Origin of the sequence: Microbacterium sp. NPDC089987 (genome assembly GCF_044748505.1) — a bacterium.
Classification (GTDB): Bacteria; Actinomycetota; Actinomycetes; order Actinomycetales; family Microbacteriaceae; genus Microbacterium.
The window spans coordinates 167352-222478 of record NZ_JBIVGE010000002.1; the positions used below are offsets into that span (position 1 = coordinate 167352).

The window sequence follows — 55127 nt, forward strand, 5'->3', positions numbered from 1 at the left end:
TGCGGTCTTGGTGGCGCAGTCGCGGCGGCCGGATGCCGTGGAGCGGCGCGCGAGAAGGGGAGGAAGCAGGGGCAAGGCGGATCTCCTATGAGCGATGTGCCGCGAACGCGGGCCGACCTCCAGGGATATTCGGCTGAGGTGAACGAGGGGTGACCGGCGGGAGTACGGAGGACGAAACGGCATCTGCTCGGGTTTGGTGGACAGGTGGTCGACCTTGCGGTGGATCCACTGCCAGAGCGCCGCCCTGGCTCGCCGACGGGCGTCGCTCGGCTCGCGTCCAACGAGGACGACAGCATCGAGCCGGCGGCCGTTGTTTGAGGATGAGGTGCCTGTGCGCGCGCCCCATAGCCGTGAAGCTCTGATCCAGTGAGATGATGGCGGAACGATAGGTGGTTTCGCCGCTGCCAGAGCTTGTCAAGTTGTGTGTGTAAGGAGTCGGGTCTCGGGGTTAGAGGTATGGCTCGATGCGCTCGGGATAGACGAGTGCGAGTTGTTCGAGGGCTTTCATCCAGTTGGTGACGACTTGCCCTTCAACGAGCCGTCCTTCGGCCTTGCGTTTCGCGCCGCGCCCGAGGCCGCGTTCCTTGACGCGTTCGCGAGCACGTTTGTCCTCGATGTCGCAGATCGCCAGCCAGAGCAGCTTCACGGCCGCCTGATCGTTTGGGAAATGGCCGCGGTTCTTGATGACCTTGCGCAACTGGTAGTTCAACGACTCGATCGCGTTGGTCGTGTAGATCACCCGCCTCAGCTCCGGCGGGAACGCCAGGAACGGCGTGAACCGCTCCCAGGCGTCCTCGAAGACCTGCGCCGATCTGGGGTTCGCCCGTCCGAGTTCCGAGGCTTTGAACGCGTCCAGCGCCGCCTGTGCGGCGTCCGCGGTCGGCGCCTGGTAGATCGGCTTCAACGCCGCGGCGACGGCCTTGCGGTGCCCGTAGGCGACGAATCGCATGGCGTTGCGGATCAGGTGGACCACGCAGGTCTGAACCATCGACTCCGGCCAGGTCGCCTCAATCGCCTCGGGGAACCCCGTGAGCCCGTCAACGCAGACGATCAGCACGTCCCGGACGCCGCGGTTAGCGAGCTCCGCGCAGACCCCGGCCCAGAACTTCGCGCCCTCACTCGCTTGGATCCAGATCCCGAGGACGTGCTTGATGCCGTCCATATCGACGCCCACGGCGATGTGCGCGGCTTTGTTGCGGACATGTCCGCCGTCACGGACCTTGACCACGAGCGCGTCGAGGTAGATCACCGGGTAGAACGCCTCCAGCGGGCGTGACTGCCAGGCCAGGACCTCGTCGGCGATCTCCTCGGTGATGTTCGAGATCGTCTCATGCGATAGGTCAACGCCGAGCGTGGAGACGAGATGATGCTCGATATCGCGGACGGTCATCCCGCCGGCGTAGAGCGAGATGATCATCTCGTCCAGCTGCGACAGCCGCCGGCTCCCGGTCGGGACCAGACGCGGCGTGAAGGTGCCGTTGCGATCCCGCGGGATGGCGAGCTCGATCTCCCCGGCCGTGGTGCCCACCGTCTTCGGAAACGAGCCGTTCCGCGAGTTGTTGTAGAGCCGCGCCTCCGGAACGCCCTTCTCATACCCGACATGCTCGGTCAGCTCGGCTTGCAGGCCGCGCTCGAGGCCGGTCTTGATCAGCTGCTGAATGAACCCGCCATCCCCGTCGAGCTGGACCTCGCCCGCGTCGATCTTCGCGAACAGATCATCCAGCATTCCCGACTCAATCAGACGCTGCGCGCCCTCAGCCTGAGACTTCCGCCGCGCCTCGCGCGACGCCTTATCGATAGCCACCAGTGTGCTTCCTTTCGTAAGGAGACCTCACCCCTTACACACACCATTTGACACGCTCCGCTGCCAGCGCTCCGGGCGCGCCCCGGCGATCACGCAGAGCTGACTGCAGCTCCTGATCATCTGAAGGGGCCGATATGTCTGAACAACACCCTCCGCCCTATGGTGGGCAGCCGAACCCGCCACAGCCGAATCCACAGCCCTATCGGGCGCAGCCACCGTCTCCCCCGGCTTACGGCGCGCAGCCACCGCATCCTCCCTACCCGACGCAGCAGAACCCGGCGCCATACGGTGCGCAACCACTACCGCAGCGGCAGCCCTATCCGACTCAGCCCTATGCGGGCCCACCGTACCCAGTTCAGCCGTCCCCGTGGATGCAGCAAGGCCAGGTACCTCCGCCGGCTGGCTACCCCTACCGAGCACCGACTGGCCAGAAGAGCTACCTGACAACGGCGGCGCTCTCGTTCTTCCTCGGCTTCGTCGGCGCCGACCGCTTCTACCTCGGCAAGACCGGCACCGCCCTCCTCAAACTGCTGACCTTCGGCGGCCTCGGCTACTGGTGGTTCATCGACATCCTGATCACCCTGTGCGGCGGTCAGCGGGATGCCCACGGCTTCCGGCTCGCCGGTTATGACCACTACAAGAAGCGGGTGTGGGCAGCCTTCGGTCTGTTCTATGGTGGGATCTTCGGTCTCGCCATGCTCTTTGGAGCACTCACCTCGACCTTCGGCGCTGGCAGTGCGCCCTACGCAGGGGCTGCGGCCCTGACCATCGTGGGTGCAGGTGGCACGGCGGCCATCCTCTGGTATCGACGCCGACGCAGCAGCCCCAAGCGCCTGCAGTCGGGCGACCCGGTGCCACCGCGTCTGCGTGCCTCACTTACGAAGATCGTGGAGCTGCGGCCGGCGTACACCGCCCATGCGGCCGCCGGCAAGGCATCGGCTGCGGAGATCGCGAGATTGATCGATTCCCTGCAGGCGAACACTCCTGAACTCTTCGCTCGCCTCGCAGCGAAGTCCGACGCAGCGCAGCGGGGTCGCGCTGAGAACGAATACATCGACAAATTCGACAAGCTGGCGACGGCTTTAGGGCAGAGCTACCTGCTCGACATCCTCAGCAACCCGCACCTGTGGGAGGCGCCTGCGCGGCATGCTCAGGACGTGCAGCGCGCTGTCGAAGCGGTCGACAATCAACTGCTCGACAACATCCGGCAGGTCAACGCCCACCACGGTCTCATCTTCCAGGTTTCGATCGATGGGCTCATCGGGCGAGACAAAGAGATGGACAACTGGCAACGCGACTTCGACGAGGCATCCGGCGCCGAGTAGGGGCCGAACGGCCCTCTCGAGCAGATCCGCAAGTCAACCGGTGGCCGCGATCGTTCAGTCAGGTGAGGCGCTCGAACACCATCGTCGCCTGAATGCGATCGCCTCCCCCGAACCCCTGACTGCCGGATGATGCAGTGCTGATCGTGTGCAGCCGGTAGCCGAGGGACGCCTGCTGGTTGATCACGCGCTCGAGCTCCGTGAGATTGCCGGAGCCGCTGCCAAAGAACTTCTCCTTGAGCACGACCTGCAGCACGACGTAGCTCATACCCTGCGGTGCCGGGCGAGGCTGCGCGCCAGCCGACGCGTCAGCGACGGCTCGGTTGATCACGCCGTCCAGCCCGGGCTCGCGCGGCGCCGGCGGCTGCACCGCGTCCGTCCACTGCTGGCCGTCCCACCAGCGCATCGTGCCCGATCCATCGTCATACCAGCCCTCAGTCGCGTTTGCCATGATGGTCGCCTTTCATCGTGGTGCGTTTGAGGTCACCGTAGCGGGCGGTACGCGTGTCCCCGCGCTCTCTTAGACTCACAATTAGCCGGACACGAGGAGCAGCATGGAGAAGGAACTCAAAACCGCTGAGCGCGCGCGGTGCGCCCTCGAGATCCTCGCCGATATGGCCCCGAGCGGTGAATACGTGCCGGTCACCAACATCTGGCAGGAAGCGTCTGCACGCGTGCCCCTTACTGGGTACGAGGCCGAGATCAACACGAAGAATCGCCCGCGAGGCGAGACGAATTGGCGGTTCGCAAGCTCTGATTTCGTTGCTGCCGGATGGCTGCAGAAGAATCCGTCTCTCGCCGGCGAATGGTCGATCACTCCCAGCGGCCTTGCCGCCATCCGCGAACATCCTGGCAACGAGCTGCACCTCGAGGCTCAGCGACTCAGCGCCATGGAACGCGACCGCCGTCGAAACGAAGTCGAGCGGGCCCTACCCGAGCGCTGGGTGAGCGACGACAACAACCAGAGGCGCTTGCTCGCAGCGGCAGAGATCATCGTCGAGGAATGCCTGCGGAAGGGGCTTTCTGCCTTCGCGCCCGGTCGCGAGCTGTGGACGGCGCAGAACATCCGCGACCTCCACGCCCTCTGGGTTGCCTCCGAGAAGCAGGACGGCAGAGGGTTCAACGCCAACCTCGAATTGCAGATCGCGGGCGCGACCGACGACCAGAAGCTGCTCATGGCGGAAGTGCTCGCGTTTCAGCTGCTGCCTATCGCACGCGTCATGGGCCACGCCAAGAAGCGCGAACGAGTGGAATCGGCGTTGAAGCTGATGCAGCACCCTGTCGAGATCCCTCGCGTCTTCGACACGGCTTTCGCCGGTGGCGCCTTCAACCCCGGCGTAGGCATGCAATCTCATATCAATCATGCGGTCACGGTCGTCCTCGACGTGCTCTCGGCATGGACTGAGCTGAGCGACGATGAGCAGCAGAGCGCACTTGCAGATCCACGCCGCTGGCGTGATGTCGTCATGGGCGCGGATCAGGGGTTTCCGACGCAGCGATATGCCCTTCTGTATCTGGTCCACCCAGGCTATTTCGGTCCGGTCGTCTCAACCGAGCACCGCGAACAGATCCGGTCGGCCTTCATCGGCGAGATCGGCGGCGAGTTCTCCGACGATGCGGATGCCGATCTGCAGGCGATAATGATCGCGTTGCAGGTCAAGGAGGGGAAGCCGATCGATCTGTACGATCCCGCGTTCGAACAGCGGTGGAAGAAGCGACCAGCTCCCACCCCCGCCGACCCGCCGACGCACGAGCTGGCAGAACTCGATGCCGAGGTGCTCGATCCACGGGGTTTCACCCTCACCGATCTCGAACTCACCGGGCTGGCCGCTGCGACTCACCTGGACGAGATGTGGTTCCGCAAGGTGACGAGTGCGCTGTACCGCCGAGGTCAGGTCATCCTCTACGGTCCTCCCGGAACCGGCAAGACATACGTCGCACGTGCGCTGGCCGAACGACTCGGGAAACCAGGCAGCGTGATCAAACGCATTCAGTTCCACCCGTCGTACACGTACGAGGACTTCTTCGCCGGCTACCGGCCGGTGACTGACGCAGCCGGGCAGCTCTCGTTCTCTCTCACCCGTGGGCCGCTCCGCGAGATCGCAGATGAGGCGCGAAAGAACCCCGATGTGCCGCACGTCCTGATGATCGATGAGATCAATCGCGCAAACCTGAGCAAGGTTTTCGGTGAACTGTATTACCTGCTCGAGTACCGCAACGACGCCATCGACGTTCTCTATGCCGGTTCTGGAGACGACGGCGGAAAGTCGTTCACGCTGCCGCCGAACGTGTTGATCATCGGCACGATGAACACAGCCGATCGATCGATCGCCCTTCTTGACTCAGCCATGCGTCGTCGATTCTCCTTCTTCGAACTCCACCCGGATGTCCCACCGGTCAAGGGCATCTTGGATCGCTGGACAATCGAGTACCCGCAGTCGCTGCCCGTTGCCGAACTCTTCGAGCTGTTGAATGCAAGCATCCGAGATCGCGAGGACCGCATCGGTCCGAGCCATCTGCTTCGCCCCGACCACTTCACGGAAGAGGATCTTCGCGCCGTTTGGGAAGAGAGCATCATTCCGCTTCTCGAAGAGCGGCACGTCGGCACGGGGGTTGATGTTCACGTCCGGTACGGCGTCGATGCCCTGTTCAGAGCACTCGCTGATAGGAAAGGAGCGTCAGGAGAGTCGTGACCCTGCAGGCAGGTCAGTCGCGAGTCGAGGAGATCAATGAGAAGGGCGAGTCCCTCGTCGCACTCACCTCGGCACAAGCATCCCGCTTACAGGCGGCGAACTTCTGCCGCGTCAGTCCGACGTTCGAACCGGGAACCTGGCGGATCGGAGACATCACGCGGGTCGGTGTCATCGCAATCGATGACGTGCGCCTTTTCATCCGCCCCAAGACGCCATTGCGCAGCCTCATCTTCATGGCGTCATACGCCGGCATCCAGGCGAATGTGGGCGAGTCCGCATTCTCGTTCTCATCCGACGACGATGTTCCGACGGCTCTGGCCGATGCTCTGCTTCGCGCGGTCGAGGCGGCGACGAGACGGGGATTGTTGAAGGGCTATGTGGCAGTCGATGAGACAGGGACCGTGATCCGCGGCCGCTGGGACGTCGCGCGACAGCTAAAGCTTCGTCCCGGCATGCCCGTACCGGTCGAGCTCACTTACGACGACTACACCGAAGACATAACGGAAAACCGCATACTCAAGGCCGCGCTTCGCGCTCTGATTCGAATGGAGCAGTTGCCAGCAGGCATCGTCGACCGCTTGGGCACAGCCCTGATCACTTTCTCCGAGGTTTCAGATCTCCCGCTCGGGAGGCGGATCGCTCTGCCGGCGGAAACGCGACTCAACTCGCGATACCACCCGGCCTTGCTGCTGGCCCGATGGGTGCTCGAAGCGACGTCATGGGCTCACACCGCTGGTACACAAGCCGGCTCTACCTTCCTGCTGAACGTCGCGAAAGTTTACGAAGACTTCGTCGGGCGAGTGCTCCAGGAGCAGTTGCGCAGCGCCGGCTATGAAGTCGACCTCCAGGTGTCCGACTGGCACCTGGATACCGACGGCCGAGTGAGGATGCGCCCCGACATCGTGATCTCACGCGGTGGGAGCGTGGTCACCATTGCCGACACGAAGTACAAGGTGTGGGGCGGCAGCAGCGGCTCGCCGCCCAACGCTGATGTATATCAGGCGCTCGCGTACGCAATCACGGCGGGCGCCCCCGAAGCCCACCTGCTTTACGTGTCCGGCGATGTCGAACCAAGACGATACGAGATTCCCTCGGCAGGGGTGACAGTTGTCGCGCACGCGGTCGACCTGAGCGGCGATCCGACGGAGTTGCTGGCCGCTGCGCGTCGGCTCGGCAATCTACTCCGGTAGTGATGCCGAAGTAATCGACGGTCCGGCCGTCGCCCTAGCTCAGCAGAACCACTCAGGGACGCCCGGGCTGTCCTAAGGCAGAGCAGATCGAGCGTGCTGCGACACTATGGGGGCTCTGCTCGTCTACGCGTAGCGTCGCACTGCTTCTCGAATGCCCTCAGCGTGGACGTAGATCTCATCGAGATCGACGATCGGGTGCCGCGTTTCGGTCTTGTCTTCGTCGAGCAGACCGAGGTACTTCTGCTTGCCATTGAAATGGAGGCGCGCGATCGGCTTGCGGTTGTTATCGTCCAGCAGCACGGCGAAGTAGCTCTTCGCGTCCCTTTGTGTCACCCGCTGTGGCTTTACCTCGCCACAGGCGATCGCCTTCACGATCTGGTACCCCTCCAACTCCTCAAGCGTTGTCTCGATCTCGGTGTCGCGATCGAGATCCGCTTCGACCACCTCCGCGCTCGACGGCGACGGAACAGCCAGAAGCTGGCCGCCTCCGCTCACACCAAGTGCAGCCTTGAGCCTGTCGTTTACACGCTCGGTGAGGAACTGCTGAGCAGCCTTGGCTACGAGTCCGGTGAACTGCTGGCGTACACGCTGGGTGAACGCACCGTCATACACCCTAGAGGTGAAGAACTTGATCCACTCATCTGTCGGCTCTCGGAACTGCGCAGCGATCTCTCGCTTCAGCGCACCGATGTACTTCAGCTCCTCGGCCGCACTGATGATGGACTCGAGATCGAAGCTCTCCTTGCTGAGCTTCTGAATTTCAACGATAAGCGTTTCGTCGATATCCAGCAGGTCCAGAACCAGGAACGGCTTGGCATCCATCCGGTTGGGAGCATCGAGGTCGGTGTAGAAGTGCCACACGACGCCGTTCGTGAGCACCGCGATCCGGGCGTTCGTGACCGAAAAGTATCGAAACAGTTGCGATGCGTGTTCGATCTTCAGGGAGCCCATCGACGGTTTGCACTCAATGAGAATCTGAACCTCGCCATCTCGCACGATAGCGTAATCGATCTTCTCGCCCTTCTTGGTTCCGACGTCAGCGGTGAATTCAGGCACCACCTCGAGCGGATCGAACACGTCGTAGCCAAGAATCGTCGAGATGAACGGCATCACGAAGGCATTCTTGGTCGCCTCCTCGGTGCCGATTGCTGTGGCCTGGTTTCTGACCTTGACGGCGAGAGATTCAAGGCGCTCCGCGAACTCCATCATTCGCTCCGATCTTCAGTGACTGAGTGAGGCCGACTCTCCCCTCAGAGAGTCGTTTCGACCATAGCGGAGGCGGTCCCACTGGAGCCAACCCGGGTAAATGACTACGCACTGTCGAGCGCTGGAGGTTCGGATGGGTAGCCTGTTCTCCAAGAGCTCGAGCTGAGGGAGGTGTCGTGCAAGCACGGTTTCAGCAACAGTCGAGCGGGTTCATCGACGTCGTCGGCGCTGTGATCACACGATCCGGAACTGTGCTGGCCGCGCAGCGCGGCCCCGGTAAGGCACTGCAAGGAATGTGGGAGTTCCCTGGCGGCAAAGTCGAGGCGGACGAAACCCATCACGCTGCGCTAAAGCGAGAGATCCTCGAAGAGCTCGGCTGCGGCATCACGATAGGCGATCACATAGCCACAACGACGCACCCCTACGACTTCGGCGCTGTTCGCCTTTCGACTTACTACGCGGTTCTCGAGAAGGGTCTCCCAAGGCCGTCCGAACACGCCGCGCTCAACTGGGTGGAGATCAGCCGGCTTACGGAGCTTGATTGGGCCCCGGCAGACGTTCCTGCCGTGCGCAAGGTGCTCTCTGACTGGCAGGCGATGCACTGACTACGCAGCGAACTGGTCGTACTTCTCTGCCAGTCGGTCGCGCGAAGGCCAGTCCGCCTTCTTTTGCGGAAGCGTCAGCGGCCGACCGTGCATGTCTTGCAGGCCGTGTCGGAGCATCGGCCCATCTATCTCCTTAAGCAACGCTCGATCGATGCGGACCTCGTACTGCGGCGTGATGCCGAGAAGGTTCCGATCGTACGAAGCGTGGTGAATTTTGCATAGGGCGAGACCGTTCGTGACCTCCGCGACGCCGTGGCTGCTCGCGTCGGGAACGATGTGTGCCGCGTCGAGTAGCTCGGCATGTTTCAACTCGCAGATGGCACAAGCTGTGGCGTACGCGCGCAGCACTCGTGCTCGGAACATGGGCTGGTGTAAGCGCGCCTTCACGAGACGCTGTGCGTACCGACGCTCCATCTCGTTCAAGTGCAGGGGGTCATCGAAGAATCTCAGTGACTCGTCGAGCGCCACATGAACCTCACGCCGAAGCGGATCATCGTGCACGATGTAAGCCGGGTAGAAGGCAACGAAGAACCCGGCACGCACGCCGAGGAAGTAGACCAGCGGGTCTGCATTGTCGTACGCGTTGCGAAGCTTTCGATTGTCGCCACCGTCGCGCGACTGATACGAGTAGCGCACAAGCCCCTCAGCGCTGATTCCGTCGGAGTACTCGGTCTTCTTTGAGCTCGTCATGATGGTCAGGGTCGAGTCGAAGTCGGCCGGATTGCGAATACCGCGACCAGTATCAAGCAATGGGATGCGCTCACCCTGGTACGAATAGCTGATGAGCTCAGCGCGGCTGAATTCATACGCTCCGGCGGCACGCCGATCATCAAGCCAACGGAAAACATCTTCTCGGATTGCCTGCTGCTCGAGCGCGGGACGTGCCATGCGGCTCAATCTACCTACACCGCCGCCTCGGTCGAGCGTCTCAGTTCTGCGCGCACTCTCCTGCTACGTTCTCCCCATGCCGTCCCCCGCAACGCTGCAGGCCCTTCGCGACTTCGCCGTCGAGCGCGAGTGGGATCAGTTCCACTCCCCTGAGAACCTCGCGAAGTCGATCTCGATCGAGGCGGCCGAGCTGCTCGAGCTGTTCCAGTGGGGGCGGACGCCCAGCCAGACTCGGGTAGAAGAAGAGCTCGCCGACGTGCTCACTTACTGCTTCCAAATGGCGGCGAGGCTCGGCGTCGACATCGACGAGATCGTGCTGAGCAAACTCGAGAAGACCCGCGCGAAGTATCCGGTCGAGCTGTCGAAGGGCCGCATCACCAAGTACACGGACCTGCACCCATGACCGAGTTCAGCATCGAGCGACTCCCCTTCGAGCGTCAGCATGTCGACGCGTGGGGACGCAGCGACGCGCAGCACACCGACTGGCCGGTCGTGTACGTGCTCGACAGCTCCGGTCGCAATAGGAAGCTCTACGTCGGCGAGACGGTGAATGCGGCATCCCGAATGCGGCAGCATCTCGCCAGCTCGAAGAAGGACGAAGGTCTTGAGTCGATCCGCGTCGTCCTCGGCGAGCGCTTCAACAAGTCCGTCTGCCTCGACCTCGAATCGCACCTGATCCGCTGGTTCCACGGAGACGGTCAGTACGGCATCCTGAACGGCAACGACGGCCTCAGCGACGCACGCTACTACGAGCGCGAGATCTACCGCGAATCGTTCCGCGACGTCTTCGAAGCGCTGCGGGCCGAAGGGCTGTTCAGCCGCAGCATCCCTCAGATCGAGAACAGCGACCTCTTCAAGCTCTCGCCGTTCAAAGCGCTGACCGACGATCAGGCCATCGCGATTGAAGACATCGTCGAGGGCCTGCTGGCCGATCTGCAGCATCCGGATGCCCGCTCGACACTCGTCGTGCAGGGCGATCCCGGCACGGGCAAGACGATCATCGCGATCTTCCTGATGAAGCTGCTCGCCGACATCCGCGACTACCAGGACCACGACGACGTCGAGCCCGACTCGATGTTCGCCGAGTTCTTCACGACCGAGAACCGCGAGCTGCTGCGCAACCTGAAGATGGCTCTCGTGATCCCGCAGCAGTCGCTGCGGCAGTCGGTGCGTCAGGTGTTCAAGAAGACGCCGAAGCTCGACCCGGCGATGGTGCTCACGCCGTTTCAAGTCGGGGAGTCAGATGCCATGTTCGACCTGATCCTGGTAGACGAGACGCACCGGCTGAGCCAGCGCGCGAATCAGGCGTCGGGTGTGCAGAACAAGAAGTTCCGCGAGATCAACGAAAAGCTGTTCGGCTGGGACGATCCGTCACGCACGCAGCTCGACTGGATCAAGGCGCGCAGCCGTCACCGGCTGCTGCTCGTCGACGGCGCGCAGAGCGTGCGGCCGCACGACCTCGCGCCGGCGACGCTCGAGCAAGAGCTTCGGGATGCCAGGGAGTTTCACCGTCTCTTCCCGCTGACCACCCAGATGCGGGTGCGCGCCGGGGCGGACTACGTCGAGTACATCCGTGCGCTTCTGCGGGGCGAGCATCCGGAGCGCCCGGATCTCGGCGATTACGACCTGCACTTCTTCGATGATCTCGGGGAGATGCGCCGTGCGATCCGCGCCCGCGATCGCGAGGTCGGGCTGTCGCGTCTCGTGGCCGGGTATGCGTGGGACTGGGTGTCGCGTCGAGACCCTTCAGCTTTCGACATCGAGATCGACGGCGAGCCGATGCGCTGGAACAGCACCGACAAGGACTGGATCAACGCTCCGGGGTCGCTGGAGGAGGTCGGCTCGATCCACACCGTTCAGGGGTACGACCTGAACTACGCCGGCGTGATCATCGGGCCTGATCTGCGTCTTGGTTCGGACGGTTCTATAGTCGCGGACCGCGAGGCGTATCGCGATAAGAAGGGCAAGGAGAACACTGGGCACCTCAAGGACGCGTTCGGTGACGAGGACCTGCTCGTGTTCATCCGGAACATCTACGGGGTGCTGCTGACGCGGGGGATGCTCGGGACGTACGTGTATGTGTGCGATGAGGGGCTGAGGAAGCGGCTTGAACGTCAATTTAACGGTGTCAGAGAAACGGATCAGACAAATGAATCAACTTAATGCGGCTCAGGTTCCAACTGTGGCCAGCACGTTCGGTGATAGAAAAAAGTTCTTGAACGAGTTGCGCACCTCCAAGACGGCGGTTTCCGTGCGGGAACTTATCGGGTATTGGGGCGCAAAGGGGCGTGGACGGAACGTACTAGATTCTGTCACGAATGATCTCGCCGCCATGAAGTTGGAGGTGATACCACCGCTGGATACGGGAACACTCGACACGCCTGTTGTCATTAGGAGCGCATCCGACAGCACTATCTCACATCCCGATGAGCACTTGTTGACGCTGGCCCGAATTCCGTCCGCGTCTTTCGCATTGCTCGACGCCAGTAGCACCCACCTGGCCGGCGTCGTCGAGCCTGGAACATCGATTCACGACGCAACAACCATGATGCTTCGTTATGATTTCTCCCAGCTTTTAGTGGTCGATGACGTTACGGAGCGACGACTCATCGGCGTTGTCAGCTGGAAGTCCTACGCCGCCGCTCGACTGCGAGCTGAGGATCCGGCTACGGTCCAGGAGATAATGCAGCCGGCCACCGGCGTTGACCTTCATTCTGACCTGTTCGCGAACATTGGTCCGGTCGTCAAATACGACTTCGTTGCTGTTACATATCGCGGCCGTCTAGCAGGGATTGTGACAGCGACAGATTTGACCGAGCAATTCGAAGATTTGGCGGTTCCATTCCTCGCGATTGGGCGCTGCGAGAGAGAACTAAAGCGAGTCGCAAAAGCGAAGTTCACCAGTGTTGACCCAAGCGAAGTGGATAAGGCCATGCTAGGCAAGCTGCAAAAGCTCTACGCTGACAACTGGGCATCGCTCGGTTGGTCGTTGGGTGCTAGTGCCTTCAACGAATGGGTGAACGCTACCCGCGAATTGAGAAACAAGATCGCCCACTTCGACGATCGAGATCAAGATTTCAGCTCAGAGGTGCGGGCTGTCCATCGACTGGCGACTTGGTTGCGGGAAGTGAGGACCTAACTCGAGCACGATGCGTGCACATTGAAGTCACCCGTCGCATCGTAGGTCTTTTCAGCGACGGTGACAGCGCCGCGATGTCGGACCCCACCCGTACGCTGACTCCATGACCCGGTACCGCCTGCGCGTCGCTCTCGTCGACAGCGATCCCGAGATCTGGCGCGAGTTCGACATCGAGGGGCAGATGCCGCTGCGCATGCTGCACATCGCCCTGCAGACGATCATGGGCTGGCGTGAATCGCACCTTCACGCCTTCACCGACACCGATCCGGATCAGCCGTCCACTCGGGGGCGGCGCTGGGAGTCGCCGGACTTCGCGGACGACAACAGCGCGCTGTCCGAAGACGCGGCCACCGTCGACCAGGTGCTCTCGAGCCTCGACACCCTCTGGTACGAGTACGACTTCGGCGACGGGTGGGTGCACCGCCTCGACGTCGTCGAGCGCCAGCCGGATGCCCCGCTGCTCGCACCCGTGGTGCTGCTCGACGGCGCGAATCGTGGGCCGTTCGAAGACGCTGGTGGCATCCACGGATACCGCGACAAGCTCGCAGCGCTGGCGGATCCGCAGCATCCGGAGCACCGCGATATCGCCGACTGGGTGCGGGCGACCGTGGGGCCGTGGGCGCCGCTCTCGCCGGGCGCGTTCGATCTGGTCGGCGCGCAGAGCGAGCTGAACCTGATGTTCAACCCGCAGGGGTCGGGCCTGTCGCCGTACGACATGTCGGGTCTGGTGAAGAGCGACGAGCTGCGCCGCCCGGGTGACGTCGGCGATGAGTCGCCGATCGTGGAGCTCGCCGCGCAGCTGCCGCCGCCGATCCGCTCCGAGTTGCGCCAGCACCTGCACCTCACCGGCGTGCTCGAGCCGCTCGAGTTCGACGACGAGACGGCGGCGCGCATCGTGCGGCCCTTCGCGTGGCTGATGGATGCCGTCGGCCCCGACGGTCTCGCCCTCACCGACGCGGGATGGATGCCACCTGGCACCGTCCTCACCGGGATGACCGAGCTCGGGCTGCTCGACGACTGGATCGGCACGGGGAACCGGGAAGAGCTGACCCCGCCGATCTCCGAGCTGCGCGGCGCCGCTCAGCGACTGGGACTGATGCGCGTGCAGAAGGGGCGCCTGCTGCTGAGCGCCGCAGCGAAGAAGGCCCTCGGAGACCCCCGCGGCCAGCTGCAGCTGATCACGCGCGGGGTGTACCGCAAGCTCAGCGACGCCGAGTCCGACGCGGCCGCCCTGCTGCTGCTCGCCGTCGCCGACGGGACCGCACCCGACGAGCGCTGGCACGCGATCGCGTTCGGCCTGGCACAGTGCGGCTGGCAGTCGTCGACTCGCCTGGCGTTCACCGAGCGCGACATCGCGCATGCGACTTTCCATCCGCAGCGGGTGCTCGATCTGCTCGGCGACTCGCTGCAGCGCCAGCATCCGGCGAGCGCGGCCGACGACCTGCGGCTGTTCGCGCGGGCAGCGCTGCGCTGAGATCGCTACAGTGTCGCTCGTGAACAGCTTCTCGAAGCGGGATCTGCCGGACGCGCTGCAGCTCATCGAGCCAGACCTGGCGAACAGGCTCACGCCCGAAGACATCGAAGCGCTCTTCGCCGAAGCCCGTGCGCTGAATGTCGCGGGCATCACAGCAGATCCGAGATCCCCGCGCGACGACTCGTCTGTCGTGGAGATCATCACTCCCGACGAGCGGTGGCACATCAACACCACCGAACTCGGTAAGGACGCGCTCTGGCAGCTGCTGGTCGGCCTGGCATCCATCCTGACCGGTCAGGCCTTCCTCTCTCTCGCGGCCGCAGTCGGCCAATTGCGCGACGTGCTGCAGAAGTTCACGCGCTTGACGCCGGACGAGGGGGATGTCGCCGGCACCCTCGTGCGCCTGTCGCGGGAACTCGGTGGGCCGGTGCCGCGCGCGCGTCTGGAAGCGGCCTACCGCTACGACCCTGACCGCGACGGGCCGATGGAAGACGGCTCGGAGCCCATCGACGCTCCCGCGGTCATCGATCGGCTGATCGACAAGAAGGTCATCGCACGCACGGCCGACGGCTCGTTGACCGTCCCGTTCTGACGGCTCGACGCCGCACTGATCGTCGGTCACTAGACTCGGCCGGATGCTCGAGACTCCACCGGCCGCCGGTCCCTTCGTCCGCGTCCGCGGCGCCCACGAGAACAATCTCCGCGGCGTCGACGTCGACATGCCGCGCGACCGCATCGTCGCCTTTACGGGCGTCTCCGGCTCCGGCAAATCGTCACTCGCCTTCGGTACGATCTTCACCGAGGCGCAGCGCCGCTACCTCGAATCCGTCGCCCCATACGCGCGCCGCCTGATCCAGCAGGGCCACGACCCCCACGTCGACTCGATCACCGGCCTGCCGCCCGCGGTCGCGCTGCAGCAGCGGCGCGGCGCGCCCAGCTCGCGCTCCAGCGTCGGCACGGTCACCACGCTGTCGAACTCGCTGCGCATGCTGTTCTCGCGCGCCGGCACCTACCCCGACGGCGTCACCGAACGCCTGGACTCCGACGCCTTCTCCCCCAACACGGCCGCCGGCGCCTGCCCGCGCTGCCACGGCGTGGGCGTCGTGCACGACGTCACCGAGGATTCGCTCGTGCCCGACCCCTCGCTCAGCATCCGCGACGGCGCGATCGCCGCCTGGCCGGGCGCCTGGCAGGGCAAGAATCTGCGCGACATCGCCATCACCCTCGGCTACGACGTCGATCGCCCCTGGCGCGACCTGCCGCAGGCCGACCGCGATTGGCTGCTGTTCACCGACGAGCAGCCCGTGGTGCAGATCTTCCCGCAGCGCGACCGCATCGAGAAGCCCTACAACGGACGCTTCTGGAGCGCGAAGAAGTACGTCTTCCACACGCTCGCCGACTCGCAGAGCGCGATGATGCGCGCGAAGGTGCTGCGCTTCATGCGCTCCGGCCCGTGCCCGGTCTGCGGCGGCACGGGGCTTCGTCGCGAAGCGCTCGCCGTGACGTTCGCCGGGCGCTCGATCGCCGAACTGAACGCCCTGCCGATGACCGAGCTCGCGGACGTGCTGCGCCCCACCACCGAGATCACCGACCCCGGCCCCGCCCTGCCCACCGCCGCCAGCGGCGAGCGCACCGAGGTCGCCGTCGCGATCGCCGCCGACCTGCGCGCGCGCATCGGCGTGCTCTGCGACCTCGGCCTCGGCTACCTCGGCCTCGGCCGCGTGACCACCACCCTCTCCCCCGGCGAGATGCAGCGCCTGCGTCTGGCCACGCAGCTGCGGTCGGGGCTGTTCGGCGTCGTCTACGTGCTCGACGAGCCCTCAGCGGGTCTCCATCCCGCCGACGCCGAGCCGCTGCTCGAGGTGCTGGAACAGCTCAAGCGCTCGGGGAACTCGGTGTTCGTCGTCGAGCACAACATGGACGTCGTCCGCCACGCCGATTGGATCGTCGACGTCGGCCCGGCCGCCGGCGAGGGCGGCGGGGAGGTGCTCTACAGCGGTCCCGTCGACGGTCTCGAGAAGGTGGATGCCAGCCTCACCCGCCCCTTTCTCTTCCCCGACGCTCACGGCGAGCACACCGCAGCGCGCGAGCGCCGCGAAGCGGCCGGGTGGCTGCGGGTCGACGGCATCCGGCTGCACAACCTCGACGGTGTCGACGTGACGATCCCGCTGCAGACGCTCGTGGCCGTGACCGGCGTCTCGGGTTCGGGTAAGTCGACCCTCGTCAGTCGGGTGCTGCACGAGGTGGTGCGCGATCACCTGCATCCGGATGCCGAGGCCGGCGACTCTGCAGAAGACGAGACCGACCCCGACGAGCCCGGGATCGCGGAGGCGACCGCACCGTCCGATGCCGACGCCCTCACGGTCGGGCGCACCGAGGGGCTCGAGCTCGTCGACCGGCTCGTGCGCGTGGACCAGAAGCCGATCGGCCGCACCCCGCGCTCGAACCTCGCGACCTACACCGGCCTGTTCGACGCGGTGCGCACCGCGTTCGCGCGCACGGATCTCGCCCGGGAGCGCGGCTACACCGCCGGTCGGTTCTCGTTCAACGTGCCCGGCGGTCGCTGCGAGACCTGTCAGGGGGAGGGCTTCATCTCCGTCGAGCTGCTGTTCCTGCCCGGCAGTTACGGGCGCTGCCCCACCTGCCACGGCGCCCGGTACAACGACGAGACCCTCGAGGTGCGCTGGCACGGCCACTCCATCGCGGATGTGCTCGCGCTCACCGTCGAGCAGGCATCCGAGGTGCTCGCCAAGATCCCCGCGGCTGCTCGCAGCCTGCGTTCCCTGCTCGATGTGGGCCTGGGCTACCTGCGCCTCGGTCAGCCGGCGACCGAGCTCTCGGGCGGCGAGGCGCAGCGCATCAAGCTCGCCACCGAGCTGCAGCGCGTGCGCCGAGGGCACACGCTCTACCTGCTCGACGAGCCGACCACCGGACTGCACCCCGCCGACGTGCGACGGCTGCTCACGCAGCTGCACGCGCTCGTCGACGCGGGTGACACGGTGGTCGTCGTGGAGCACGACATGGACGTCGTCGCCGACGCGGACTGGGTCATCGACCTCGGCCCTTCCGGCGGCGACGCGGGCGGGCGAATCGTCGCGACCGGAACTCCGGATGCCGTGGCCCAGGCAACCGGAAGCCGCACGGCTCCGTATTTGGCGGCGGCCCTCGCGCGCTGAGGGACGCGCGGCTCGGGGCGCCGAGTCGCCGAGAAACCACGTTCAGCGTGGGAAACCAGCCGGCGCGCGGTTTCTCACGCAGGAAGTGGTTTCTCGCGCGGAACGTGGTTTCTGGCGGGACCTGGTCTCACGTTGGCCGCGGCACCGGCATCCGGTGGCAGGATGCCGGTATGACCGCATCCCGCACCGTCGTCATCCACGTGACCACCGACCCCGCCGACGTCGCCCGTTCGATCAACTCGGCGCGCATTCTGCACAAGGATCGGCCCGAGCATCGCATCCGGATCATCGTCAATGGGCCGGCGATCACCGGCGTCACCCGCAGCGCCGACGCGCTCGCCATCGACAAGCTGCCTGAGGGGGCGGCGATCGAGGCATGCGAGGGCGGCATGCGGGCGCATGAGATCGCCGTGGAGGATCTGCAGGACGGCATCCGCACCGTCCCCGCCGCGATCGTCGCGCTGACCGACGCGCAGTTCGAAGGGGCGGCGTACATCCGGCTGTGATTCTGGCGCCGTAACCCAGCCCGCACGGCACGGCAACCCCCTCCCCGTTGCCGAGAGGTGGCGGCATCGTGGTGCACCACGGCGCCCGCAGTCGGCGGGCGGCAGGAGGGAGCAGGCGATGACCGACACCACCGATGACCGTAAGAAGGTCGCCGAGCTGATCAAGGACTTCCGCTTCGCGATGTTCACCACACGCAAGGGCGACGGCAAGCTGGTCGCTCGGCCGTTCACCGTGCAGGAGGCCGAGTTCGACGGGGACCTGTGGTTCCTGATCTCGAAGAGCTCCTCCCCCGCGGCGGAGCTCGCTGCCGATGCCGACGTGAACGTCTCGATGAGCTCGAACGACGCGTGGGTCTCGCTCTCGGGAACGGCGTGGCTGGTCGACGACCGCAGCAAGATCGACGAGCTGTGGAACCCCGTGGTCGAAGCGTGGTTCCCCGACGGACCCGAGGACCCCGACGTGGGTCTCGTGCGCTTCACCGCGGAATCCGCGGAGTACTGGGACACCCCCGGCGGCCGCATCGCGACGGTGTTCAGCTTCGTCAAGTCGAAGATCACCGGCGAGCAGTACGACGGCGGTGAGAGCGGGAAGGTCGAGTTGTAAGCCGGCTCTTCTTGGCCGCTCGGGCGGCGTGCCGCTCGGGCGCTCGGCCGCTCGGCCGCTCGGCCGCCATGCCGGTGTGCCGCCCGGCCGCCATGCCGGAGGTAGGCGAACGCGCGGAGGTAGGTCCGAACGACGCTGATGCATCCGTCGCTCGCGTGTTCGCCTACCTCCGGTGAGCCGGGGGCCGGGGCGAGCCGGGGGCCGGGGCGAGCTGGCACAGGCCGGTACTGAGCCGGCGCGGGCCTAGGCGACAGGACGCCAGCGCCCGACGTTAATCAATCTGCACAGGATCAGCAGCCGCGCGTCTTGTGCACATTCAGTGCAATACGCGCGTGAAATGTAGGAGGCAGCTCCGAGGATCGACTCAATCGATCGAAGGAGAAGCCATGCACGAATCGAAGCTGGATCTCATCGCCAAGCTGCTGGCGAAGGCCGAGCGCACGACGCCCGAAGAAGCGGAAGCGCTCACCGAGCACGCCGAACGTCTGATGCTCAAGTACGGCATCGACCAAGCCCGGCTGGATGAGAAGCGCTCGCGGCTGGGTCAGGATCGCGAACAGATCGTGACTGAGCTGATGCCGTTCGACGGAACCTACGCGCGCGACATGCGGGAGCTCGGCGCGGGGGTCGTCCACGCGCTCGGCGCGGTGCGCCCGCTGTACGCCAGCGGCCGCAGCGGACGCATCGGACCGTCCCTGCTGTATCTCGTCGGCTACGCGTCGGACGTGCATCAGGCCAAAGTGCTGATCACCAGCCTGCAGATGCAGGCGATGGTCGCGATGCGCGCGTGGTGGGTGGGGGAGCGGCATCGCCGGTGGCACGACACGGAAGGCGACAGGCGGCGGGCCCGCAGCGGATTCATCCGGGGGTTCGGCGTCGGCGCAGCAGAGCGCATCCGCGAGAGCCGCATGCGGATCATCGACGACGCGGGTCCTGGAACCGATCTGGTGCTCGCGTCGAGGCTCGAACGCGTCGATGCCGCTGTCGGTGAGATGTCGACGAGGCGGGCCCGACAGCGGGACGGCGCGGACGCCGGGTCGTTCTACAGCGGGCGCCGGTCGGGGCGAGAGGCGAACACCGGTGGGCGTGCGATGAGGGGGCACGTCGACGGGACCTGAGATCGCCGTCGAAGGTGGCGGAAGAATAAGCGCCTAAACTGGTCTCGCCCCGCCTCCCTCTTCTTCTGGAGCCCGCGTGACCACTCCTGCCTCTCGTCAGCATGTTCCCGACTCGGTCGAGAACGCCATCGCAACTCCTGAGAAGGAGCAGCCCTACGGCGCGCTCGGACTCAAGCCCGAGGAATACGAGCAGATCAAGACCATCCTCGGTCGCCGCCCCACCTCCGGCGAGCTCGCCATGTACTCGGTGATGTGGTCGGAGCACTGCTCGTACAAGTCGTCGAAGAACTACCTGCGCCGCTTCGGGCAGAAGGTCTCCGACGAGATGAAGGAACGGCTCATGGTCGGCATGGGCCAGAACGCGGGCGTCGTCGACGTGGGCGAGGGCTGGGCCGTCACCTTCAAGGCCGAGTCGCACAACCACCCCTCCTTCATCGAGCCGTTCCAGGGCGCGGCGACTGGCGTCGGCGGCATCGTGCGCGACATCATCTCGATGGGCGCTCGTCCGGTCGCGGTGATGGATGCCCTGCGCTTCGGCGCCATCGACCACCCCGACACCCCGCGCGTCGTGCACGGCGTCACCAGCGGCATCAGCTTCTACGGCAACTGCCTCGGCCTGCCGAACATCGGCGGCGAGACCGTCTTCGACGCCGTCTACCAGGCCAACCCGCTCGTCAACGCGCTCGCGGTCGGCGTGCTCCGCCACGAAGACCTCAAGCTCGCCAACGCCACCGGCGTCGGCAACAAGGTGGTGCTGTTCGGCGCCCGTACGGGCGGCGACGGCATCGGTGGCGCGTCGATCCTGGCATCCGACTCCTTCGACGATGCTTCGACTGGCTCAGCAACCCAGGGCGACGCCAGCGTCGCCAAACCGAAGAAGCGTCCCGCTGTGCAGGTCGGCGACCCGTTCGCGGAGAAGGTGCTCATCGAGTGCTGCCTCGAGCTGTACAAGCTCGAGCTCGTCGAGGCCATTCAGGACCTCGGCGCCGCCGGCATCTCGTGCGCCACCAGCGAGCTCGCGGCCAATGGCAACAGCGGCATGCACGTCTCGCTCGACAACGTGCTGCTGCGCGACCCGAGCCTCACCGCCGAAGAGATCCTGATGAGCGAGTCGCAGGAGCGCATGATGGCGATCGTCGCTCCCGAGAAGCTCGATGCGTTCCTCGAGGTCGTCGGCAAGTGGGAGGTCGAGACCAGCGTGCTCGGCGAGGTCACCGGCGACGGCCGACTCATCATCGACTGGCAGGGCGAGCGCATCGTCGACGTCGACCCGTCGACCGTCGCGGTCGACGGCCCCGTCTACGACCGTCCGGTCGCGTACCCGACGTGGATCGACGCGCTGCAGGCGGATGCCGCAGAGGACCTTCCCCGCTCGAACGAGCCCGAGGTGCTGCGCGCGCAGTTCCTCGCCATGCTCGGCTCGCCGAACCTCGCCGACGCCAGCTGGATCACCAACCAGTACGACTACTACGTGGGCGGCAACACCGCCCTCGCCTTCCCGGACGACGCCGGCATGGTGCGCGTCGACGAGGAGTCGGGGCTCGGCTTCGCCGTCTCGACCGACGCCAACGGCCGCTACTGCCAGCTCGACCCGTACGCAGGTGCGCAGCTCGCCCTCGCCGAGGCGTACCGCAACGTCGCCGTCACCGGCGCCACTCCGACCGCGATCACCGACTGCCTCAACTTCGGATCGCCCGAGAACCCCGAGGTGATGTGGCAGTTCGGGCAGACCGTCGACGGTCTGGCCGATGGATGCTTCGAGCTGGGCACCCCGGTCACCGGCGGCAACGTGTCGTTCTACAACCAGACCGGCGACGTGCCGATCCACCCGACCCCGCTGGTCGGCGTGCTCGGCATCATCGACGACGTCTCGCGCCGCATCCCGTCGGGCTGGCAGGATGCCGGCGACAACATCTACCTGCTCGGCGTGACCTCCACGGAGCTGTCGGGCTCAGCCTGGGCCGATGTCGTGCACGACCACCTCGGCGGACTGCCGCCGAAGGTCGACCTCGCCGCCGAGCGTCGCCTCGCCGGCCTGCTCGGAGCCGCCCGCGAGGAGTGGCTGATCTCGTCGGCGCACGACCTGTCCGAGGGCGGCCTCGGCCAGGCCCTCGCCGAGGGCGTCATGCGCTTCGGCGTCGGCGCCCGGGTCTGGCTCACCGAGCTGATGGAGCGGGATGGCGTGGATGCCGCGACCGCCCTCTTCTCGGAGTCGGCCGGCCGCGTGATCGTGACCGTGCCGCGCGAAGAGGACGTGAAGTTCCGCGGACTGTGCGAGGGACGCGACTACCCGGTGCTGCGCATCGGCGTCACCGACACCGAGCCCGCCCTCGAGGTGCAGGACGTCTTCACGGCCTCGGTCGATGAGCTGCGCGAGACCTCGCGTGGCACGCTTCCGGCCGTGTTCGGGCCGACCGTCGCCGAGCTTCCCGTTCGTTGAGCGAGCGAAGCGAGACGAAACGCATGATCGACATCGACGAGGACTACGGCGATCTCGCCGCGCGTCGCAGCCGCCGCATCCGGATCGTCGCCTGGGTGACCATCGTCGCGCTCATCGTCGGCGGTGGCGGGGTGACCGCGCTCACGCTGCTGTTCGGCTGACGCGCGGAATCTCGTTCGCGGGCCGCGTCCGCACGCGCGTCGGCGGGTCCCATATGGTCGCCTCCGCACGCGCGAGCCGGCCATATGGGCCCACCCGGCACAAGGCTCAGGTGCGTAGGGGTGCCCGCGAGGCTGCGTCCCTGCGTCCGCGGGTCCCAAAGCGCCGCATCCACACGACCGACGCGGCCATATGGGCCCACCCGGCGCGAGGCTCCTGTGCAGGGGTGCCCGCGGGGCTGGGTCCCCGCGTCCGCAGGTCCCAAAGTGCCGCCTCCGCACGCCAGACCCGGCCACATGGGCCCACTCGGCACGAGGCTCCTGCCCGCGAGGCTGCGAGCCCGCGTCCACAGGTCTCATATGGCCGCATCCACACGCCCGACGCGGCCATATGGGCCCACCGGCGCCAGGCATCCCGCGCGTGCGGGGGCAGGGCGGGCTGTCAACCCTCTCGACTCCTCTGAAGAGCACGCCGATCGTGGGCTGAGATCCGATCGAAGGAGTCAGCATGAGCGACAGCACACCCGCACACGAGCCCACCGACGACGAGCTGCTCGAGAACGGCCTGGACGACGGCACGGGCGACCCGAATGACGACCGCGCCTACCTGCAGGACACTCCGCCGGCGCAGGTCGACGACGAGGCCGTGCGCGAGCATGCCGCCGAAGAGGAGACCGCCGCCGACGGGGACCGCTTCGACTGAACCCGACGCGGGACGTCCCAAACGACGTGAAGGATGCCGGTCGAGAGAAGCTCTCGACCGGCATCCTTCGTGTCAGTTCCGCTGGCTCACTCGACGGTGTCGGACTGCCCGCTGTCGTGAGACTCCGACTTGCGACCGCCGGCCTCGAGCACGTCACCGGCGGGAAGCTCCTTGTGTCCGCCGAACTGCAGACGCATCGCGGAGAGCACCTGGTTCGCGAAGTGGTCCTCGCCGCGTGAGGCGAAGCGCTCGAACAGGGCCGACGAGAGCACTGGAACCGGCACGCCCACGTCCACCGCTGCCTTGACCGTCCAGCGGCCCTCGCCCGAGTCCGAGACGCGGCCGGCGAGACCGTCGAGGGTGGGGTTGTCGGCGAGCGCAGTCGCGGTGAGATCGAGCAGCCACGACGAGATCACCGAACCGCGCCGCCAGAGCTCCGCGACCTTCCCGGTGTCGATGGGGAACTGGTAGAACTCCGGCTCTTCCAGCGGCGCGACCTCAGCCGAGTGCTCGGCTTCGCGCACACCCGCGTCGGCGTTCTCGAGCAGGTTGAGACCCTCGGCGATCGCCGCCATGATCCCGTACTCGATGCCGTTGTGCACCATCTTCACGAAGTGCCCCGCACCTGCGGGACCGCAGTGCAGGTACCCCTGCTCCTCCGGCGTCAGCTCGCCGGTGCGACCGGGGGTGCGCTCGATCTCGCCGACGCCCGGTGCGATGGTCTTCAGCAGCGGCTCGATGTGCTGCACCGCGGCATCCGATCCGCCGACCATGAGGCAGTACCCGCGCTCGAGACCGAACACCCCGCCGCTCGTGCCGGCGTCGACGTACTCGATGCCGCGCTCGCGCATCGCGGCGGCGCGGCGCACGTCGTCGCGGTAGTTGGAGTTGCCGCCGTCGATGACGATGTCGCCCTCGTCGAGCAGGTCGGCGACCTGCTCGAGGATCGTGCCGGTGAGCCCGGCGGGCACCATCAGCCAGATCACTCGCGGGGTCTGGAGCTTCGAGACGAAGTCCTGCAGGTCGGTGGCGCCGACCGCACCGTCGGCGGCGAGCGCCTGGACCGCCTCCTGGTTGACGTCGAATCCGACGCATTCGTGTCCGTCGCGCATCAGTCGGCGCACGATGTTCGCGCCCATGCGTCCGAGTCCGATCATTCCCAGCTGCATCATGTCTCCCGTCGATTGGCGTTCCCATCGTCACGCACGCACCCGGCGGTGGCAAGGCCTGTGCGGGGCGGGTGCGGATATGGCATCCTTCGCCGCCGTGGTCGCGGGAGACGGCGTCCAGCGCCGCGGCCATGGCGGCCGCAGCGCTCGAGAGTACCGGAGCTAGGGTGGCGGGATGGATGTGATCAGTCGGGAGTCGCTCTCCGCGCAGCGGGCGGAAGCCATCGTGCGCGCCGGGCATGCGGCATCCGCTCTGGCCGAACTCGTGCACGATCGCCAGGGATCGAACGACGACGACGAGCACGATCCTGAGGGCGTGACGCTGTCGTCGGAGTGGTCGCGCCTGTCGGCGCTGGCCGACGCGGCAGCCGACGAGGTGCGCCAGTACGACGAGGCGCTGGAGCGATGGGATGCCGGTGACTACGGCGTCTGCGCCAGCTGCGGCCGGCCCATTCCGGAGGGCCGACTCGAGGTGCGCCCGTTCGCGAGGCTGTGCGTGCCCTGTGCCGAGAAGACCAGGTGACCAGCCCCGACGCATGAATCGGGGGCCGACACGTACGGTGCTCAGCTGCTCGCGGTGTCGCCGATGACGTCGGCCCGCCCGTACCCGCCGAGCTTCTCGATGGCGAAGTCCAGCAGCGCCGAGGCGCGCGGCGTGAGCTGCATGTCCTCTGGCCAGATCCCCACCACATGCGAGACGGTGACCGGCGGGTCGAAGGGCCGGATGACCACTGGAAGTCCCTCGACGCTCACCGGAAGCGTGTTGGGACGCGACATGAGTAGGCCGTATCCGAGCCCTCTGCTCACCAGAGCCACGACCAGCCCGATCTGCGAGACGCGCGCCTGGATCCGCGGCGAGAGTCCGCGCGCGGTGAAGGCGTCGCTGACGTTGCGGATGCCAGGGGTGGCGTCGTACTGGATGAACGGCTCGTCAGCGAGATCCGCCAGGTCGACGGTCTCGGCAGCAGCGAGCGGGTGATCGGGATGCAGGTGCGCCTCGAGCTCGGTCGCGTAGATCTTCCGTCTGCTGTAACCCAGCGGGAGTGACACGTTGTAGACGAGTGCGACGTCGAGACGCCCGGCCTCGAGCGCCGACAGCAGCTCCTCGTTCGTGCCGATCATGATCTCGATGTGCACACCGGGATGCCGTTTCGGAAAGCCCTCGAGCAGCTCGGGAACCACGCTCGTGGCGAAGCTGGCGTAGCAGCCGAGCTTCACCGGCCCGCGCAGTTCGTCGCCGTCACCCGCTGCCAGCACGAGCTCGTCCGTGGCGGCCACGATCTGCCGCGCGCGTCTGGCGAACTGCTGCCCGGCGGGGGTCAGCGTCAGCCCCCGTGCCTTCCGACGCACGCACAGCTGCTCGCCCACCGCCTTCTCGAGGCTGGTGATCGCCTGCGACAGCGCCGACTCCGAGATATGCAGATCCGCAGCGGCAGCACTGAGCGTGGGAAAGTTCGGCAGGGCGGCGAAGAGTTCCAGCTGCCTCAGGCTGACGTGGACCATATCTTCAGGCTAACCGAACTACATCCTCGTATAACTGCGATTTACACACAGTGAGCGCGGCGAGATCATGGGGAGACCCGCTTCCACCGCCCCTCGTCGCCGAGGGCAGACAATGACGTCAGGAAAACCGATGACCTCTTCTTCCGCCCCGAGCGCCCCGGCCTCTCAGCGCCGGATCGCCTTCGCCACCATCGTCGGAACCACCATCGAGTGGTACGACTTCTTCATCTACGCCACCAGCGCCGCCCTCGTCTTCGCACAGCTCTTCTTCGAGCCGGCGGGCAAGGGGCTCGGCCTGCTGTTCTCGTTCGCGACGGTCGGCATCTCGTTCCTGTTCCGCCCGCTCGGCGCCTTCCTCGCCGGACACTACGGCGACATCATCGGCCGCCGCGCGATGCTCGTCGCGACCCTCGTCCTCATGGGCGGAGCCACCACCCTGATCGGCGTGCTGCCCACCTACGCGCAGATCGGCATGGCCGCCCCGATCATGCTGCTGATCCTGCGCATCCTGCAGGGCTTGTCAGCCGGTGGCGAGTGGGGCGGGGCCGTGCTGATGGCTGTCGAGCACGCACCGGCGAACCGCCGCGGACGTGCCGGTTCGTGGCCGCAGCTGGGGGTTCCCCTCGGCTTCATGCTCGCCTCGGGCGTGACCGCCTTGATGACCGGCGTGATCTCCCCCGGTGCCGCCTACCTCGAGTGGGGCTGGCGCGTGCCGTTCCTGCTCAGCATCGTGCTCATCGTCGTCGGCTTCGTGATCCGTCGCTCGGTCGACGAGAGCCCCGTCTTCGCCGAGATCGCCGAGCGCGGCAAGCAGGCGAGCGTGCCGATCATCACCCTGTTCCGCCGCCACTGGAGTCTCGTGCTGCTCGCGGCGTTCGTCTTCGTCGGCAACGGCACCCTCGGGTACATGACCACGGGCGGATTCCTGAACAACTACGCGATCAGCGTGCAGGACCTCGCGCGCACCGACGTTCTCATCGCCGCCGTCTTCGCGGCCGCGGTCTGGTTCTTCTCCACTCTGTTCGCCGGCTACCTCTCCGATGTCATCGGCCGCCGGAACACATTCCTGATCGGCTTCGCCTTGCAGGCCATCGTGGTGTTCCCGGTCTTCTGGCTCGTCGACGCCGGCGGCCTGCTCGGTCTCTACACCGCGCTGCTGCTCATCTCGATCGGCCTCGGCCTCACTTACGGCCCGCTGGCTGCCTGGTACGCCGAGATCTTCCCGGCATCCATCCGCTTCTCCGGTGTCTCGATCACCTACGCGATCGGCGCCGTGCTCGGCGGCGCGTTCGCGCCGATGATCGCGCAGATGCTGCTCGACGCCACCGGAACCACCGTCGCGGTCTCGTCGTACCTGCTGTTCGCCACCCTGCTCGGCGCCGGCGCGACCCTGTGCCTGCGCGACCGCAGCGGCATCGAGCTCGGCCCCGACAACGAGGCAGAGCAGGCAGTTGGCGCGACGGTCTTCTCGCCGACGCAGCCCACAGGCGACCTCGCCGGAGCGCGCTGAGCAGCTGTCGGCATCCGACCTTCCATCCCGCAAGTCAGTCAAGGAGAACCCATGGCACCGCACACCACCAGGATCGCGATCATCGGCGGAGGGATGGGCGGACTCACCGCCGCCATCGCCCTGACGCGCGTCGCCGGCGTGCAGGTCACCGTCTTCGAGCAGGCCAGTCGGCTGGGTGAGGTCGGCGCGGGCGTCACAGTCGCCCCGAACGCGGCTCGGGTGCTCGACCGGCTCGGCGTGCTCGAGAACGTGCGGCGGGCGGGTGCCGTGCCCGATGGGCACGGCGTGTATCTGAACGCCATGGGCGAGATGGTCACGGATGCCGCGTGGGAGGACTCGTCGAAGAAATACCAGAACATCGGCATGTACCGCCCCGACCTCATCGACATCCTGGCGGCAGAGGTCGACTCCGACACCATCCGTCTCGGCCATCGGCTCGCGTCGGTCGAGACAGTGCCGTCGGAAGACGGGCCGGATGCCGTGCGCATCGAGTTCGAGAACGGTGTGAGCGAGGTGTTCGATGCCGTGATCGGCGCCGACGGCATCCACTCCGTCGTGCGGAGGGCCATCGACCAGCATCCCGAGCCGGTCTACTCGGGCTACATCGTCTACCGCGGCGTGGTCGACGCGGCGCGTCTGCCCGCGGACTGGCCGATGATCAGCCAGGTCTGGATGGGCAACAGCCGGCACTTCATGTGCTATCCCCTGCAGCAGCGGAAGCTGTTCAACTTCGTCGCCGGCATCCCGAGCGACCGGCCGCTGCACGGGCCGTGGTCGGGTTCAGCCGACGTCAGCGAGCTCGCGGCCGAATTCGCCGGCGACGACTGGGATCCGCGGCTGCAGCAGTTCATCGGCGCGATCGAGAAGACGTTCTGGTGGGGCCTGTTCGACCACGAGCCGCTCACCAACTGGTCGCGCGGGCCGATCGCGCTGCTCGGCGACGCGGCCCATACGATGCTGCCGCACCAGGGGCAGGGTGTGAACCAGGCCATCGAAGACAGCATGGCGCTGGCGACGTTCGTGGCCGCAGCCAAGACGGTCGCCGACATCCCTGAGGCGTTCCGTCGCTACACGGCGGTGCGGATGCAGCGCACCGCGATCCTGCAGCACGGATCACGCCGGGCCGGCGCGATGTTCGACGCGCAGCACGAGTTCGAGAACCTCGTCAAGCGCGATGCCGACATCAGGGTGGGGCGGGACTTCCGTCGCAGCGCCGTATTCGACTACGACGCGCAGAAAGTAGCCGAAGAGGCGCTCAATCGATTCAGGAGGGACCAGGTCGCATGACCTCGATCAGCATCATCGGCAGCGGAAAGATGGGCGCGGCGATCGCCGAGGTCGCCACGCGCGCGGGCGCTGCGGTTCAGATCATCAAGCGCAGCCCGACGAGCATGTCGGCGGCGCGGGACGGCTTCGCGTACGGCGTGATGGGCGACGAGCTCACCGGCGACCTCGTGGTGCTCGCGGTTCCCTACAACGCCTACGAGGGCATCCTGCAGCACTACCGCGACCAGCTCAGCCGCAAGGTCGTGATCGACATCAGCAACCCGATCGACTTCAGCACCTACGACCGGCTCAAGTCGCCCGCCGACTCGTCGACGGCGGCCGAGCTGGCGAAGATGCTGCCAGAGGGATCGGCGGTGGTGAAGGCGTTCAACGTGAACCTCGGCGACACGCTCACCTCCGGAACGAACGGCACGACCCCGACGACCGTGCTGTTCGCCGGCGACTACGCCGACGCGAAGATCGCGGTTGCCCGCCTGATCGAGGGGGCGGGGATGCGGGCGGTGGATGCCGGACCGCTGACCCGCGCGCGCGAGCTGGAGGCTATGGGCTTCCTGCAGATCATCATGGCCGCCCTCGGCAAGACCAGCTACGAGTCGGGGTTCACGCTGCTGCGCTGAGCCCGTGCAGACCGCCCGCTCGGGAGGAGAACGCACGGTCGGGAGGACTCCTCAGTCTGGAGAGTCCTCCCGAACGTGTGAACTCCTCCCGGGCGGGTTCGATCGTGCCGAGAGCGGATGCGTCACGCGAGGGTGAGGAACAGCTTCTCGAGCTCCGCCATGCTGGGGGCGCCGTCCTCGGCATCCTCACCTTCGATCACGCAGTGCTTGAGCGCCGTGCTGATCACCGCGAAGCCGGCGCGGTCGATGGCCTTGCCCACGGCTGCGAGCTGGATGACGACGTCGCGGCAGTCGGCATCCGTCTCCATCGCGTCGATCACCGCGCTGAGCTGCCCGCGGGCGCGCTTGAGCCGGTTCACGACCTTGCGGATCTCGTCATCAGGTGCAGCGCTCATACGGACTCCTTCTCGAGAGTGGGGCCGGCGACGAGCATCCGGGTGCCCGCCGCCCAGGTGAGATAACCGCCGTCGAGGTTGCGCGCATCACGACCGTGCTGACGCAGCAGGCGCACGGCGGTGTGCCCGCGCTGACCGACCTGACAGTGCACGACCAGGTCGCCTCCGGGCAGCTCATCGAGCCGGTCGCGCAGCTCGTCGACCGAGATGTTCACGCTGCCGGGGATCGCGCCGCCCTCGTGCTCAGCGGCACTGCGCACATCGACCACGGTCGCGCCGGCGGCCACCGCGGCGGAGAGCTGGTGCCATTGCACAGCATCGGTCAGCCCCGTCGCGGCGTTGTCGGCGATGTAGCCGAGCATGTTCACCGGGTCCTTCGCCGAGGCGAACTGCGGCGCGTAGGCGAGCTCGAGCCGGCTCAGCTGCGGCGCGGTGAGCCCTGCCTGCATGGCCGTCGCGATCACGTCGATGCGCTTGTCGACGCCCCGGCGACCGACGATCTGGGCGCCCAGGATGAGATCGGTGTCGGGGTCGACGAGCAGCTTCATGGTCAGCCGCTCGGCGCCGGGGTAGTAGCCGGCGTGGTCGGAGGGGTGCGCGTGGATCACGCGGTGGGCGCGACCGGCATCCCGCAGCCGCTTCTCGCTCCACCCCGTCATGGCGACGACGAGCTCGAAGACTCCGACGATCGCCGTGCCGAGGGCGGGCAGCGCGTCGGCCGGGTGCGCGTCGAGCAGTCCGGCGTCGGAGGCTATCGCGTCGGCGGCCGTGCGGCCGTGCCGGTTCGCGAGGCCGGCCATGGTGACGAGCGTGGGCTCGGCCGACACGGCATCCGACTTCTCGACGCCGTCTCCGACGGCGAAGACGCGCGGGTCGCTGGTGCGCTGCACCCCGTCGACGGCGATGCCGCCGGTCGGTCCTGTCGCGAGGCCTGCGTCGACGGCAAGGGATGCCGCGGGGCGCACACCCCTGGCGTCGATGACGATGTCGGCGGCGACCGTGGTGCCGTCATCGAGGTGGACGCCCTCAGCATCCATCGACTCGACCGATGCGCGCAGCCGCAGATCGACGCCGCGCGCACGCAGCTCGTCGACGACGAGCGCGGCCATCTCGATGTCGAGCGGGCTGAGCGGATGCGGGCCGTGCTGCACGAGCGTGACGGCCAGGCCGCGGTGCACGAGGTTCTCGACCGCCTCGATGCCGATGAATCCGCCGCCGACGACGACAGCGCGGCCGGGCTCGGAGAGGCCGGCCAGGGCGTCGGTGATGCGATCGACGTCGTCGATCGTGCGCAGGGTCGACACGACGGGGGCGCCGGGCGTCTGCTCGAACACGCCACGCGAGGCGGCGCCGGTCGCGAGCACGACGTGGTCGTAGGGCTCGTCGACGATCGTGCCGGTGCGCACATCCCGGATGCTGACGGTGCGGGCTTCCCGATCGATCGCGATGGCCTCGGAACCGGTGCGCACATCGAGGGCGAACCGTGCTCGCAGGGACTCGCGCGTCTGCAGCAGCAGCGACTCGCGCTCGGTGATCACGCCGCCGACGTAGTACGGCAGCCCGCAGTTGGCGAAGCTGACGTAGTCGCCCTGCTCGACAACGATAATCTCGGCGTCCTCGTCGAGCCGCCGCAGGCGGGTGGCCGCCGACATGCCGCCGGCGACGCCGCCGACGATGATCACGCGCACGGTCAGCTCCGCCCGAACAGCTTCGCGAAGAAGCCGGTGCGGGGCTCGTTCTCGTGGCCGCGGCAGCGGTCACTCGACGGCACACCGGCCATCACCATGTCGACGTGCTGGCCGCAGCCGGCCCACGTCGTCTTCCCACAGGTTCGGCAGGTCACTGCTCGGCACATCTTCGCTCTCCTCGGTTCGGGTATGGACAGATCGTAGCGGATACCCCCCGGGGTATAACTGGGCGCGCGCTGAGCGCTGCGGAATGCACCTCGCGCGCGTGAGGTGCAGAAGTAGGCTGGCAACATCATGAACGACGTGTTGATCTGGCTGGGCCACTACTGGTGGCTCGCCTTCCCGCTGATGGGCGTCGCCGGCGGCATCGGCAAGTCGTGGGAGCGCGCGTCCAAGCGCCGGCATGAGCGACGCCTCGAGACGCTGCGCCTGAAGGGCGAGATCAAGGCAGCCCAGCTCGCCGCCCGCGGCGGCACGCCGCCGCCGCAGACCAGGAAGCAGGTGCGCGAGACCGCGGCCGAAGAGCGCGCCTCGACCGTGCAGCTGCTCGAGCGGCTCTTCGCCGAGCACGACGAGATCACCGCTCGGTGGCTGGAGTATGAGCTCGACGTCGCCAAGCTGATCGCGTTCCCTGCGATGAGCGACGGGCGCCAGCCGCTCACCGCCGCGTTCCTGCGCGCGAAGAAGATCGCCGACACCCTGCGGCCTGCGTCGGCGGATGCCAAGCTCAGCGAGGCCGAGATCGCGGAGTACGTGGACGCGGTGGGCGATTACGCCGTCGCCTTCGACATCGCCGAGCGCGATGCCCGACGCCTGCGTGACGCCAACTTCAGCGAGGTGGAGCGCAAGCGTCTCGACCGCGCCCGGCACCTGCTCACCGTCGCCCTCGACGACGCGGCAACGCAGGCTGAGCGCAACCTCGCCTACAAGCGCGTGCGTGAAGAGCTCGACGGACTGATCCTGCTCTCCGATGAGGCGGTCGAGGTGCTCGAGCAGAAGGTCGCCGGCCAGATCGGGTGGGCACAGGCATCCGCATCCCCGGTTGGCACACCCGCGCCCGCAGCGGCTGCCACGCCCCCGCCTGTCCCCGAGGCCGAACAACCGGCCGAGCCCGAACCCGCTGCCGCGCCCGAGCCCGAGCGAATGCCGCTGCGCCGAGAGGAGCCGCGAGCATGAGGGTCGAGAACATCACCGGGCCCATCGCGGGCCATGCGGAGGGACCGGTCTGGGCGGCCGCCTGGGGCGGGCTGCGGTGGGTGGACGGCGCCGCCGGTGACCTGCTCACGCTGCGCGACGACGGCGTGACGCGCCAGCACGTCGACGACGAGTTCATCGCCTTCGTGCGGCCTCGCCGCACCGGTGGTTTCGTCGCCGCCGGCGCCCGCACGCTCTATCTCGCCGACGAGGCCGACGGCGAGACCCGCGCCGTGGCGCAGCTCGGCGACGACCCCGGCGTGCGGATGAATGACGGATGCTGTGACCCAGACGGCCGGCTGCTCGCCGGCTCGATGGCGTACGACGCCTCCCCCGGTCGCGGGTCGCTGCGGCGGATCGATGCCGACCTCTCGATCACGACCGTGCTGCCCGAGGCGACCATCTCGAACGGCATCGCCTTCACATCCGAGGGCTCGCACGCCTACTACGCCGACACCGCGACCGGTCGCGTGGACGTGTTCGACGTCTCGGACGGGGACCTCGTGAAGCGGCGGCCGTTCGTGTCGATCCCGTCCGACACGGGTGCGCCCGACGGGCTCTGTGTCGCCGCCGACGGCAGCGTGTGGGTCGCCCTCTGGGGCGGCTCGGCCGTGCACGGATACGACAGCTCGGGGGCGCTGATCGAGAGCATCCCGCTGCCGGTGCCGCAGGTGAGCGCCTGCACCTTCGGCGGGCACGGGCTGAGCACCCTCTTCATCACCACGTCGGCGCAGGGCCTCGACCCGGATCACGGCACCGAGGCGGGTTCGCTCTTCGCCGTCGATCTCGGCATCCGCGGCCTGCCCACCCTCCCCTTCGGGGGCTGAGGCTCCGTTCGCCCTCACCCCCCTTCGCCGACACCCCTGCTTCGCGCCGACACCCCCACGTGGGCACGTCCGCAGCCGGGGGTCTCGGCAGCACGTGGGGGTGTCGGCGGAAGGGGCGAGGACCGGGCCTAGCCGCGCAGGCCCGGCGTAGAGTCGGGCCATGGAGAGCACGCTGCGGGTGGGGATCGTCGGTGCGGGCGGCATCGCGCCGGTGCACATCGAGGGCTGGCTGGCGCTGGGTGGCGAGGTCGCGATCCTGCGGAGGACGGATGCCGATGTGCTGGCCGACCGGTACGGCGTCCGGATCATCGGCGAACTGGACGAGCTGATCGATGCGGTCGACATCGTCGACATCATCAGCCCGACCTCGACGCATCTCGACATCGCCAGGGCGGCCTTCGCACGCGGCAGGCACGTCGTCTGCGAGAAGCCCCTCGCGGGAAGCGCCGCCGACGCGCGGGCGCTGATCGATGCGGCGGACGACGCCGGTGTTCGCCTCTTCCCCGCGCACGTCGTGCGCTACTTCGAGGGATACCGCGACCTGCACGAGCGCGTCGACGCGGTCGGCACGCTCACCGAGCTCACGTTCCGGCGCACCGTCGCCGCTCCCGACTCCGCCTGGTTCTATGCCGAGGATGCCGGCGGCGGAGTCATCCGCGACCTGATGATCCACGACATCGATCAGGCGCTGTGGCTGGCCGGATCCGTCGTCGAGGTGTCGGCCACTCAGGATCCGCCTGCGGTCGGCGATCGCGTCTCGCCACCGGTGTCCGCGCACGTCACCCTCACCCACGCGAACGGGGCGATCACTCACCTGCGCGCCGACTGGCTGGAACCCGGCACCCCGTTCCGGTCGATGGTCGAGGTGGCCGGCTCCGACGGCATCCTCCGCTTCGACACGGACGTCGACCCCGTCGGCGCTGACCCGTACCGCGCTCAGCTGGCCGACTTCGTCGAGGCGATCCGCACCGGGGGAGAGGCGCGGGTCACCGCCGAGGACGGGCTGGCGGCGGCCGCCGTGGTGGATGCCGCCTATGCATCCCTCGCGGGAAAGCGCCCGATCACGTTCTGACCGGCACGGTGGCGGGTCGTTGACGGGGGTATGGTGACTCGCCCGCTGTCAGCCACCGAAACCGAGCGGACGCACGAGCACGTGCCGCCGGTCCCGCACCCATACGGCGCCCGATTCCCGGTGCTCCGCGCGGGTCGCGAAGCGGTACCGATACGAGACGACGCGCACCCAGGCAGGACGCTCGCCGTCGAAGGGGTCGCGGCGCAGCATCCGCAGCGTCGGGGCGTCGGCCTCGAGAAGTCGCACGAGGAACATCGTGAACCAGTCCTCGAGTGATCGCCCGAGCGGCAGGAACCACATCAGCCAGTCCAGCCGCAGATGGTACGGCGCGAACTGCCGGGGTACGCGGCGCACATCAGTGGGCTTGCCCTTGAACTCGTACTCGCGCCAGTCCGCGGCATCCGGATCGGCGTCGGCGATGCCCTCGACGACGTACTCGATCCGCTGCTTCGTGACAGTGCCGAACGCACCGTAGGCATTGCCGAGCTGCCACCGGTTGAAGCTCGCGTTCATCAGCTGGCGGCGTGCGAAGAGGTTGCGCAGGGCGGGCCAGCTGAGCACGATCAGCAGCAGCCCGACCGCCGAGGTGATGATGAGCCAGTAGAGGGGGATGTCCGCGCTCGGCGCTTCGACAGGCTCAGCGGCCCAGAGGTGAGGGTGCCAGAACGTCGGGAACGCCGAGAAGGCGAGCACGATCGTCGCCCAGTTAAGCCAGGCGAAGTTGCCAGTGAGCACGAGCCAGAGCTGGGTGAGGATGACGATCGTCGCGGCGATCGCGCCGATCACCAGCAGGACCCGGTCGACTGAGTCCGGGGTGAACAGCGATGCCAGTGGCACGAAGAGGAAGAACGGCACCACCAGCTGAGCGAAGTGGTTGCCGAGCACCTCGCCCTTGTGGAACCACCGCGGCAGCAGGTGCGCCTGCCGGCTCAGCGGCCCCGGCATCGGCTGCGTCTCGTGGTGGTACATCAGGGCGGTGAGGTCGCGCCACTCGCTGCCCCCGCGGATCTTGATCATGCCGGCGCCGAACTCCAGCCGGAACACCAGCCACCAGAACAGCACGATGATCGCGGTCGGCGGCGGCTGATCGCGCGAGCCGAGGAACGCGGCGAGGAATCCCGCCTCGAGCAGCAGCATCTCCCAGCCGAACGAGTAGAAGGTCTGCCCGATGCTCGTGATCGACATGTACCCGCCCCACAGCAGCAGGAAGCAGATCATCGGCACCCAGGGCGGCGCCAGCTGGGGGATGCCGACGACGAGCAGCGCTGCGATGACCGTGCCCGTCCAGCACAGCGCGGCCAGACGCCGATCGGTGTACCGGATGCGCGTGAAGAGCGTCGGATGCAGCATCCGGCGCCGCGCGGGAGCCGACGTCGCCCACTCCAGCAGCTCGGGGGCCGGCAGCAGTCCGCGCTCACCCAGCAGCGGACGGAACTGGTTCAGCGTCGAGAGGAACGCGACCAGGTAGAGCGCCGCGATGCCCCGTTGCAGGACCTCGCGGGCGAAGCCGAAGTCGACGGCGGCGAACCCGTCCATGCGCACAGGGTATGACGGCGGAGGGGCAGAGCGGAGGGTGGTTGACACCGTGCATCCGCGCGCCCTTAAGAGGAGAGAGCAGGGATGGGAGGAGCTTCCGCGGGGAAAGCTCCTCCCATCAAGGCGAAGTCCTCCTGACGAGGATCCGCGGTCAGTCCTGCGGCAGCGCGGCGACCACGTCGATCTCGACGAGGATGTTCGCGAGCTGCGAGCCCACGGTGGTGCGCACCGGGAACGGCGCGGTGAAGAACTCCTCGTACGCCGCGTTGAACTCGGCGAAGTCGGCGAGGTCCTGCAGGTGCACGGTCGACTTCACCACGTCGGCCATGGTGAGGTCGTGCTCGGCGAGCACCATCTGGATGTTGCGCAGCACCTGGCGGGTCTGCTCGCCCACGTTGTCGGCGACGGCGTGGTCGTTCGCGGCGTCCTGCGGGCCGAAGCCTGCGGTGTACAGGAAGCCGTTCGCGACGACTCCGTGGCTGTACGGGCCTGCGGGGGTGGGGGCGCCTTCGGCGTAGAAGCCAGTCTTGGGCATCTTTCTCTCCTTCTGTTCGGTCTGGTCTGGTCGGTCGGTCTGGTGGTTCAGGTGAGCCCGCTCAGCTCAGCCGCTGCGCGATCTCGGCCGCCGTCTCGCGCAGCATGGGCACGCGCTGCTCGAGCTGCCTGCGGGTCTGGGCGACTCGCAGCGCCGTGAGCGACAGCGCGCCGACGACGCCGGCGGGCGTGACGATCGGCACGGCGACGCAGCCGACGAAATCCTCGAACTCCGCGTCGTCGAACGCCCATCCCCGCCGGGCGGTGAGCGCGAGATCGGCGTCGAGAGCGGCGCGCGTGGTGAGGGTACGGGCGGTGTGCGGATGCCAGTCCGCGCCGGCCAGCACGGCATCGCGGCGGTCGGTGGGCAGCTCGGCCAGGATCGCCTTGCCGATCCCGCTGCAGTACGGCAGCACGGATGCGCCGACCCGGGAGTACATGCGAACGCCCGCGGCATCCTCAACCTTGTCGACATAGACGATCTCATCGCCGACCAGCGCCCCGACGTGCACGGTGTTGCCAACGATCCGATGCAGCCGCCTGGCGTGCGCGAAGGCCGCGCCGCGCAGGTCGAGCTGCTCCAGTGCCGCTTCGCCCAGCACGGCGAGCTGCAAGCCGACGGCGTAGCGTCCGTCGCTCTGCCGTCGCACGAATCCGACCTGCTCCAGGCTCTGCAGCTCGCGGAACATCGTCGATCGGTGGATGCCGAATTCATCCGCCAGCCCGTTCACCGTCGCAGGCTCCCCGGCGAGGGAGCCCAGGATCCGGGCCGCGCGCGTCACGCTCTGCGACATCACGCGCCGTCCCGGCGCAGGCCGCGCCCGGGCAGCGCGCCGGTCAGCTCACCGTCGGCGAGCACCTGCACCCCCGCGACGAAGACATCGTCGATGCCCGTGGCGAGCGTACGCGGCTGCTCGTAGGTGGCGCCGTCGGCGACGGTCTCAGGATCCACGAGAAGCACGTCGGCGATTGCACCGGCCTCGATCACGCCGCGGCGCCCGAGGTGGAACCGCCGCGCGGGCTGCGCGGAGAGGTGGTGCACGGCATCCACCCATGTCCACGCGCCCAGCTCGCGCACGAACTCGCGCAGGTACCGCGCGAACGACCCGGCGGCCCGCGGATGCGGATGCGCGCCGACGAAGATCCCGTCCGAGCCGCCGATGTGGCCGGGGTGCGCGAAGATGCGTGCGAGCTCGGTGGCCGGGCGCGGACTGCGCACGGCCATCACGGCGCTGCTCTCCATGCGCGATGCCGCGAGCAGGTCGAAGGCCAAGTCCATCGGGTCTGCTCCGGCGCGCTCTGCGGCCGCGCGCAGGGTGAGGCCGTGCGCCCAGCCGTAGTCGGATGCCGCGATATGGGCGAGCGTGATCATCTCGGGCCAGTCGGGGCCGAGGCTCGGGCTGTTCGAGGCGCGCTGCGCGCAGGTGTCGCGCAGCGCATCGCGGCCGAGCGGGTCGCCGAGCAGCGCGACGACCTCGTCGACCGGCAGCGCCGAGATCTCCGGCGGCAGCAGCGGCATGCCCAGCAGCGTGCAGCCGCGGATGTACGGGTAGGCGTCGAAGGTCGCCTCGACCCCGGCCGCCTCGAAGGCGTCGAGCTGCTCGAGCACGATGTCGGCGTCGGCGTGCAGGTGCGAGACGTGCACGGGCAGGGCTGCACCGGCATCCGCCGCCGCGCGGTGCGAGATCTCGACCATCTCGGCGATGCCGGCTGCGGTGTTCGCCTCATACCCGCCGCGCATGTGGCTGACGTACACGCCGCCGGCACGGGCGACGGGGCCGCAGAGGGCCGCGATCTCCTCGGCATCCTGGAAGATGCCCGGCACGTAGTCCAGACCGGTCGACAGGCCGAGCGCCCCGTCGGCTATGCCCTGCTCGACGAGCGCGATCATGCTCTCGCGCTCGGTGTCGGTCGCCGTGGCGCTGCTGCGTCCGCACACCTCGAAGCGCACGGTGCCCGCCGGAACCAGGTAGCCCGCGTTCAGCGCCGAGGCGCCGTCGACGGCATCCAGCAGCGCGGCGATCCCGCCGCCGACGTAGGTCGGGTGCGGGCCGTTGATCGCGGCGAAGTAGCCGCTCGCATAGGCGCCGTCGCCGGGCGCGTACGAGACGCCGTCCTGCCCGCCGATGATCGTCGTGACGCCCTGTCGCAGCAGCGCCCTGGTGACCTCGGAGTCGCGCAGCAGGCCGTCGGCGTGCGAGTGCGCGTCGATGAATCCGGGTAGCACGAGGCGACCGGTGGCGTCGATCACCCGATCGCCGTCGCTCGCCTCGACCTCCCCGACCTCGACGATGAGGTCGCCTTCGAGGGCGACATCGGCGGCCTGGATGCCATCGGATGCGACGATGGAACCGCCACGCAGGACTGTGCGACCGGACATGCTGCGCCTCAGAACCAGGTGCGGATCAGGCCGACGACGACACCGGAGTCGACGGAGTCGACGACCGGCAGCACCCGCCACTTGTCGAAGGCGGTGCACGGGTGCGACAGGCCGAAGCGCACGACCGAGCCGACGTCGAGCGGCTCTGCCGGTCGAACGTAGGAGTGCTGGTCGTTCATCGCCGACAGAGTCGCGTCGAGCGGATGCCAGGGCCCGGCCAGATCGTCAGCCGCGGCGCGCGGGATGGGCAGGCCCTCGTCGTACGGCAGGTCGCGCTTGCCGGCATCCACCAGCGCCAGACCGTCCTCGGGACGGGAGACGACACGCGCGATGCCGTGCATCGCGTTGACGAATCGAGGGCCGTCCGGGGCACCGCCCTCATCGAACGGCGAGATGCCGCGGTAGAACCCGTCGTCGTGCACGATGTACGCGCCGGATCGCAGGACGAACCGCGTGCGCTCGTCACGCTCGACGTTCGACCACACGTCGGCGACGATCTCGAAGTAGGCGCTGCCGCCGGCTGTCACGTAGATCTCGCCGTCGTCGTACAGCGGGGCGATGGTGCGGTGCAGTTCAAGCTGCGCCTCGAGATAGGCCCGCACGGCGTCGAGACCCGGCGCGGAGCGGTCGTGGGCGAGGCTGCCCTCGTATCCCGCGACGCCGGCCAGACGCAGCACGTCGGATGCCGCGAGGCGCTCGGCGATCTGCACCGCCTCGGCGATCGAGCGCGCGCCGGTGCGGCCGCCCTCGGCGCCGAGTTCGACGCAGACGTCGACGGGGCGGGGGACCCCCACCGCACGCAGCCCCTGCTCCATCGCGTCGACGGTGGCGAGCGAGTCGGCCCAGCACACGAACCGGAATGCGGGATCCGCGAGCTCACCGGCGAGCCAGGCGAGCGAGCGCGCGTCGACGGCGGAGTTGGCGAGCATGATCGAGTCGAGTCCGAGGTCGCGGCCGGTGCGCACCTGGCCCATGGTGGCGAGCGTGATGCCGAGAGCGCCGGCGTCGAGCTGGCGCTGCCACAGTTCGGGAGCCATCGTCGTCTTGCCGTGCGGCATGATCTCCAGATCGTTCGCCGCGCACCATTCGGCCATCGTCGCGACGTTGGCGCGCATCGCGGCGTCGTCGAGCACGATCAGGGGAGTCCAGAACTCGTCGAGTCGGGGCTTCGTCTCGAGGAAGGCGGATGCGGTCATCCCGATCGCCCGCTCCGGGATGCCCTTGTCGCGTGCGGTCAGCAGCTCATCGGCCATATGACTCATCTCCCTCTTGTGCGCATGGTGCAACAGCAATTGCAGTGGATGCACACGTCGCCTCATCATGGTAACCATGCCCGACACTTCTGCTCCACGCCTGATCGCGATCGGCGAGACGATGGCGCTCATCGCCCCGGCGCGGCCCGAGCCGCTCGCGACCACGCAGGACGTGCGGCTGCTCATCGGCGGTGCCGAGTCGAACGTGGCAATCCACGCGGCGCAGCTCGGCATCCGGAGTGCATGGGTCAGCGCCGTGGGCGACGATCCCCTCGGCGTGCGCGTGCGCGACGAGGTCGCCTCTCACGGTGTCGACGTCGGCTGGGTCAGCACCGACCCGCACGCACCCACCGGCGTCTACTTCAAGGACCCGGGTCGCGGGGTGCTCTACTACCGCCGCGGCTCGGCCGCGTCGGCGATGACCCCCGATACGGTCGCCGAGGTTCCGCTGGAGCAGGCTGCCCTGGTGCATGTGTCGGGCATCACGCCCGCCCTCTCGAGCAGCTGCGCCGCGCTCGTCGACTCCGTCGTCGATCGGGTGACCGAGGGCGACGGCATCCTGAGCTTCGACGTCAACCACCGCGCCGCGCTGTGGCAGCCCGACGCCGCCGCTCCCGCCCTGCTCGCGCTCGCCCGTCGCGCCGATCTCGTCTTCGTCGGCCTGGACGAGGCCGAGGGCCTGTGGGGCACCGCCGACGCCGACGCGGTGCGCGCGCTGATCCCCGAGCCGGCCCTGCTCGTCGTCAAGGACGGCGACGTCGGCGCGACCGAGTACGAGCGGCGGGACGGCGCCGACGTGCGCACCTTCACGCCCGCGATCAAGACCGAGGTCGTCGAGGCGGTCGGCGCGGGCGATGCCTTCGCCGCCGGCTACCTCTCGGCGCACCTGAGCGGCGCGACGGCAGAGGAGCGCCTGCTCGCCGGACACCGGCGCGCGCACCTCGTCCTGCAGTCCACCGGCGACCTGCTGCCCGATCACGCTGCCGACGACACCCTGACCATCGACCAAGCCTGAAAGGCGATCGAACATGACCGACAACTCCGTCTTCGAAGAGATCTTCCGCGACGTGCCCCTGATGGCGATCCTGCGCGGCATGGGGGTCGAGCGCACGCTCGCCACCGCCACCCGCGCCTGGGACCTCGGCATCACCGCCGTCGAGGTGCCCGTGCAGACCCCGACCGACATCGAGGCGCTGCGCGTGGTGGCCGAGGCCGCCCGCGAGCGCGGCCTCACCGTGGGCGCCGGCACCGTCGTGACGCTCGAGCACGTGCGCCAGGCCGCCGACGCCGGCGCCGCCTTCACCGTGAGCCCGGGCTTCGACGTCGACGTGGTGCGCGCGTCGCACGAGGCAGGGCTCCCGGCGCTGCCCGGGGTCTCGACCGCCACCGAGGTGCAGCGGGCACTCGCCGAGGGGCTCACCTGGCTGAAGGCCTTCCCCGCATCGCTGCTCGGCACGGGATGGTTCCCGGCCATGCGCGGACCGTTCCCGCAGGCGCGCTTCGTCGCCACGGGCGGCATGGACTCGGGGAACGCCCGCTCGTACCTCGACGCCGGCGTGCGCGTCGTCGCCGTCGGCTCGGCGCTGGAGGACGAGTCCCAGCTCCCCGCACTGGCGCAGCTGCTCGCCTGAGCACCGCGGGTTACCCCGCACCAGACCATCGAGGCCCCCTCGTGGCATCCGCGCCCCCTCTGAATCACGTGATTCAGAGGGGGTACGGACGACCGGAGGGGGCCTCGATCGTGCAACTGCACGGAACGCATGTCAGACAGTCGCGTCCTGACGGGTCACAGAGAGCTCGTGCAGACGACCTGCGCCCTCGACATCGGGTCGGATGGATGCCATCAGCGTGGCGATCACGCCGACGATCGCGATCACTGCGGCGTAGACCACGACGGGCCAGAACGCGCCACCCGCGGAGAGGACCAGCGCGGCGCAGATGACCGGCGCGAGACCGCCGCCCAGGGTGTTCGAGATCTGGTAGCCGATGTTGACGCCGGTGGTGCGCGCCTCGGCGTCGAACATCTCGGCGAGCATCGTGGCGAGCGTGGCCTGCATGGCGACGCCGAACACGACGAATCCGAGGATCTGACCGAGCCAGATCAGCCACATGTTGCCGGTCGAGAACAGCGCGAACGCCGGGTAGACCATGGCGGCGAAGCCGATGCATCCGATGATGTACACCGTGCGGCGGCCGATCCGGTCGGAGATGCGACCCCACAGCGGCGCGACGAAGATCTGCAGCGCGCCGACGATCATCGTGCCGGCGAAGCCCATCCAGGCGGGAAGGCTCTTGTTCGTCACCATGAAGCCGAGGCCGTACGTGAGGATCACGTAGCCGGCGATCGACTGCGGAAGGCCGATCAGGATGCCGAGGATCGTGTTCTTCGGGTGACGGAAAGCCTCGACGAGCGGGTTGTGCTTCTTGCCCCGCGCCGCGACCATCAGCGTCTGCGTCTCGGTGAACTCCTCGGACTCCTCGAGGTGGCGACGCAGGATCACGGCGGCGATCGCGAGCACAAGGGAGAACACGAACGGGATGCGCCATCCCCACTCGATGAACCACGAGCCGGGGGTCAGGCCCAGGCCGGCCATCAGGCCGCCCGAGACGACGTTGGCCACGCCGGCGCCGCTGATCAGGAAGGCGCCGTACAGGCCCTTCCTGCCGACGGGTGCGGCCTCGACGACCATGGTCACCGCTCCGCCCATCTCGCCGCCGACGAAGAAGCCCTGGCAGAGACGGAAGAACAGCAGCAGCAGCGGTGCGGCGATGCCGATTGCCGCATCCGGTGGGATGAGGCCGATGCCGGTCGTCGCGATGCCCATGCCGACAACGGTGCTCATCAGCACCACCTTGCGGCCGACGCGGTCGCCGATGATGCCCCAGACGATGCCGCCGACCGGCCGCAGGAAGAACCCGACGGCGAAGGTCGCGAACGATGACAGCTGGCCGATCACCGGGTCTTCGGTCGAGAAGAACACGGCGGGGAAGACCGCGGCCGACGCCAGACCGTACAGGTAGTAGTCGTAGTACTCGATCAGCGTGCCGATCGCGCCACCGGCGACCGTCTTGCGCTGCTTCGGCGTCAAGCCGCGGGATGCGACTGTGGCCATGGGAGCCTCCTTGCTCAGGGGTGAAGAGGGGGGTCGGGTGAGGATGTGACCCTCGACGGAAGAGACCGCCGCCGCTAAGATAGCCCACGGATAGACACAATGTCTACTGTAAAGATTTTTTGTAAAGCTGAGGTGGACGATGGCGACGCAGACTGCAATGCGGCAGGCGGCGGCAGTGCTGGCAGAGGATGCCGCGCGGCAGACATACGAGAGCGCGGAGGAGATCCTTCGGCTGTACCGACCCGTGATGCGCGCGCTCGCCACCGCCGCCGGCCCGTCGGTCGAGGTCGTGCTGCACAACCTCGACGGCGCCGACGTCGACCTCGGGCACACCATCATGGCGATCGAGAACGGACACGTCACCGGTCGGTCAGTGGGCGGACCGTCGACGAACCTCGGCCTCGATGTGCTGAAGGACCGCCAGAAGGATCACGACGCGTTCGGCTATCGGGGTCGCACGAGCGACGGCCGCGAGCTGCGCTGCTCGTCGGTGTACTTCCACAACGCCGCCGGTGACATCATCGCCTCGTTCTGCATCAACGTCGACCTGAGTCCGCTGCAGCAGGCTCGCAACATGCTCGAGGCGCTGCTGCCCGTGGCAGCGACCACCGCCGCCGCGGACGAGCGCCCGCAGGAGCACTTCGGCACCGACCTGGTGTCGGTGATGGATCAGATGATCGCCGAGGCGATCGGCGAGATCGGCCGGCCCGTCGAGCAGATGACGCGTGACGACAAGATCGCGGTGCTCGAGAAGCTCGACCAGCGCGGTGTCACGCAGATGCGCAAGTCGATCGAGACGATCGCCAAGCGGCTGCATGTCTCTCGCGTGACCGCGTACTCGTATCTCGACGAGACGCGCAGTCGTGGCTGACGCCGCGCTCTCCGCCTCCATCGCAGCGCGGCTCGCGCATGTCGACGCCCGCATCGCCTTCGAGATCGACGTGGTCGCGGCCGCGGAGGCCGTCGCCTCGGGCGCGGCGGTGCTCGTCGACACCCGTCGGCAGGAGTCCTGGGATCACGGCCACATCGCCGGCGCCCTGCATCTGCCGACGGCGGATCGGGATGCCCGGATCGCCGAGCTGCCGCGCGACCGCACCCTCATCGTGTACGGCTGGGGCCCGGGATGCAACGGCGCCACCGCCGCTGCGCGCCGGCTCCTGGCATCCGGATTCGACACCCGCGAGCTGCTCGGCGGGTACGAGTACTGGATGCGCAACGGCTTCCCGGTCGAGAAGGACGGCGCGACCACCCGCCCGTCGCCCGACCCGCTGGTCACCGCCGAGACGCACTGACCCTCAACACGTCGAGGCCCCCTCGTGGCATCCGCACCCCCTCTGAATCACGTGATCCAGAGGGGGCGCGGACGACCAGAGGGGGCCCCGGCGAGAAGTCAGCGGGTCACTTGAGGACGTCGGGGTTCTCCTCGAGCCATGCCTTGACGGCCTCGCGCTCCTTGCCCTCGCCGTACTCGTTCACGACCATGTCCTCGAGCGAGCCGTACTGCTCGTCGTCGAGCTTGATGCTCTCGATCAGCTCAGCGGCCTCGGGGTACTCGTCAGCGAAGCCCTTCGTGCCCAGGAAGTGCAGGCCCTCGGCCTCACCCATCAGGCCGTTCGGGTCTTCGAGGTCCTTCACGGGGAAGGCGTCGTTGGCCCAGAACGGACGCCACAGCGTGACGACGAGGTCCTCCTGCTTGTCGGTCGCCTTCTTCAGCTCGGTGAGCATCGCCGCGGTCGACGAGGTGACCAGCTCGTACTCGCTGTCGAGTCCGGTCTCGCCGAGCATCTTCGTGGTCTGCTCGGTGAGGCCGGCGCCCGGCTCGATGCCGATGATCTTGCCGTCGTAGTTCGCGGCCTTGCCCTTGAGGTCCTCGATCGAGGTGAGCTCGGAGTACTCCGGCACCGCGATGGTGAGCTTCGCGTTCTCGTAGTACGTGCCGAGATCTTCGATGTCGTCGCCGTACTTGTCCATGTACTTCTTGTGGGTGAGCTCGGGCCAGGCCGACGGGTAGATGTCGACGTCGCCCTGCGCGAGACCGGTGTACAGCGGGCCCGCGTCGGTGAGGGTCTTCATCTCGACGTCGTAGCCGAGCTCCTCGAGCTTGTTCTCGAGCAGGTACGCCGTGCTGAGGCCGTCGGTCCACGACGGCAGGAAGCCGAGCGTGATGGTGCCCTTGTCGCCCTTCGAGCCGCCGTCGGCGTCGCCGCCGGTGCCGCCGGTTCCGCCGTTGCTCGTGCAGCCGGCGAGGGCGAGCGAGCCGATGGCTCCGATGGCCAGGAGTGCAGTGATCTTCTTCTTCACGATGTTCTCTCTCTGTTGCGTATATGTGATTGCGGGTGCGGGATGCAGGTCAGGCAGGCTGCAGTGCGGCATCCGGCACCGCGACGGATGCCGAGCTGCGGCGCCGCGCCTCGCGGCGACGAGCCAGGATTCCGAGCAGCGATGCGTGATTCTCTGCCGGTGCGCCGAGGGCAGCGGTGACCCGGTCGAGGAAGACGGCGATCAGCACGACGCCGAGCCCCGCCTCGACGCCCTTGGCGATGTTGATCGTCGAGATCGCCTCGACGACCATCTTGCCGAGGCCGTCGGCGCCGGCCATGCCGGCGATGACCGCCATCGACAGGGCCAGCATGATGACCTGGTTGATGCCGGCCATGATGGTCGGCATCGCGAGCGGCAGCTGGATGCCACGCAGGATCTGCCCGGGCTTCGCGCCGAACGCGTGGCCTGCCTCGACGGTCTCGCTGTCGACGCCGCGGATGCCGAGCTCGGTGAAGCGCACCCCAGGAGGCAGCGCGAAGATGATCGTGGCGACCATGCCGGGAACCACGCCGATGCCGAAGAACACGATGGCGGGGATCAGGTACACGAAGGCGGGCATGGTCTGCATGAAGTCGAGCACAGGCTTCAGCAGTGCGCGGACGGTGCCGTTGCGCGCCGACCAGATGCCCAGAGGCACGGCGATCAGCACCGCGATGACCGCGGCGACGAGCACGAGCGACATGGTCTGCATGGCGGGAACCCACAGGTTCATGCCCACGATCAGCAGCAGCGAGGCGGCGGTGCCGATCGCGAGCTGCCACGAGCGCACCAGCCACGCGATGAGCGCGGCGATCGCGATGATCGCGACGAAGTGCACCGACAGCAGTCCGGCGGTCAGCCCGTTGACGAGGAAGCCGAAGACGAACGAGACGCCATCGAGCAGGCCGTCGAGGTTGTCCTTGACCCAGTCGACGATGCCGGCGACCCACGTTCCGATCGGAATGCGGAAATCCATCAGTGCACCTCCTCGGTGTCAGCGGTGCCGGCTTCGTCGTCGGCCGACTCGGCGGCTGCCTCAGCGGCGGCCTCGGTGAACGAGCTCGCCTCGGCGAGCACCTCGTCGATCACGGCCTGCGGCATCGGATTCAGCGGCAGGGTCAGTTCGCCCGTCGCGCCGGGGCCGGGGCCGAGCGCGGCGAGCAGGGTGACGCGCGGGATCACACCGGTCAGGCGCCCCTCGGCATCCGTCACCGCCAGCGGAACCGGCGACTCGACCGACGGGATGAACAGGTTCATCAGCACGTCGTCCTCGTGCACCTTCTGCGGAACAGGCTTGATGATCGACGCAAGCGAGGATTCGCCGCGGCGCACGAGCTTCACGGCATCCCGGTCGGTGACGATGCCGACCAGCTTGCGGTCGCGGCCGACGACGTAGGTCGCCGACATGTAGGCATCCCGCATCTGGCGCAGCGCCGTGCGCGGACCGGCCGACTCGGCCACGACCGGGCGCGGACGCTCCATGACGTTCGCAGCGGTGAGCACGCGCGCACGGTCGACGTCCTGCACGAACTGCTCGACGTAGTCGTTGGCGGGGTCGGTGAGGATGTCCTCGGGTGTGCCGATCTGCACGATGCGACCGTCACGCATCACCGCGATGCGGTCGCCGAGGAACATGGCCTCGTTGAGGTCGTGCGTGATGAACACGATGGTCTTCTGCAGCTTGGCCTGCAGCTCGACCAGCTGCTCCTGCATCTCGCGGCGGATCAGCGGATCGAGGGCGCTGAACGCCTCGTCCATGAGCAGGATGTCGGTGTCGGCGGCGAGCGCGCGGGCGATGCCGACGCGCTGCTGCATGCCGCCGGAGAGCTCGCTGGGCAGCTTGTCGCCCCAGCCCTCGAGGCCCACCAGGGCGAGGATCTCGTCGGCCTTGCGCAGGCGCTCGGTCTTCCCGACACCCTTCAGCTCGAGCGGATATGCGACGTTCGCGGCCACCGTGCGGTGCGGCAGCAGCGCGAAGTGCTGGAACACCATCGAGACGCGGTCGCGGCGGATGTCGCGCAGGCGCGCGCCCGGGATGCCGGTGATCTGGTCGCCGCCGATGGTGATCTCGCCGGCGGTCGCGTCGTGCAGGCCGTTGAGCATGCGGATGATCGTCGACTTGCCCGAACCCGACAGGCCCATGATGACGAAGATCTCACCGCGGTTCACGGTGAAGCTCGCGTCGATCACGGCGGCCGTGCCGACGTCCTGCACCTCGGTGCGCGTCTCACCGGCCTTCAGACGCTTCACGGCCTGCTGCGGATTTCGGCCGAAGACCTTGTAGATATTGCGCGCTTCAAGAGCGGTTTCGGACACGTTTCCCCCGTTGCCCACCGATTCTTCGGGTCTCGGCGGGCCGCTTCGGTTACGCCCGGGTGACGTTCTCAAGGCCGTTTCGACAGAAGCTGCAAGGCGGCGCGGACGGGGATTTCGGATCCCCGCGACAGAACATCAACCGTACGCCCGCGCCTCTTCGTGTACAGCTCAGTCGAAAGAAGGACGCGACCGCGGACTGGTCTCTGTGACCTCGCGGCCACCTATCCACGCTAACGAACGGCTGATCCGGTGGCAAATCCGGGTGGCGGTTTCCGGGCGTCACCGGGGGTTCCTGTGATCGGCTGTGCGTTGTTGCGCCGTGGTGCGGGGATGCGGAGTTGAGGGGCGCGGGGATGCGGAGGTAGGCGAACAACCCAAGGAAGGAGGATTTCGCGCAGATCCTCCTTCCCTCGCGTGTTCGCCTGCGCACGCGAGGCCGAGCGGATGCGCGGGCGGGACCGAGCATGGCGCGTCGCGGAATTCAGCCCCGGCGCACGCTGCGCGTGACGGTGAACTTCGGGGTGCGGGCGACCTGCTCGGTCGGGCCTACGTCGCGGCTCAGCACGCCCCGGTGATCGAGGTGCGAGTTGAACACCGTCCACACCTCGCCGCCCGGCCGCAGCAGCCGCGCGGCAGCCTGGATGAGGCGGTGACCCGCGCCCTCGTGCACACTCGTGCCGAGGTGGAACGGCGGATTCAGCAGGATGAGGTCAGCCGATCCATCGGGCATCTCGGAGCCGGCGTCGTCGAGCGTGACGCTGATGCGTCCGGCGAGGCCGTTCGCGACGACGGATGCCTGGGCCGAGCGCGCCGCGGAGGCGGATCGATCGGTGGCGGTGATCCTGGCATCCGGATGCTGCTGCGCGAACGCGACGGCGAGCGCGCCCGTTCCGCAGCCCAAATCGACGACGCGCAGCGGAGGCGACGTCACAACTTCCGAGAACTGCGCTGGCGTCCCCCCGATCGGCGCGTCGGTCGGGTGGAACGGTGCGGATGCCTGGAGCGGGGAAGGCGGGGTCAGCGCGGACATCACGTCGATCAGCACCCGCGTGCCCATGTCGAGCTTCGCTCCTGCAAATGCTCCGCCATAGGCGCACAGGGTGAAGCCGTCGTGCTGGCGGCTCACCGGAAACGGCGGCTGGTCGGGAACGGGCAGGGCTCCGGATGCCACGATCAACCGCGACTTGCGCTCCGCGCGCTGCGGCTGCACGTGCCCGAAGAACCGCGCGAGCAGCTCGTTCTGGGCGAGCGTCATGTGCTTCACCCGTCCACCCGCGATGAACATCACATCGGGCGCCGCCCAGCGGGCGACCGCGTCGGCGATCTCCTCGAGCTCGGCGAGCCCCTTGGGCAGCTGCAGCAGCACGAGCCGGGTGCCGCTGAGCAGCGAGCTGTCGAGTTCGTGCGCTGCGGGCAGCGGCAGATCGAGCGCCCGGGCGTTGGCGGCGAGCGCACGACGGCCGGTGATGAGGTCCTGATGCACGCGGATGCCGTGCAGCCCGGCATCCGTCAACGCGAGCGCGATCGCGCCGTACTCGTCACCGATCACCGCGATCTCGTCGCCCGCGACGCCGGTGTCGAGGGCGCGCCGCACGAGCAGCTCGTCGGTGGCATCCCAGGCCTGCAGATTCGCAGCCTCGACGTCGGGGAATCGTCGCAGTCGCTGGTAATCGAAGCCCGTCACCCGCTCACACTATCGCCGCCTTTCATCAGGTCTTGACGCCCACTGAACGCGCGTTTAGCATGCTGTACATGCGTTCAGCATCCGATGATCTCACGGCCCGCGCCCGCATCCGCGAGGCTGCGATCCGCGCCTTCGCCCGCGATGGGTTCGACGCCGCGAGCATGCGCGCGATCGCGAGGGAGGCCGGCGTCAGCGCAGCGCTGATCGTGCACCACTTCGGCGACAAGAATGCGCTTCGGACTGCGTGCGACGACTACGTCGTAGCGGCGTTCATCGACGACAAGCACGAGCTGATCGAGGCGCCCACGGCCGATCGCATCCGCGCCGCGCTGCATGATGTCGAGCGCTACGGTCCGTACATCGACTATCTCGGCCGCATGCTCGGCGACAGCTCGCCGGCCGCCGACCGCCTGTTCGATGAGATCGTGCGCGTCACCCGCGACGTGCTCGACGAGCAGCGCGAGGCGGGATTGCTCGTCGGGATGAGCGATCCCGAGATGACGACGCTGCTCCTGGTGATGATGGGCCTCGCGCCCGTGATGATGCGCGCCCAGATCGGCCGGATGCTCGGGCAGGACCAGCTGAGCCCCGCCGGGATGCTGCGCACGACCCTTCCCACTCTGGAACTGCTCACGCACGGCATCTACTCGAGCACGGCCGTCCTCGACGGAGCGCGCCAGGCCATGGCATCCGAGAACGAGTCATCCGGTAACGGGTCATCCGAGAAGCCCACCGAAGGAGGGGCATCATGAGTTCCGTCATCGACATCACCGCGCTGCACAAGCGCTTCGGGCGTCGCACGGCCCTGCACGGCCTCGAGTTGCAGGTGCAGCCGGGCACGATATACGGTCTGATCGGGCCGAACGGCGCCGGCAAGACCACGACTCTGCGCACCCTGGTCGACATCATCCGCCCCACCTCCGGTCAGGTGCGCGTGCTCGGCGAGGACCCGCGGCACGGTGGCGCGCGCCTGCGGCGCCGCATCGGCTACGTGCCGGGTGAGCTGCACCTCGAGGGACGCGTGACGGGGCACCGGATGCTGTCGTTCTACTCCGAGGTCTCCGGCGCGGTCACACGCGGATACGCGTCAGAGCTCGCCGAGCGTCTCGGCGTCGACCTGTCGCGGCCGGTGCGCAGTCTGTCGAAGGGCAACAAGCAGAAGGTCGGGCTGATCCAGGCGTTCATGCACCGGCCCGAGCTGCTCATCCTCGACGAGCCGACCAGCGGGCTCGACCCGCTCGTGCAGCGCGAGTTCCTCGCGATGGTGCGCGAGGCGCGCGACGGCGGGCAGACCGTGCTGCTCAGCTCGCACGTGCTCAGCGAGATCCAGCAGGTCGCGGACGAGGTCGCCGTGCTCGCCGCCGGCCGCGTGGTCGCGACGGGCGACGTCGCCTCGCTGCGCCTCGGCTCGGTGCGGCGGGTGCGGGTCTCGCTCGATGCGGGGGATCCGGATGCCGTGGGGCGGGCCTTCACGGGCATCCCGGGTGTGTCCGAAATCGAGATCACTCCGCAGGGCGATGTGCTGCACCTCACCGCGACGGTGGAGGGCGCGATCGACCCCTTCGTGAAGGCGCTCGCGCAGACGACCGTGCGCGACCTGACCGTCGAGGAGCCGGATCTCGAGGAGAGCGTGCTGCGCCTCTACTCTTCCTCTTCTTCGCCGACACCCCCACCTGCCGCCGACACCCCCACGTACGGACGGCCACACCTGGGGGTGTCGGCGGAAAGCAGGGGCGTCGGCGGGGAGAAGAAGGGAGGCGCGCGATGAAGAGCGTGCTGCCGGTGTTCCGGCGGAGCATCCGGGAGTCGTGGCGCAGCGGGATCGGGTGGATTCTCGGCATCGCCGCCGTGCTGTTCCTGTACCTGCCGCTGTACCCGAGCTTCGGGGCGAACGGGCAGCTCGAAGAGATCATCAAGGCCCTGCCGTCGCAGCTGATCGAGACCCTGGGATACGACCAGATCGCCACCGGTGCGGGGTATGCGCAGAGCACGTTCTACGGGCTGATGGGCTTTCTGCTGCTGACGATCGCCGCCGTGCTGTGGGGCTCGGCCGCGATCGCCGGCGCCGAGGAGTCCGGCCGACTCGAACTCGATCTCGCGCACGGCATCGGCCGAGCGCAGTACGCCGCCGAGTCGGCGCTAGCCGTGCTCGTGCGGCTGCTGTGGCTGGGTGCTCTGTCGGGCGCGATCGTATTCGCGCTGAACGATCCTGCGGAGCTGGGCATCCATCCGCCGCACATCATCGGAGCGGCGCTCGCCCTGACCGGACTCGCGTTCCTCAGCGCGATGGCGGGCCTGTTCGCCGGCGCACTCACCGGCCGCAAGGCCTGGGCGACGGGCGTCGCGGCCGGCGTCGCGGTGCTCGGATACGTGTTCCAGGCGGTGGCGAAGCAGTCGAAGGATCTCGAGTGGCTGAACGCCCTCTCGCCGTACGCGTGGGTGTATCACCAGCCGCCGCTGAAAGACGGTGTCGACGTGCCTGGGCTGCTGCTCGTCTGGGGGATCGCCGTGGCGCTGGCGGTGGCATCCGCCCTCGCCCTGGCGCGCCGCGACCTGCGCGGGTGAGGCTGCGGGCATCCGTCGAGCAGACTTGACCCTGACACAGTGTGAGGCGGTCGGATCAGAACATGTTGTCCATCGGAGCGTTCGCGCAGATCGGCCAGGTGACCCACCGCATGCTGCGGCACTGGGACACTGCGGGTCTGCTCGTGCCCGCGCACGTGGATGAGTTCACCTGTTACCGGTCGTACGATCCGTCGCAGCTCTACCGGCTGCATCGCATCGTCGCACTGCGGCAGCTGGGGTTCGGGCTGGAGCAGATCGGCGACGTCCTCGATGAGGGGATCGGTGCGGATCGCATAGCGGGCCTGCTGCGCTCCCATCGGGATGCCGTGGAGCACGAGCACCGCATCGCCACCGAACGACTCGTCGACGTGGAGCGGCGGCTCCACCTCATAGAGAGAGAGAAGCGCATGTCATCTGTCGAGTTCATCGAGAAGTCCCTGCCTGCCGTCCGCCTGATCGCCCGCACGGCGACTGTGCCCGCCGACGAGGTCGGTCGGCACGTGGGTCCCCTGTTCGGCGAGGTCGAAGACGGCCTGCCAGAGACGGAGGGGATGCTCGAGACGCCGATCGCCGAGTACCGTCCGACCGACGACGGGATGCTGCTGACCATCGGCTACGAGTACGGCGGCGGCCCCGTCGACGGCCTCGAGATCGTCGAGCTCGCCGCTGAGGAGCGCGCGGTGTGCGGCATCCACCTCGGGGCGACGACCGGCATCCCCGACACCTGGCACGCGCTGCACGCCGAGATGCTCGCTCGCGGGTTCACGCCCTCTGGCCCGTGCCGCGAACTCTACGTGCGGTCGTGGCCGCTCGACGACGAGTCCGACTGGGTCACCGAGCTGCAGCAGCCGGTGCGCCGCGCCTGACCCACCCAGTCGAATCTGTCGGGGATGCATTTCTCTGGCTCAGCATCCCTCTGACCAGTCCAATGCATCCCCGCTGCGGGTGCGGGGGGGTGGGATTCACCGGTGCGGGGTCGATTGCGTACGCTTTCGGGGCCACCGGCGTACGAAACTGACCCCGGATGCCCGGCAGCCGGGCGCATCCATCCGCATGCGGGCGCGCCGCCCGGTCGCCGGGGTGCGGGGTCAATCGCATACGCTTTCGGCGCCGCCGGCGTACAGAACTGACCCCGGATGCCCGGTACCCGCGCTCCGGAAGCCCCGAAACGGCGCGAGCGAGGCCCGAAAAACCGGCCCCGGCTCAGCGCAGCGGGTCGAAGGGCTTGATCTCCGGGGCGATGCGGCCGGTGGTGATCTGCTCGGCGAGGAGCTTGCCGGTCGCGGGCCCGAGCACGATGCCCCACATGCCGTGACCGCCGGCGACATACACGTTCGGAGCCTGGGTCGCGCCGACCAGCGGCAGGCCGTCGGGGGTGACGGGGCGCGAGCCGACCCACTCGTCCTGACGATCGTCGAGATCCAGACCCTGGAACATCTCCCGCGCCTGCGCGATGATCGCCTGCACCCGGCGCGGCTGGAAGGGCTCGTCGGGGCGTCGGAACTCCATCGTGCCGGCGATGCGGAAGCGCCCCTGGTACGGGGTGCACGCGATGCGCTGGAACGGGAAGTACACCGGGTGCTCCTGCGGAACCGACGTGGCGACCGTGAACGAGTAGCCGCGGCCGGCCTGCACGCGGGTGCGCACACCCAGCTTGCGGGCGAGCGCAGGCATCCAGGCGCCCGTCGCGATCACGACCGAGTCCGCCTCCAGTCGCTGCCCGTTCGACATCGTGACGACGGGGCGGCGGGTGGACGAGACGTCGGTGACCTCGTACCCGGTGATCAGCTCGGCGCCCCGCTCGACGACGGCAGCACCGAGCGCCTCGACGAACGGCGCGGGCTCGAAGAAGCGCTGCCCGTCGAGCCGGTAGGCGTGCGTCACGGCATCCGACAGCACCGGCGCAAGCTCGCGCGGGTTCTCGAGACGCTCGAACGGCACGTCCTGCCCGTGGCGGATCACGCCCTCGATCTCGTGCAGGAAGCCCTTGGAGTCGGCCTCCTGCTTGAAGCCGATCACGAACGGGCCCTCGCGGGTCCACGACTTCACGCCGCCATCGATCAGCTCGTCGAAGCACTCCAGCGCGATCTTGTCGATGGGCGTGAGATCGGCCATCGTCCGGTCCCACGCACGGTTGGTGCCGTGGGCGGCGAACTGCGCGAGGAACGACCAGAGCCCGGCATCCACCCGGAACGGCACGTGCAGAGCGGCATCCGGATCGAGCAGGGCCTTCGGCCCGTACGTCCACAGGCCGGTGTCGGCGAGCGGGATGGTCTTGCCCGGCGTCAGCCAGCCGGCGTTGCCCCACGACGAGCCGGCGGCGACGCCGACGCGGTCGATGACCGTGACGTCGACCCCGCGCTCCTGCAGATGCCACGCCGTGGCAAGTCCGACCATTCCTGCACCGACGATGATCGTGCGCGTCATTGCGTCCTCCTGAGACAGCTGATCGCGGGCGCGAGAGTAGACGCCCACTACCTGCGATTATGCAGATCTCCGCGATCTGCGGGTCGCCCGCCGAAGATTCTGCGTACAATCGCCTTCGAATGGTGGAAATCTTCACCGCGAGACGAGGAAGCGCCCCCATGACCCCTGATTCTTCGGCATCCGCTCACACCGCTCTGGATGCCGTCGACCGCACTCTCCTGTCGGAGCTGAGCCGCAACGGCCGGATCTCGAACACCGAGCTCGCCGCCATCGCCGGGATAGCCGAGTCGACGTGCCTGAAGCGCGTGCGCGCCCTGCAGGCGAACGGGGTGATCGTCGGCTTCCACGCCGAGATCTCACCCGCCGCGATGGGACTCCATCTCGAGGCGCTCATCACCATCCGCCTGCACGCGCACGCCCGCGGTGACCTGCGGCGGTTCCAGACCTATCTCGAGGGGCTGCCTGCCACGCAGCGGGTGTACTTCCTCGCCGGCGACCGCGACTTCCTCGTGCACGTCGCGGTTCCGGATGCCAGTGCGCTGCGCGAACTCGTCTCCGACACCATCAGCCTGAAGCCGGAAGTGGCATCCACCAGCACCAGCCTGATCTTCGCCCAGGCGGCCGGGTCGCGCGGCCTGTGACGCTCGACGAGTGACGCACCGGGCTTGAGCGCCGGGGTTGTGCGCCCTGCGCAGCGCCGGCCCGGCGAGCATCGCAGGGGTCCATCGTG

52 protein-coding genes (1 of these 52 only partly in view) are annotated in these 55127 nt (G+C 67.9%); 32 read left to right on the forward strand and 20 right to left on the reverse strand.

Features of this window, described 5'->3' with window-relative positions:
• On the reverse strand, positions 1-75 hold the 5' portion of the coding sequence (locus tag ACIPV2_RS08510) for a histidine-type phosphatase (RefSeq protein WP_400840280.1). 1656 nt of this gene lie to the left of the window's left edge; only the first 75 of its 1731 coding nucleotides appear in the window; its start codon is at positions 73-75; its stop codon lies off the left edge, out of view.
• Positions 76-448: 373 nt separating this feature from the next.
• Complete coding sequence (locus ACIPV2_RS08515) at positions 449-1726, reverse strand: IS256 family transposase (protein ID WP_400841784.1); 1278 nt, start codon at positions 1724-1726, stop codon at positions 449-451.
• A gap of 449 nt (positions 1727-2175) precedes the next feature.
• Between ACIPV2_RS08515 and ACIPV2_RS08520 the strand changes: the two genes are divergently transcribed.
• Positions 2176-3129 carry a TM2 domain-containing protein gene (locus ACIPV2_RS08520; protein WP_400840282.1) on the forward strand — a complete coding sequence of 318 codons (954 nt, stop codon included), beginning with the start codon at positions 2176-2178 and terminating at the stop codon, positions 3127-3129.
• 58 nt (positions 3130-3187) lie between these two features.
• On the opposite strand, the gene ACIPV2_RS08525 is transcribed toward ACIPV2_RS08520, so the two are convergent.
• Positions 3188-3577 carry a DUF2510 domain-containing protein gene (locus tag ACIPV2_RS08525; RefSeq protein ID WP_400840284.1) on the reverse strand — a complete coding sequence of 130 codons (390 nt, stop codon included), beginning with the start codon at positions 3575-3577 and terminating at the stop codon, positions 3188-3190.
• 103 nt (positions 3578-3680) lie between these two features.
• Here ACIPV2_RS08525 and ACIPV2_RS08530 point away from each other — a divergent pair, with 103 nt between their 5' ends.
• Together ACIPV2_RS08530 and ACIPV2_RS08535 are read left to right on the forward strand one after the other, a co-directional pair.
• Entirely contained in the window at positions 3681-5819 is a 2139-nt protein-coding gene (locus ACIPV2_RS08530; RefSeq protein ID WP_400840286.1) for an McrB family protein, read from the forward strand.
• Positions 5816-7009, forward strand: coding sequence for an McrC family protein (locus ACIPV2_RS08535; RefSeq protein ID WP_400840288.1), 1194 nt, complete (start codon positions 5816-5818; stop codon positions 7007-7009). The genes ACIPV2_RS08530 and ACIPV2_RS08535 overlap by 4 nt, the downstream gene beginning before the upstream one ends.
• A gap of 123 nt (positions 7010-7132) precedes the next feature.
• Here ACIPV2_RS08535 and ACIPV2_RS08540 read toward each other — a convergent pair whose 3' ends face one another.
• Complete coding sequence (locus ACIPV2_RS08540) at positions 7133-8215, reverse strand: type I restriction endonuclease (protein WP_400841786.1); 1083 nt, start codon at positions 8213-8215, stop codon at positions 7133-7135.
• Between the two features lie 176 nt (positions 8216-8391).
• Between ACIPV2_RS08540 and ACIPV2_RS08545 the strand changes: the two genes are divergently transcribed.
• Positions 8392-8820, forward strand: a complete 429-nt coding sequence (locus ACIPV2_RS08545; RefSeq protein ID WP_400840290.1) for a (deoxy)nucleoside triphosphate pyrophosphohydrolase — start codon at positions 8392-8394, stop codon at positions 8818-8820.
• Here ACIPV2_RS08545 and ACIPV2_RS08550 read toward each other — a convergent pair whose 3' ends face one another.
• Positions 8821-9708: an HNH endonuclease gene (locus ACIPV2_RS08550; protein ID WP_400840292.1), complete on the reverse strand. Its 888-nt coding sequence runs from the start codon at positions 9706-9708 to the stop codon at positions 8821-8823.
• A gap of 76 nt (positions 9709-9784) precedes the next feature.
• On the opposite strand from ACIPV2_RS08550, the gene ACIPV2_RS08555 reads away from it, so the two are divergent.
• The 12 genes from ACIPV2_RS08555 to ACIPV2_RS08610 all read left to right on the forward strand — a co-directional run bounded on the left by ACIPV2_RS08555 (position 9785) and on the right by ACIPV2_RS08610 (position 23026).
• Entirely contained in the window at positions 9785-10111 is a 327-nt protein-coding gene (locus ACIPV2_RS08555; RefSeq protein ID WP_400840294.1) for a nucleotide pyrophosphohydrolase, read from the forward strand.
• Positions 10108-11871 (forward strand): DNA/RNA helicase domain-containing protein, encoded by a 1764-nt coding sequence (locus ACIPV2_RS08560; RefSeq protein ID WP_400840296.1) that lies wholly within the window; start codon positions 10108-10110, stop codon positions 11869-11871. The genes ACIPV2_RS08555 and ACIPV2_RS08560 overlap by 4 nt, the downstream gene beginning before the upstream one ends.
• 19 nt (positions 11872-11890) lie before the next feature.
• A complete protein-coding gene (locus tag ACIPV2_RS08565) occupies positions 11891-12847 on the forward strand; it encodes an HPP family protein (protein WP_400840298.1) in 957 nt (318 codons plus the stop codon).
• Positions 12848-12950: 103 nt separating this feature from the next.
• Positions 12951-14321 carry a plasmid pRiA4b ORF-3 family protein gene (locus tag ACIPV2_RS08570; RefSeq protein WP_400840300.1) on the forward strand — a complete coding sequence of 457 codons (1371 nt, stop codon included), beginning with the start codon at positions 12951-12953 and terminating at the stop codon, positions 14319-14321.
• Between the two features lie 19 nt (positions 14322-14340).
• Entirely contained in the window at positions 14341-14913 is a 573-nt protein-coding gene (locus ACIPV2_RS08575) for a hypothetical protein (protein WP_400840302.1), read from the forward strand.
• A 43-nt stretch (positions 14914-14956) separates the two neighbouring features.
• Positions 14957-17497 (forward strand): ABC transporter, encoded by a 2541-nt coding sequence (locus ACIPV2_RS08580; protein WP_400840303.1) that lies wholly within the window; start codon positions 14957-14959, stop codon positions 17495-17497.
• A gap of 170 nt (positions 17498-17667) precedes the next feature.
• Complete coding sequence (locus ACIPV2_RS08585) at positions 17668-18003, forward strand: hypothetical protein (RefSeq protein ID WP_400840305.1); 336 nt, start codon at positions 17668-17670, stop codon at positions 18001-18003.
• A 118-nt stretch (positions 18004-18121) separates the two neighbouring features.
• Positions 18122-18607, forward strand: coding sequence for a pyridoxamine 5'-phosphate oxidase family protein (locus ACIPV2_RS08590; protein ID WP_101187862.1), 486 nt, complete (start codon positions 18122-18124; stop codon positions 18605-18607).
• Positions 18608-18993: 386 nt separating this feature from the next.
• A complete protein-coding gene (locus tag ACIPV2_RS08595; RefSeq protein WP_400840308.1) occupies positions 18994-19725 on the forward strand; it encodes a DUF2786 domain-containing protein in 732 nt (243 codons plus the stop codon).
• A 76-nt stretch (positions 19726-19801) separates the two neighbouring features.
• Positions 19802-22165: a phosphoribosylformylglycinamidine synthase subunit PurL gene (gene purL / locus ACIPV2_RS08600; protein ID WP_400840310.1), complete on the forward strand. Its 2364-nt coding sequence runs from the start codon at positions 19802-19804 to the stop codon at positions 22163-22165.
• A gap of 23 nt (positions 22166-22188) precedes the next feature.
• On the forward strand, positions 22189-22326 hold the full coding sequence (locus ACIPV2_RS08605) for a hypothetical protein (RefSeq protein ID WP_400840312.1): 138 nt from the start codon (positions 22189-22191) through the stop codon (positions 22324-22326).
• Positions 22327-22831: 505 nt separating this feature from the next.
• Positions 22832-23026, forward strand: coding sequence for a hypothetical protein (locus ACIPV2_RS08610; protein WP_400840314.1), 195 nt, complete (start codon positions 22832-22834; stop codon positions 23024-23026).
• A gap of 86 nt (positions 23027-23112) precedes the next feature.
• Here ACIPV2_RS08610 and gnd read toward each other — a convergent pair whose 3' ends face one another.
• Positions 23113-24198 carry a phosphogluconate dehydrogenase (NAD(+)-dependent, decarboxylating) gene (gene gnd, locus ACIPV2_RS08615; RefSeq protein ID WP_400840316.1) on the reverse strand — a complete coding sequence of 362 codons (1086 nt, stop codon included), beginning with the start codon at positions 24196-24198 and terminating at the stop codon, positions 23113-23115.
• 172 nt (positions 24199-24370) lie between these two features.
• On the opposite strand from gnd, the gene ACIPV2_RS08620 reads away from it, so the two are divergent.
• Positions 24371-24718: a TraR/DksA family transcriptional regulator gene (locus tag ACIPV2_RS08620; protein ID WP_400840318.1), complete on the forward strand. Its 348-nt coding sequence runs from the start codon at positions 24371-24373 to the stop codon at positions 24716-24718.
• Between the two features lie 41 nt (positions 24719-24759).
• On the opposite strand, the gene ACIPV2_RS08625 is transcribed toward ACIPV2_RS08620, so the two are convergent.
• The gene (locus tag ACIPV2_RS08625) at positions 24760-25698 is read right to left on the reverse strand and encodes a LysR family transcriptional regulator (protein WP_400840320.1); all 939 of its coding nucleotides are present in this window, start codon (positions 25696-25698) and stop codon (positions 24760-24762) included.
• Positions 25699-25828: 130 nt separating this feature from the next.
• Between ACIPV2_RS08625 and ACIPV2_RS08630 the strand changes: the two genes are divergently transcribed.
• From ACIPV2_RS08630 to ACIPV2_RS08640, 3 genes are read left to right on the forward strand one after another with little or no spacing between them, the layout of a single operon-like run.
• Positions 25829-27208: an MFS transporter gene (locus tag ACIPV2_RS08630; protein WP_400840321.1), complete on the forward strand. Its 1380-nt coding sequence runs from the start codon at positions 25829-25831 to the stop codon at positions 27206-27208.
• Positions 27209-27259: 51 nt separating this feature from the next.
• Complete coding sequence (locus tag ACIPV2_RS08635; RefSeq protein ID WP_400840323.1) at positions 27260-28495, forward strand: FAD-dependent monooxygenase; 1236 nt, start codon at positions 27260-27262, stop codon at positions 28493-28495.
• Positions 28492-29112, forward strand: a complete 621-nt coding sequence (locus tag ACIPV2_RS08640; RefSeq protein WP_400840325.1) for an NADPH-dependent F420 reductase — start codon at positions 28492-28494, stop codon at positions 29110-29112. The genes ACIPV2_RS08635 and ACIPV2_RS08640 overlap by 4 nt, the downstream gene beginning before the upstream one ends.
• Before the next feature lie 122 nt (positions 29113-29234).
• Here the strand turns inward: ACIPV2_RS08640 and ACIPV2_RS08645 are convergent, their stop codons facing one another.
• A complete protein-coding gene (locus tag ACIPV2_RS08645) occupies positions 29235-29507 on the reverse strand; it encodes a metal-sensitive transcriptional regulator (RefSeq protein ID WP_400840327.1) in 273 nt (90 codons plus the stop codon).
• Complete coding sequence (locus ACIPV2_RS08650) at positions 29504-31195, reverse strand: FAD-dependent oxidoreductase (RefSeq protein ID WP_400840329.1); 1692 nt, start codon at positions 31193-31195, stop codon at positions 29504-29506. Before ACIPV2_RS08650 ends, ACIPV2_RS08645 begins: the two co-directional genes overlap by 4 nt.
• 294 nt (positions 31196-31489) lie before the next feature.
• On the opposite strand from ACIPV2_RS08650, the gene ACIPV2_RS08655 reads away from it, so the two are divergent.
• From ACIPV2_RS08655 to ACIPV2_RS08665, 3 genes are all read left to right on the forward strand, one after another.
• The gene (locus ACIPV2_RS08655) at positions 31490-32371 is read left to right on the forward strand and encodes a hypothetical protein (RefSeq protein WP_400840332.1); all 882 of its coding nucleotides are present in this window, start codon (positions 31490-31492) and stop codon (positions 32369-32371) included.
• Entirely contained in the window at positions 32368-33216 is an 849-nt protein-coding gene (locus tag ACIPV2_RS08660) for an SMP-30/gluconolactonase/LRE family protein (RefSeq protein ID WP_400840334.1), read from the forward strand. The genes ACIPV2_RS08655 and ACIPV2_RS08660 overlap by 4 nt, the downstream gene beginning before the upstream one ends.
• A 160-nt stretch (positions 33217-33376) precedes the next feature.
• Complete coding sequence (locus ACIPV2_RS08665; protein ID WP_400840336.1) at positions 33377-34288, forward strand: Gfo/Idh/MocA family protein; 912 nt, start codon at positions 33377-33379, stop codon at positions 34286-34288.
• Positions 34289-34336: 48 nt separating this feature from the next.
• On the opposite strand, the gene ACIPV2_RS08670 is transcribed toward ACIPV2_RS08665, so the two are convergent.
• From ACIPV2_RS08670 to ACIPV2_RS08690, 5 genes are all read right to left on the reverse strand, one after another.
• A complete protein-coding gene (locus ACIPV2_RS08670; RefSeq protein ID WP_400840338.1) occupies positions 34337-35824 on the reverse strand; it encodes a lipase maturation factor family protein in 1488 nt (495 codons plus the stop codon).
• 151 nt (positions 35825-35975) lie between these two features.
• Entirely contained in the window at positions 35976-36359 is a 384-nt protein-coding gene (locus ACIPV2_RS08675; RefSeq protein WP_101187848.1) for a RidA family protein, read from the reverse strand.
• A 61-nt stretch (positions 36360-36420) separates the two neighbouring features.
• On the reverse strand, positions 36421-37152 hold the full coding sequence (locus ACIPV2_RS08680; protein ID WP_400840340.1) for an IclR family transcriptional regulator: 732 nt from the start codon (positions 37150-37152) through the stop codon (positions 36421-36423).
• Positions 37152-38738 (reverse strand): amidohydrolase family protein, encoded by a 1587-nt coding sequence (locus ACIPV2_RS08685; protein ID WP_400840342.1) that lies wholly within the window; start codon positions 38736-38738, stop codon positions 37152-37154. The genes ACIPV2_RS08680 and ACIPV2_RS08685 overlap by 1 nt, the downstream gene beginning before the upstream one ends.
• A gap of 8 nt (positions 38739-38746) precedes the next feature.
• Positions 38747-40000, reverse strand: coding sequence for an alanine racemase (locus ACIPV2_RS08690; protein WP_400840344.1), 1254 nt, complete (start codon positions 39998-40000; stop codon positions 38747-38749).
• A 67-nt stretch (positions 40001-40067) separates the two neighbouring features.
• Here ACIPV2_RS08690 and ACIPV2_RS08695 point away from each other — a divergent pair, with 67 nt between their 5' ends.
• On the forward strand, positions 40068-41006 hold the full coding sequence (locus ACIPV2_RS08695; protein WP_400840345.1) for a sugar kinase: 939 nt from the start codon (positions 40068-40070) through the stop codon (positions 41004-41006).
• A 13-nt stretch (positions 41007-41019) separates the two neighbouring features.
• Entirely contained in the window at positions 41020-41622 is a 603-nt protein-coding gene (locus tag ACIPV2_RS08700; protein ID WP_400840347.1) for a bifunctional 4-hydroxy-2-oxoglutarate aldolase/2-dehydro-3-deoxy-phosphogluconate aldolase, read from the forward strand.
• A gap of 132 nt (positions 41623-41754) precedes the next feature.
• Here the strand turns inward: ACIPV2_RS08700 and ACIPV2_RS08705 are convergent, their stop codons facing one another.
• Entirely contained in the window at positions 41755-43104 is a 1350-nt protein-coding gene (locus tag ACIPV2_RS08705) for an MFS transporter (protein WP_400840349.1), read from the reverse strand.
• Between the two features lie 139 nt (positions 43105-43243).
• On the opposite strand from ACIPV2_RS08705, the gene ACIPV2_RS08710 reads away from it, so the two are divergent.
• Both ACIPV2_RS08710 and ACIPV2_RS08715 read left to right on the forward strand, forming a co-directional pair.
• On the forward strand, positions 43244-43975 hold the full coding sequence (locus tag ACIPV2_RS08710) for a transcriptional regulator (RefSeq protein ID WP_400840351.1): 732 nt from the start codon (positions 43244-43246) through the stop codon (positions 43973-43975).
• Positions 43968-44396 (forward strand): rhodanese-like domain-containing protein, encoded by a 429-nt coding sequence (locus ACIPV2_RS08715; RefSeq protein WP_400840353.1) that lies wholly within the window; start codon positions 43968-43970, stop codon positions 44394-44396. Before ACIPV2_RS08710 ends, ACIPV2_RS08715 begins: the two co-directional genes overlap by 8 nt.
• A 106-nt stretch (positions 44397-44502) precedes the next feature.
• Here ACIPV2_RS08715 and ACIPV2_RS08720 read toward each other — a convergent pair whose 3' ends face one another.
• The 4 genes from ACIPV2_RS08720 to ACIPV2_RS08735 all read right to left on the reverse strand — a co-directional run bounded on the left by ACIPV2_RS08720 (position 44503) and on the right by ACIPV2_RS08735 (position 49405).
• Positions 44503-45408, reverse strand: coding sequence for a glycine betaine ABC transporter substrate-binding protein (locus tag ACIPV2_RS08720; protein WP_400841788.1), 906 nt, complete (start codon positions 45406-45408; stop codon positions 44503-44505).
• A gap of 46 nt (positions 45409-45454) precedes the next feature.
• A complete protein-coding gene (locus ACIPV2_RS08725; protein WP_400840356.1) occupies positions 45455-46381 on the reverse strand; it encodes an ABC transporter permease in 927 nt (308 codons plus the stop codon).
• The gene (locus tag ACIPV2_RS08730; protein WP_400840359.1) at positions 46381-47721 is read right to left on the reverse strand and encodes a glycine betaine/L-proline ABC transporter ATP-binding protein; all 1341 of its coding nucleotides are present in this window, start codon (positions 47719-47721) and stop codon (positions 46381-46383) included. Before ACIPV2_RS08730 ends, ACIPV2_RS08725 begins: the two co-directional genes overlap by 1 nt.
• Positions 47722-48202: 481 nt before the next feature.
• A complete protein-coding gene (locus ACIPV2_RS08735) occupies positions 48203-49405 on the reverse strand; it encodes a class I SAM-dependent methyltransferase (RefSeq protein WP_400840361.1) in 1203 nt (400 codons plus the stop codon).
• Between the two features lie 68 nt (positions 49406-49473).
• Between ACIPV2_RS08735 and ACIPV2_RS08740 the strand changes: the two genes are divergently transcribed.
• From ACIPV2_RS08740 to ACIPV2_RS08755, 4 genes are all read left to right on the forward strand, one after another.
• A complete protein-coding gene (locus ACIPV2_RS08740; protein WP_400840363.1) occupies positions 49474-50157 on the forward strand; it encodes a TetR/AcrR family transcriptional regulator in 684 nt (227 codons plus the stop codon).
• Entirely contained in the window at positions 50154-51173 is a 1020-nt protein-coding gene (locus ACIPV2_RS08745) for an ABC transporter ATP-binding protein (RefSeq protein ID WP_400840366.1), read from the forward strand. Before ACIPV2_RS08740 ends, ACIPV2_RS08745 begins: the two co-directional genes overlap by 4 nt.
• On the forward strand, positions 51170-51970 hold the full coding sequence (locus ACIPV2_RS08750; protein ID WP_400840368.1) for an ABC transporter permease subunit: 801 nt from the start codon (positions 51170-51172) through the stop codon (positions 51968-51970). The genes ACIPV2_RS08745 and ACIPV2_RS08750 overlap by 4 nt, the downstream gene beginning before the upstream one ends.
• A gap of 62 nt (positions 51971-52032) precedes the next feature.
• Entirely contained in the window at positions 52033-52836 is an 804-nt protein-coding gene (locus tag ACIPV2_RS08755; RefSeq protein WP_400840370.1) for a MerR family transcriptional regulator, read from the forward strand.
• Positions 52837-53173: 337 nt separating this feature from the next.
• On the opposite strand, the gene ACIPV2_RS08760 is transcribed toward ACIPV2_RS08755, so the two are convergent.
• The gene (locus tag ACIPV2_RS08760; protein WP_101187835.1) at positions 53174-54397 is read right to left on the reverse strand and encodes an FAD-binding oxidoreductase; all 1224 of its coding nucleotides are present in this window, start codon (positions 54395-54397) and stop codon (positions 53174-53176) included.
• A gap of 158 nt (positions 54398-54555) precedes the next feature.
• On the opposite strand from ACIPV2_RS08760, the gene ACIPV2_RS08765 reads away from it, so the two are divergent.
• Complete coding sequence (locus tag ACIPV2_RS08765; RefSeq protein ID WP_400840373.1) at positions 54556-55038, forward strand: Lrp/AsnC family transcriptional regulator; 483 nt, start codon at positions 54556-54558, stop codon at positions 55036-55038.
• Positions 55039-55127: the final 89 nt, after the last annotated feature.

Excerpts from the sequence above, each read along its gene's own strand:
- ACIPV2_RS08590 (WP_101187862.1), top strand. The coding sequence starts at position 18,122 with ATGACCGACACCACCGATGACCGTAAGAAGGTCGCCGAGCTGATCAAG.
- ACIPV2_RS08710 (WP_400840351.1), top strand. The coding sequence starts at position 43,244 with ATGGCGACGCAGACTGCAATGCGGCAGGCGGCGGCAGTGCTGGCAGAG.
- ACIPV2_RS08695 (WP_400840345.1), top strand. The coding sequence starts at position 40,068 with ATGCCCGACACTTCTGCTCCACGCCTGATCGCGATCGGCGAGACGATG.
- ACIPV2_RS08700 (WP_400840347.1), top strand. The coding sequence starts at position 41,020 with ATGACCGACAACTCCGTCTTCGAAGAGATCTTCCGCGACGTGCCCCTG.
- ACIPV2_RS08705 (WP_400840349.1), bottom strand. The coding sequence starts at position 43,104 with ATGGCCACAGTCGCATCCCGCGGCTTGACGCCGAAGCAGCGCAAGACG.
- ACIPV2_RS08690 (WP_400840344.1), bottom strand. The coding sequence starts at position 40,000 with ATGAGTCATATGGCCGATGAGCTGCTGACCGCACGCGACAAGGGCATC.
- ACIPV2_RS08675 (WP_101187848.1), bottom strand. The coding sequence starts at position 36,359 with ATGCCCAAGACTGGCTTCTACGCCGAAGGCGCCCCCACCCCCGCAGGC.
- ACIPV2_RS08560 (WP_400840296.1), top strand. The coding sequence starts at position 10,108 with ATGACCGAGTTCAGCATCGAGCGACTCCCCTTCGAGCGTCAGCATGTC.
- ACIPV2_RS08660 (WP_400840334.1), top strand. The coding sequence starts at position 32,368 with ATGAGGGTCGAGAACATCACCGGGCCCATCGCGGGCCATGCGGAGGGA.
- ACIPV2_RS08550 (WP_400840292.1), bottom strand. The coding sequence starts at position 9,708 with ATGGCACGTCCCGCGCTCGAGCAGCAGGCAATCCGAGAAGATGTTTTC.
- ACIPV2_RS08570 (WP_400840300.1), top strand. The coding sequence starts at position 12,951 with ATGACCCGGTACCGCCTGCGCGTCGCTCTCGTCGACAGCGATCCCGAG.
- ACIPV2_RS08610 (WP_400840314.1), top strand. The coding sequence starts at position 22,832 with ATGAGCGACAGCACACCCGCACACGAGCCCACCGACGACGAGCTGCTC.
- ACIPV2_RS08745 (WP_400840366.1), top strand. The coding sequence starts at position 50,154 with ATGAGTTCCGTCATCGACATCACCGCGCTGCACAAGCGCTTCGGGCGT.
- ACIPV2_RS08525 (WP_400840284.1), bottom strand. The coding sequence starts at position 3,577 with ATGGCAAACGCGACTGAGGGCTGGTATGACGATGGATCGGGCACGATG.
- ACIPV2_RS08685 (WP_400840342.1), bottom strand. The coding sequence starts at position 38,738 with ATGTCCGGTCGCACAGTCCTGCGTGGCGGTTCCATCGTCGCATCCGAT.
- ACIPV2_RS08580 (WP_400840303.1), top strand. The coding sequence starts at position 14,957 with ATGCTCGAGACTCCACCGGCCGCCGGTCCCTTCGTCCGCGTCCGCGGC.
- ACIPV2_RS08630 (WP_400840321.1), top strand. The coding sequence starts at position 25,829 with ATGACCTCTTCTTCCGCCCCGAGCGCCCCGGCCTCTCAGCGCCGGATC.
- ACIPV2_RS08635 (WP_400840323.1), top strand. The coding sequence starts at position 27,260 with ATGGCACCGCACACCACCAGGATCGCGATCATCGGCGGAGGGATGGGC.
- ACIPV2_RS08740 (WP_400840363.1), top strand. The coding sequence starts at position 49,474 with ATGCGTTCAGCATCCGATGATCTCACGGCCCGCGCCCGCATCCGCGAG.
- ACIPV2_RS08755 (WP_400840370.1), top strand. The coding sequence starts at position 52,033 with ATGTTGTCCATCGGAGCGTTCGCGCAGATCGGCCAGGTGACCCACCGC.
- ACIPV2_RS08515 (WP_400841784.1), bottom strand. The coding sequence starts at position 1,726 with ATGCTGGATGATCTGTTCGCGAAGATCGACGCGGGCGAGGTCCAGCTC.
- ACIPV2_RS08530 (WP_400840286.1), top strand. The coding sequence starts at position 3,681 with ATGGAGAAGGAACTCAAAACCGCTGAGCGCGCGCGGTGCGCCCTCGAG.
- ACIPV2_RS08760 (WP_101187835.1), bottom strand. The coding sequence starts at position 54,397 with ATGACGCGCACGATCATCGTCGGTGCAGGAATGGTCGGACTTGCCACG.
- ACIPV2_RS08640 (WP_400840325.1), top strand. The coding sequence starts at position 28,492 with ATGACCTCGATCAGCATCATCGGCAGCGGAAAGATGGGCGCGGCGATC.
- ACIPV2_RS08670 (WP_400840338.1), bottom strand. The coding sequence starts at position 35,824 with ATGGACGGGTTCGCCGCCGTCGACTTCGGCTTCGCCCGCGAGGTCCTG.
- ACIPV2_RS08555 (WP_400840294.1), top strand. The coding sequence starts at position 9,785 with ATGCCGTCCCCCGCAACGCTGCAGGCCCTTCGCGACTTCGCCGTCGAG.
- ACIPV2_RS08595 (WP_400840308.1), top strand. The coding sequence starts at position 18,994 with ATGCACGAATCGAAGCTGGATCTCATCGCCAAGCTGCTGGCGAAGGCC.
- ACIPV2_RS08725 (WP_400840356.1), bottom strand. The coding sequence starts at position 46,381 with ATGGATTTCCGCATTCCGATCGGAACGTGGGTCGCCGGCATCGTCGAC.
- ACIPV2_RS08765 (WP_400840373.1), top strand. The coding sequence starts at position 54,556 with ATGACCCCTGATTCTTCGGCATCCGCTCACACCGCTCTGGATGCCGTC.
- ACIPV2_RS08655 (WP_400840332.1), top strand. The coding sequence starts at position 31,490 with ATGAACGACGTGTTGATCTGGCTGGGCCACTACTGGTGGCTCGCCTTC.
- gnd (WP_400840316.1), bottom strand. The coding sequence starts at position 24,198 with ATGATGCAGCTGGGAATGATCGGACTCGGACGCATGGGCGCGAACATC.
- ACIPV2_RS08680 (WP_400840340.1), bottom strand. The coding sequence starts at position 37,152 with ATGTCGCAGAGCGTGACGCGCGCGGCCCGGATCCTGGGCTCCCTCGCC.
- ACIPV2_RS08665 (WP_400840336.1), top strand. The coding sequence starts at position 33,377 with ATGGAGAGCACGCTGCGGGTGGGGATCGTCGGTGCGGGCGGCATCGCG.
- ACIPV2_RS08605 (WP_400840312.1), top strand. The coding sequence starts at position 22,189 with ATGATCGACATCGACGAGGACTACGGCGATCTCGCCGCGCGTCGCAGC.
- ACIPV2_RS08750 (WP_400840368.1), top strand. The coding sequence starts at position 51,170 with ATGAAGAGCGTGCTGCCGGTGTTCCGGCGGAGCATCCGGGAGTCGTGG.
- ACIPV2_RS08585 (WP_400840305.1), top strand. The coding sequence starts at position 17,668 with ATGACCGCATCCCGCACCGTCGTCATCCACGTGACCACCGACCCCGCC.
- ACIPV2_RS08625 (WP_400840320.1), bottom strand. The coding sequence starts at position 25,698 with ATGGTCCACGTCAGCCTGAGGCAGCTGGAACTCTTCGCCGCCCTGCCG.
- ACIPV2_RS08540 (WP_400841786.1), bottom strand. The coding sequence starts at position 8,215 with ATGGAGTTCGCGGAGCGCCTTGAATCTCTCGCCGTCAAGGTCAGAAAC.
- ACIPV2_RS08620 (WP_400840318.1), top strand. The coding sequence starts at position 24,371 with ATGGATGTGATCAGTCGGGAGTCGCTCTCCGCGCAGCGGGCGGAAGCC.
- ACIPV2_RS08520 (WP_400840282.1), top strand. The coding sequence starts at position 2,176 with ATGCAGCAAGGCCAGGTACCTCCGCCGGCTGGCTACCCCTACCGAGCA.
- ACIPV2_RS08645 (WP_400840327.1), bottom strand. The coding sequence starts at position 29,507 with ATGAGCGCTGCACCTGATGACGAGATCCGCAAGGTCGTGAACCGGCTC.